Source organism: Paenibacillus sp. FSL F4-0100 (genome assembly GCF_037993005.1).
Taxonomy (GTDB): Bacteria; Bacillota; Bacilli; order Paenibacillales; family Paenibacillaceae; genus Paenibacillus_AQ.
Window position 1 is genome coordinate 4720725 of record NZ_CP150303.1, and the last position, 57671, is coordinate 4778395.

Genomic DNA, 57671 nt, shown 5'->3' on the forward strand with positions numbered 1-57671 from the left:
ATGGGAATCGAACTGTTCGGCGGTGAAGGCGCCGTGTATATGTTTATGGCCTGTGTGATCAGTTACTTGTTCTCCGGGCACTCCGGCATCTACACCTCCCAACAAATCGGCATATCCAAACACCCGCTCCTCTCGTTCCCGCTGGGCACCACGCTTGCGGGAGCGAAGACGTTAAAAAAACAGAAGCACAAAAAGACGTCCGAGTAATCGGACGTCTTTTGCCTTACACCGAGCTTTTACGAATCGAGCGGTAGCTGACGAGTGCGAGGATAACCGAGATGGGAATGAGCCACAGGGACAATTCAAAGGCAGTATGTTTGACAACCCAGTCAATCACTTGCCCCCACCAGCCGTATTGGGTAACCAGAACGCTGGCCCCCGACAATATAATGAAATAGGCCGCAAACATGACAAAGGTCTTAATGCCGCGATGACGAAGATAGAACACGCCGATTCCTATCCCGATAAAGGCAAATGTAAGAAGCAATATGAAATAAATGATGAATTGTTCAAATAACGTGCCGTCATTCAAATACGGCAGTTTGAAGAACGATATCCGGTCTCCCCAAGAACTCGTAAAGCGTTCAATTTCGGCTAATGCCAATAATATAATCGACGTTATGACGCTGTACGCTACCACCATCAGAACAGAGCCCAGATAGAAGTCCGTTCTTCGAATGCTGAATCCGAGGGAAAAGGGAAACAACTGCAGCACCGATACAAGAGCCGCGATAAACACATAGATAAAGATTGTTGCCAATCCCCCGGCATAGAACGCTTCACCATTAACCAACACGCTGATAATGTAGTTGATCAGAAAGCTGAATGCCGTGATGGCCCAGGGCAAATAAAACCAGGATAGTTTCTGTCTCGAATAAATATGGATTACGCCAGGAATTCCGTTCATGGTTGGATCCCCACCTTTTCGCGCTTAGTTAAATATACGATCAATTGTTGAAGGGAAACGGGGGTTGTTTCTAAGCCCAATTCCTCCGCCTCTTTATGCAACTTCGTTGTCGCGCTGCCCATCACCGTGACGGATAACATGGAAGCGAACGACTCCCGATGTATCACTTCCAGCCCTTGGATAAACGATTCAACCGTTCCGGAGGGACCGACGATCTTAAACGCACGTCCCCGCAAGTCATCCGTAGCATCGTCAAGTAAAATTCGGCCGGAATCAATGACGATAATATGCTCCAGCAATCTGCTAACCTCATCAATCAAATGCGTGGACAGAATAATCGTGCGCGGATGATTGGTGTAATCCTCGATCAGATGATCATAGAACAGCTCTCTGGCCACGGCGTCGAGTCCGAGGTAAGGCTCATCAAAGATCGTGATCGGTGCTCGGCTGGCGAGTCCGACGATGATGCCTACCGATGAGAGCATGCCGCGGGACAATCTCTTTACGAGTCGTTTCATAGGCAGCCGGAATACCTCGATCAGTTTGTTTGCATATGCCGCATCCCAATTCGGATAAACGTTAGCGGCAATTCCCATAACGTCCTTGACCGTAAAGATATCCGGATATTTCTGGCCTTCCTTAATGAAGCATACCTGCCGGATCACCTTCTGATTTTCGTATGGATGCTCTCCGAATACGCGAATCTCCCCTTGGCTTGGGAACAGCTGCGCCGTTATCATCTGCATGATGGTCGTTTTGCCCGCGCCGTTCCTGCCAAGCAATCCATAGATCTTATTCGCCTCAATGGTAAAGCTCACATTATCGACAGCCGTCGCATCCTTGTATGCCTTGCTCAAATTCTTGACTTCGATCACGGTTTGGCTCATCAGTCTTGCTCCCCTCTGCGGATCATTTCCGATAATTGATCTTTGGTAATCCCAAGTTTGGCCGCTTCCTTAACCATGGCGACCACGTACTGTTCATAAAACTCCGTCTTGCGCTTCTCCATCAGCAGTTCACGAGCTCCAGAAGCTACAAACATGCCAATCCCCCGTTTCTTGTACAAAATCCCTTGATCCACCAGCAGATTTACGCCTTTGGCAGCCGTTGCCGGATTGATCTGGTAAAAGGCTGCAAACTGATTCGTTGATGGAACCTGTGTCTCCTCAGGCAGCCGGGCTTCGATGATGTCGTCTTCAATTTTGTCGGCAATTTGCATGAATATCGGTCTGCTGTCATCAATCTGAAATGCCATTTACCTCACCAACTTTCATTTATAACCTTCATTGCATCATTGGTTAGTTACTCATGTGATTAACCATATAAGAGATGGGGTTCATTGTCAATGGGTTATCGGAATTTATTTACAAAAACAAGACAGGAATTGGACTTTTGTCCTAAATAAATAGTCCTTATCTTCCGATAAAGTATAGGCACAAATCCTGCGTTGCCCAATACAGATAAAGAGAAGAGGAGCTTGAGAGGAAACATGAAAAGAATTATTGTAATCGTTGTACTAGCCATGCTGACGGTAATAACGCCGCTGTATGCCGCATCCGCACCCAAGAATTTGGCTTATGTGGATAAGAACAGCCAATCCTATATTTCGATTGGGGTACTCAAGACCTATGACGGCGTAAAGGTGGCGTATACAGCCGCTGAAAAAAAACTCACTATTACTCGCGAAGATACAGCTCTCACGCTATACCTGGGCAGCCTCAATGCCTATGTAAATGGCAAGAAGGTTCAGGCTAAAGCAGCCCCGTTCTCCGAGAACGGCTCCACCTATGTACCGCTGCAATTTGTCAGCCAGCATCTGGGCTTGCAGCTATCCTGGAGCCATAATAGATCTACCCTGAACATCACGGATGGGAATGTAGCAAACACGCTCCCTGTTCTATCGGGAACATTAATATCCAGCCAAACCAAGCCCGTTACGACGGTTAGGAAAACCTTCAAGGTGGGCTCCCGTTCCTTCAGTGCACAGGTGGTTACCGTTTCACTTCTCCATCCGAAGGTGGAACTGGACGTCGTTCTGGCAGGCAATAAAGCAGGGAAGGTCGAGGATTTGCGCAGTATAGCCAAGCGTAGTAACGCCGTAGTGGCTATAAACGGTACGTTCTTTGATGCCTACACTTCCGGCGCATACAAAGCGCCTTACGGCTATTTGGTCAGCAAAGGCAATATTTTGCACAAGGCCTCGGGGGATAATCGGACGATCTTCACCTATGACAGCAACAATCTGGCCACCATGATTCCTGGACTTGATTTCAGATCCGTATATGATGCCGGACATTTGGAAGGGGCACTTCAAGGTGGCCCGCGTCTACTGACTGACGGCAAGGTAACCCTGGACGTCAAGAAGGAAGGCTTCAAAGATCCGAAGATTCTAACTGGCGGCGGCGCACGAAGCGCGCTCGGTATCACGAAGGATCATAAGCTGATTTTGTTAACGACAGGCGGAGCAACCATTCCCCAGCTTGCGGAAATTATGAAACAAGCTGGGGCGTACCAAGCGATGAATCTGGATGGTGGTGCCTCCAGCGGCTTGTATTATAATGGATCTTACTTAACGTCCCCTGGACGGCAGGTCAGTAATGCCATCGTCGTAAAATATAAATAGTTACCTCCTCTCCCCCTGGTTATCCGGATATTCTGCCGGCTGATCAGGGGGTTTCTTTTTAGGCAGCACTACCTTTGCTTCGAGCCGCATATGCTGATCAAGAAAATGTTTCACGATGAGGACCCATTGTGTAAATATATAGCAAACTGTCTTTTGTGAACGTTCTAAGCTAATGGTTCATTCAGCGGGGGGTGGATTCCATTACATCATCTATTGCGGTCATTCGGACGAGAATCAGAGACACGGTCGAGGGGATATATCGGGTTTGGAGGGAATGGATTGGGAGATACCCTTTCATTGCCAAGGTGTATCACTTATTTTCCTGGCTTTCCCTGCTGGTGCTCGTTTTAAGTCTGATTCTGATTGAAGAATCGCGGACCATGCTTGTTCAATATTTGTGGTCTTTCTACGTTCTGCTGCAATTTTGGCTGCTCAGCCGGAGCAAAACCGTTACCTGGAAGCAGGTCAGCTTGTTTGTTCTCTCAGGGATTCTTTTGGTCATTCCCTTGACCAATGGGACCATGCAGGGACTTCATTTGATCTTTGGAGGACGGACTAACGACACATGGTCATTCGCCTTCATGACCCCAGTCGTTGAGGAAATCTACAAGCTATTGCCTCTGGGACTGTATTTATTTTTTTCAAGAAGAGCTACTTCGTTAAGTCTGAGCGATTATGTTGTATTAGGGGCTGCTCCCGGCATTGGCTTCCAATTTATGGAGGAGCTGTCGAGGCGCTTAGTCCAAAGCAATTACGGGGTGTCTTTTCTCGGCGGCAAAACGCTCCATTGGGAGTTCTTCGATTGGTTTCCGGGCTACTTCGAGGAAAGCTTTATTCCGACCATGATGAATGTTACGCATCCTGTACATAGTGCCATGATCGCACTCGGAATCGGCATTGCTTTCCGGTACGCCAAACGCCTCTCACGCTGGGCCTATGCATTTCCGGCTGTCCTTCTGCTATGGGCTATCCTGAATCATGCAGCCTGGAATGGGCAGAATCGGCTGCCGGAGTGGGTGCTGACTATTCATGAATGGACCGGTGAGGGCTACCGAACCGAAGGCTTCTTCCTGGTCCTGCTGGTTGCAGGGTTGTTCATCGACTATTTCGATCTGCATCGAATCCGTGACCGTCTTCCCGTTCTGAAGGGTGAGGCCCTCATCAATCCATTAACGGAGTGTTGGCAGATGACGCGGGCTCTCTTTACAGATAGGAAACGCCTCGGTTACTTGATTGGATTCTACCGAGAACGACGCGAGCTCGGATATTCGATATTGTATGGCAATCTCGAAGCAGCAGGTCAAAGGGGTCAGATCCAGGAAAATGTAAGAAAGTATACTGCCGTTCTGGGAGCCATCGGCATTCTCATGCTTGCTGCCGGGATCCTGTCCAGTATCGGCGCTTCGATGACAGCTGGCGACTCCTCTTGTTTTGCGTGCTTGTTCGACTCACTCCAGAACTGGTGGGATCGGCTTAGCGGCTGGGAACAAGCGGGTATGATATTGGGAGCCTTTGCCCTATCCCTGCTGTTTGTCAGCTTCTGGCCCGCTCTTGGCATTGCCATGACCGGTGCAGGCATTGCCGGTGGCGGACACGAAATTGCCGGATACATCCGCGACCCGAAGAAGCTGCTAACCCCACAAAATGCGGCCGCTGCCGTGTTAGCCGTTATCTTCAGCCGGATTCCGATAGGTAAAGGGGTATCTTGGCTGTCCAATAAGCTGGGTCCCCGAGCAAGAAGGTGGCTGGATGCGCTTTTCGAGAAAGTCGGTTTGAAAACGCGCGATGAGCCGGATACTCCCTCTGGCGGATCTCGCGATGATCGAAAGCCTGACGGTACGAATGAGCAACCGGAAGAGAATCCGCGGAAGCCGGATGATGACCATGAGAATAAACCTGATGATGATAAGCCGAATCCAGATAAACCTGACACCGAAAAGCCGGATGAAGATGAACCTAAAGACAAACCCGATGAAGATAAACCTGACGAAGCTGAAGGTACACCGCAAGAGGTGCCGAGATATTCCGGAGAGCTGCAGAAGGTTAACAAGCCGGATGCTGCCGCGGATGCGCTTGCGGAGCGACTTGGCGGAGAATCGAGAATGAAGTTTGATTCCGACCCGATCGGGCGGGAATTCGACGCGGTTAGCGATGAATATATTGCCCAGACCAAGCCTGCCCTGCAGCAGGTTAACAAAAAGGTCCGTGATCAGATGAAAGCGACCTTTGAAGCAGCGGAGCAAACCGGCAGAAAGGTCTATTATCATTTTGAAGGGGAGCCTGCCCAATCGGTTATTGACAAATTACATGAATACAGCCAAAGATATGGAATAGAAGTCCACATTGATACCGATCCATTATAACGACAAGGAGTGAGCATTCATGTATGAATTTCACGGCTGGGCTACTATCCAGGAAAATCCTGCGGAAGCGGATGCCGGGCAGCTCGACATGATCATTCAGAAAATACAGCTTAAGATGACCGAATTTGCATGGGGCAGCGGCTTGCTATCCTTAAATGCGGCTAACGGCTTCTATTACCTTCATGTCGGAGGTTTTACGAACCGCAAGGGAGCCGAGGCTGCCGAGATCGTGGCGCTGTACCAATTGATTGGCGAAATCGCTCCCGGTTCATACGGTCTCCTGTATACCAGAGATGATGAGAATCTGGAGGGTTATGATAACGAGTTCCGGGTCCAGGTGCTGGCGCGCGGACAATTACGGGAACAACGCGATCCGTTTCTCTCCCCTTGCGTCCCGGTAATCGAAGATGAAGTCGATTAATGACATGAAAAATGGAGTTAGAAAATAAAAGAAATCCCGTTACTCGCTATGTCATGATGTTCTCATGGATGGCGGGTTACGGGATTTATTGTTTGTCTGGATATTAATCATGTATTCCATCATGTATCTACATACTCATTGCAGAAGGGCTGAGCAACCGTAACTTAAGCTCGTCCGTTCAATTCATCCATCGTGGCCTGTACGATGATCCGCAGGCCTTTCAACATCGTTTCATGGGATAAAGTTGGCAAGGACGGCTTCTCCACGGCCATCTCTATCGAAGCCGGAAAATGCACAAATCCGCCAATGGCAGATTTTTGCTTAAGGCGAATATCGTTCAAAATCGCATACATCGTATTATTGCAAATATACGTTCCGGCTGTATTGGATACCGCAGCTGGAATTCCCGCTTCCTTCAACCGGTTGACCATCAAACGGATGGGAAGGGTTGAAAACAGTCCGTCCGGTCCGTCAGCGTCTATGGGCTCGTCTTGAGGTCTTACACCCCGATTATCCGAAATCGTCGATTCCGGCGGTATATCCTTGATATTAATGGCGATCCGTTCCGGTGTAATGGCGGTCCGTCCACCCGCTACGCCGCAGGCAATGACCGCATCGGGCTCATATGCCTTCATCTGTTGCAGCAGTATTTCCGCACACTCATCGTAATGTACGGGAAGCAGCAGCGTTCTGATCTCTGCACCGGGGAAGGATTCGTGCTTGATCTCCTCAACCAGTCTCTCCGTTGGATTGATAGAGCTTCCGCCAAATGGTTCAAAGCCTGAAATTAATATTTTTAGCATATATCATATCTCCTGTACTCGTTTATGTAAGCTGCTGGGTCACGAAAATAGCATCCTAACTTTTATTATAGCAGCGCTTGAACGCTTATGCCTTCTGCTTCAAGCCGTGATCGCAAGGTGCTGGCGAATAACGATGCATGCGCGCCATCTCCATGAATGCAGACGGTATCTGCCATAATGGGAATCACCTTGCCGCTCAGGGTAACTACCACTCTTTCTTTCACCATCCGTACGACTTGCGTAACCGCAGCTTCGGGATCCGTTATCAAGGCATCCGGCAGATTTCTCGGCGTGAGGGTGCCGTCATCCTGGTAGGTACGATCCGCAAACACTTCGCTAGCTGTGCGAAGCCCTACCGTCTCACCCGCCGCGATTAACTCGCTGCCTGCCAACCCATACAGAATGAGTGTCGGATCAATATGCTTGATTGCCGATGCAATCGCATCCGCAAGGGGGCTGGAGATTGCTGCCATATTATACAGAGCACCGTGAGGTTTTACATGCTGCAGCCCAGACCCTTCCTGTATCGCAAAAGCCATCAGGGCTCCAATCTGATAGGTTACCATGTCATAAGCTTCGGCAGGCGTTATCTCCATTCTTCTTCTTCCGAAGCCAGCCAGATCGGGCAAGCCAGGGTGCGCGCCGATTGCGGCACCGCTCTCAATCGCTTGACGGACCGTTGCCCTCATGACCGCCGGATCACCTGCATGAAATCCGCAAGCAATGTTTGCCGAAGTTATACAGCGAAGAAGCTCCGTATCATGGCCTAACTTGTAAGCACCGTAGCTCTCTCCCATATCGCAGTTCAGGTCCACTCGAACCATGCTGACTCACCACTCCTTTAATTTAAGCTTGATCATGGCCTCCAACATTCGAAACTCTCGAACGTTAGCCGTATAAAGCTGTTCTGCTTCTGCCAACGAAATACCCGCAAAACGAATTGCTGCCCCAGGAGACAGCTGAGCGATCAGCGAAATATCAACGGTCGCCACTTGCGCAATTTTGGGATAACCTCCAAGCGTCTGCCGATCCGCCATTAGAATGATGGGCTGGCCATCTGCGGGTACCTGTACCGTTCCAAGGGCTACCGGCTCGGATATATATTCCTTTGCATGGCTTAGTTGAAGCGGCGGACCGGACAACCTGTAGCCCATACGGTCCGATTGCGGAGTTACGGTGAACTGTTCTTCGAACAGCGCCTGCTTGCTGATGGCGTCAAAGTCATCATATTGACGCCCTTTCAGCACGCGTATCACCGCCTCCTGCCCTGAACCAGGATACCCTTCAGCAGAGACGGCCCAATTCACGGTGAGGAAACCGCCGTAATCATCAAGGTAGCGTTCAGACATGACTAGAGGAAGCTGAGAAGGATGAGCAAATAGTGTATCTCCTTTCTTCAACGGCCTCCCTTCATATCCTCCGATTCCGGCCCTTAAATACGTACTCCTGCTGCTCATTACCTGGCAGACATCAAATCCGCCCGATACAGCCATATAAGCGCGGCAACCCGTTACCGGCTGTTGAAAGCTCAGAACACGGCCCGCTTTGATCAGCACGGGACGCCATATTGGAACTTTCACACCTTCAATCGAGGGTGATAGATCCCCGCCTGTAATGGCAACCCACCGATCGCTATGAAATTCAACCGCGAATCCTGACCATGTAATTTCCAGAACGGCCTGTTCATTCTCATTGCCAACTAGTCGATTGGCGATCCGATAAGCGGAATTATCCATTGCTCCTGCCGTGATAATCCCGTATCTGCCGTAACCCCGTCTTCCCGCATCCTGAAGAGTAACAAGAAGTCCCGACTTTAGTACGGTTATACTCATAGGCCCACTTCCCTTAACCGTTCAAATTCCTCAACTTGAATAGGCCGAAACCGGATATATTGCCCGCTCTTCAACAGCGTTGGCGGCTCGGCTTCGGGACGAAATAAAACGAGCGGCGTCCGGCCGATAATCTGCCACCCGCCCGGCGTTTCGATCGGATAAATGCCGGTTTGCGTGCCGGCGATTCCTACGGATCCAGCCGGGATTTGCAGCCGGGGAGTCTGTTTCCTCGGTGTCGCAATCTGCTCCGGGATACCTCCGACATAGGGGAAGCCGGGCGCGAATCCGATCGCGTAGATTAAGTAATCCTGCCCGGAATGAATACGAATGACATCCCTGGGAGATAGGTGGTTCTGCTGAGCCACTTCGTCCAGATCCGACCCATAGTCGCCCCCATAACAAACCGGAATGTCAACAACCTCATATTTCGTGATGGTCTTCTCGCAAGCGCACGCCTCCATCCGCTGCTCCAGCATCGAACAGACGTAAGCAAACACGGTATCGAACCTCTCTGGCTTGCCGATCTTATCATAATCATAGTAAACCGCTACGCTCGTATACGAAGGGATGCATTCGATCCAGCCTGGAAAAGGGTTCTGTTCCATTTGCCTCGTCATAGCTGTGACCTGGCGATGCACCTTCTCGCTCACGATGTCTTCGAATTGAACGAGAACAGCCGAATCCCCTAAAGGGAAGAACGAATAAGACTTGCTCATAGTACATTCTCCGTTCCATATGTACTGCGGATTATCGTCAAACATTGAACGATTATTCCTATGATAGCAGAGAAACAGGCATCCGTTGAATATGAAGTTAAATATTTGACGATAGAATCAGGAACAGCTGGCTCTCTTCGGATCATGCCAAGCGTTAATGCCGTTTTTCTGCATAATTTTAGGGAATGGTTGGCAAAATACAGAAGACGTACTTTGATAAGGAGGTGCCACCAACATGAGCCAACAAAACCATAACAGTAACGAACCGACAAAAGCAGAAGTTCAAACCACGAAATTGAACAAAATGCCGATTCCAGGTGAATTTGACACCGAAATCTCTGCAGAAGAAGCAGCCGAGGTGTTTAAACAGCAGCAATCAAACACTGGTCACAGCTCCGAGAATCAACAATAATACAAGTAGAAGACCTCACGGAAGATCCGTTGTTTACAGGATCGTCTGTGAGGTCTTTTTCGCGCTCCGTTTATACTTCCGATTCATATCCCCTTGGTGCCTAACCTCTTCGCTAATTCCGCCAGATCAAGCCCTTTGAGGGCGCCTTCCACCAGCTGCGGGAGAAGTGCAGGAGTGCACGCAAAGCAAGGTGTCCGGTCTCTGGACAGTAACTTGGCTACCTGCTCATCATAGAACGGTTTTCCCTCGTCGGATAATGCGAGGAGACACATCGTCTTGACTCCCGCTTCCCGCAGTTCACGCATTCGCCGGATCAGTCCGGCTTGATTGCCGCCTTCATACAGATCCGAAATGATGATAAACAGAGTCTTTTTCGGCTCTTCAATAAACTGCTCGCAATAAGCGACCGATTTATGAATATCTGTACCGCCGCCGAGCTGGATACCGAATAACATATCCACCGGATCATTGGCACACTGCTCCGTCAGGTCAACGACCTCCGTATCGAATACGACCACACGGGTGTCGAGCGAGGGTATGCTTGCAAATATGGATCCGATAACGGAAGCCCAGATGACGGATTCCGCCATGGAACCGCTCTGGTCGATATCCACAATAACGGTCCATTCTTTGCTCCGTCTTGCCCTGTCAAAATAATAAAAACGCTCCGGCACGATCTGCTTGCGGACCGCATCATAATTTTTCAGATTTCGCTGTATCGTCCGCTTCCAGTCAATACCGCTGAGCGAAGGAAGCGGTGTATGCTGTCTGCGGTTCAAGGCACCTGTCACAGCCCGGCGAATATCCTCCTGCAGACGCTGGACAAGCTCATCCACAACTGCCTTCACCAGCAGGCGCGCCGTATCCTTGGTTTTCTCGGGAATCTTGCCTTTCAGGGACAGCAGCGTGCCTACCAGCTGTATATCCGGCTTGACGGTAGCCAGAACCTCCGGTTCAAACAGCAGCTGCTTCCAGCCCTTTCGTTCCATGGCATCATTCTGGATAATGGACACCACATCTTCGGGAAAAAAGGAGCGGACATCCCCCAGCCACTGCGCAAGCCGGGGAGCCGACTTTCCTTGCCCGGCTGCCCGCTGCCCTGCGGCCGCACTTCCGGCTTCCGCTCCGCCGTCCGTATTATCATAAATCGCGGCCAGCGCACGGTCCATAATCATCTCTTCCTCCGACAGCTGTATGCTCCCTCCGGGGCTGTAGCCCGCCAGCTGAGGTTCAGCCGACTGGCCCAGAATGAGCCGCCAACGTGATATTTGGTTTGGTTCCGGTATGCAGCTCATCGCCTAAAAATCCTCAAAGTCAAAATCATTCAAATCGTCAATCATCTTCGCTTCTTCCTCCTTCAGGTCACCGGTCAAAATCTCGGCAGCCTGCTCTGCATTCACGCCCCATAGCTCGCCAAGCAGCTCGGCAATCATCGTCTTCTCCTTCGCCGAAAAGCTGCTGAACGCCCGGCGCAGAAAAACAAGCGCACGAGTGAATTCATCATCCTCCAGGGACTGGATATATTCATTCAGCTGCTCCCACAGACTTAACCGGGAGAGAAGGGCATACCGGTTCCGCATCGATAAGCCTTCAAACCATCCTGCTCCCAAATCGGCCGGAATGCCGGGGGATAATCTGCGCGAAACTTCTTCGGCACACTGCCCGGCGGAAACTGCATTCCGCTCCATCAAAACCGCACACGCATATCCTGACAACCGGGCGTTCAAGTCATCTCTTTCGGACAAGTGCCCGAGCTCTTGCAGCCAAAGTTCCTCATCCACCTGCTCGGCATGCTCCATGGCGACACTGTTCAGCTCATTCATGGCGGTTATCATCGGGCCTGATACCTCGTCGCTGCACTGGCTGCCATCGAGCAAAAACAAGCAAGCGCGCATAAAGAGCTGCTGCAGCAGCGGTACTAGCGGCTCCGTATCCATCCGCCTGATCCCGCCGAAACGGATCAGCACGGATAACTCCCGGGAAGCTGCCGCAATCTGAACGACATCGCGGCTGTCCACAGCAAGCTTTTGCAGGGTCTGCCGACCCGCTTCCATCTGATGAATCATCCCGCATTCATAGGCGATCCGGATAAGCGTAGAGGCTTCGGCAATCGAGCTGCAGCCCGCCAGCTTTTGCTGGAGCATATAAGCGGCAGCCACCTCTACCGTCTCCCCCAGCAGCGTCGATTCAACGACCTGAATTTCAACCTCCGGTGCCCATTGCACAACCCAGTGCTCAGCCCACGCACCTTGCTCCTGCCCGCTGGGCCTGGCTTTAACAAAATCAATTCCCAAGAGCTTCAAGCGATGAAACAAAAAGGACCGGTTCAAATCGAGATACGCGGACTCTTTCGAGGTTACTCTCCGGTTCTCGCGCAAATCCAAGATTAAATCGTTGGCAACAACCGATTTATACTTCTCCAGCTTCAGCCTCTTCAGCTGACGGTTCAGGTCGTCCTGGATCGGGGTCTGGCTGACGCCTTCCGCCAGTTCGCCGATCGCCGTGCCGATCTCCACACGTGCAAGCTCCTCTGCCACGACGACAAGTTCGCCGCGCCCAAGCAGCGTCTGGGCCGCATCCCGCAAATCCCGCAGTGTCGGGAGACCGCCCCCGTGGAGCGCTGCCAGCGACTCCGCCAGCCGGACGGCTTCGATCACCTCCGCCGTGGAGCGGTGGGTACCGTTCTTTCTCATCGAGCCCGCCACCATGGATAAATAATGATGCGGCAATTCCGCTAAAGAGCCCTCCTTCATTCGTTCCCACATCATCTCAAAATAATGGGGAGCGATATTTCCGGCACCATAGCCGGAAATGGACGACAGCTTATAATAGGAATATGGCATTAGCGTCAGCTTGGTTATCCGGGAAGGAAGCTGATTCAATTCCTCGTCGCTCATCGGACTGGACAAATCGCTAAGGGCCGAGGCATGGTAAGCCCCGCACACGACTACAATGCGCTCGGGGTTATGCCCCGCCGCAATCGCTTCAACAATCTGACGACGCATATACGACTCCCGGACGGCATTGTAGGCGTATTCCACAGTATCCTCACGCCGCTCTTTTTCCTCCGACAGTTCTCTCATCTGCATGGAAAAAGCCGATATGGATTTCCGGTAAGATCCTTCGCTCAAATTATGTTCGTAACTCCGCTCCCAGTACATATCGTAATCGTATTCGCCGGCAAGCTCGGCAATCCGCTCATATACGGATTTTTCGTCCGGCCGGTCCATCGGCTCAGCTGGTCCCGAGCCGGATCCATGATCCTCGCCTCCAAGCTCTTCCCCGTCCGCTTCACCCTCCGAGCTGCGGCGCAGCTCCTGCATGCAGACGGCTGTGGATGAGGGCAGATCGATGAATGCCGCATAAGCTCCGCGCTTCTGCGCCCATCTCATGGCCTGATATTCCGGGGAGTATACCGCAAAAGGCCACAAAATCGTTCGTACGGGCAGGTCTTCGGTAAACGCCAATATGGCTATCGGCGGCTTCGTTGTTGCCTGGGTCAGATGACGTATTTCCCCGCTTGCATCCGCCGGCCCTTCGATGAGCACCGCCGTAGGGTTGATCTCATCCAGAAAATCCAGTACATGCTTCGCACCGGCGGGCGACAAATGCCGAACTCCAAAAACATGTATGCCGGCAGCATTCACTGGTTGATCTCCTTGCATGCGTTATATAAGCCCCGCCACTCGGCCCCGCGTTTCTTCATGATATTATCAAGATATTCCTTCCATACGAGCCGGTCTTTATCATCATCCTTAACAATCGCCCCTTGAAGTCCCGCTGCCAAATCCTCGTCCGTCAACTCACCGCTGCCAAAACTCGCAGCCAGCGCCATGCTGTTTGTCAGGAGCGAAATCGCTTCGGCCGTCGAGATCACCCCGGCCGGGGACTTCACCTTTTCCTTTTTATCCAGCGTCATGCCGCTGCGCAGCTCACGAAAGATCGTCACAACCTTGAGCAGTGCTTCATCTGCGGGAGCAGCAGCCTGCAGATCATAAGAGGAGGCAATCTCCGACACCCGTTTCTTTACGATTTCGATTTCGGTATTCAGATCCGCTGGAGCGGGAAGAACGATAATATTGAAACGGCGCTTGAGCGCCGTTGACATCTCATTGACCCCGCGGTCTCTTGTATTTGCAGTGGCGATAATAGAGAAGCCTTTCCGGGCGTTCATTTCTTTACCGAGCTCAGGCACCGATATCGTCTTTTCGGACAAAATGGAGATCAGCGCATCCTGTACCTCCGAAGCGCAGCGGGAAATCTCTTCAAAACGGGCTATCCCTCCCGATTCCATCGCCCGCATGATCGGACTCTGCACCAACGCTTCGGGAGTCGGGCCTTGTGCGAGCAGCATGGCATAGTTCCACGAATATCGGACATGCTCTTCACTCGTTCCTGCCGTTCCCTGAACGACCAGCCCGGAATTCCCGTAGATCGCTGCCGCCAGATTTTCGGACAGCCAGGATTTGGCCGTACCTGGTTCCCCGATCAATAATAGAGCACGGTCGGTTACCAAGGTAGCGACCGCCATCTCGATCAGCCGCTTGTTCCCGATATATTTAGGCGTGATCTCCGTTTTGCCTGCCTTGCCGCCGACGATAAATTTGAGTACGGATTGCGGCGACATCTGCCATCCGGCAGGAATGTTCCCGGAATCCTCCTTACGCAGCGCTTCCAGCTCGTGACGGAACAGTATTTCCGCGGGCTGCCGCATGATATCTTGTAATTGCTCTTGGCCTGCTGCCATGGGCGTTTCACTCCTTTAAATGTCTTGTTCCTTCATCACCCGAAGGATGTAACGAAGCTGATCCTCGGCGTTGTCACGATAGTTGCCCAGCGCCGCATGAACGTGGTCATAATACCCTGCAGGCAATCGGCAAAGCTGCTTGAAAATAAATGGTTCAATCATGTAACAGTCGTGATTGCGCTTATCTTCCAGTGCGGCCACGATAGCTTCAAATAACGCTTCATCCTTCATGCCGGAACGAACAAGCCCCATGATGATCAAATTGGCAAAACGGTTGCGGAATTCCGGAGAATTCTTCAGCTTCGCCTGTAAATAAGACTCGGCTTTGTGATGTCCCCGGCGGGCGAACGCACTTACCAGCGCAAGCTCATCCTGCTCGATAAACAACTCCAGCCATCTGTCATCCCAGCTTGCTTGCAGCTGCTCCTGCGGGAGCATTTCCACGTAATACGTGTAGCTCTCCTTCCCCGTAAACGGCATGACTTCCTCATATGGTTTATACTGCCGATGGATAACCATATCCGACAGGGTGTCCAAAAGCCTTTTTCGTTCTTTGGCCGCGTTGCCAAGCGACGAGGAGGCGAAGCCTTGCATCAGAACGTCCTTGTATTGTTCATATACGCGGTCCGGCGGCAGCACGCGCGCGGCTTTTTGGAATACCTCGCGGACATATGAGCTGCTATGTCTGTATTGCTCCAAATCGTTCTCCGCGTTTTGGCGAAGCAGTTCCCTGGCTTCCTCGGAATCCACGCGATTCATGTAAATGACCGCTTCATTTATAAGGTATGTCCAGCCCAAAGACTTGATATATAAGGAATATTGCTGAAGCACGTTCCGGTATAGCTCTTCGAGCGCCGGACTTTGTTTGTCGTGCAGTGCCCACAAGCAGCGCTTCACCTTGCTCCAGCTCTCCTCCAGCTTTTGCTTGTCATCCGGAAATTCGGAAACCGCTTGAAGCTCGGCGGACATATCTCGTACAAGCCAATCCGTCAACAAGACGGAACGGCATTTGCCCAGGGCAGGGTTAACCAGCTCTTTGTCTTTACCTTGAGCGGCTTCATACAATCGCTCCACAGCCTGATCCGAACCGTTCTCGGCCAGTGCGCCATAAGCCGCTTCTCGGATGACTTTCTTCTTGCTCTTGCTCCATTCCATCAGATCAGCTTCATACTCTTCGTAGCGGGCAAGCAGTTTGATCGCCATGCACCGCACCTCATCGCTACCGATCTCGGCCGCTTGTCGGATCAGCTCCGCCATTTCCTTGCCGTCGGTTTTAGCCATCACCTTCAGCTTCCGCGACTCCGACCTTCCGCCTGCGGGATCAAAGCTTTCCATCAGAAATGGAATGATTTCCGGGCCATACGACGGCAATATCTCATTGGCCGCAAGCTCTCCAATCTCCACATAAGGGTCATTCAAGGCTTCAATCGCAAGGTATACCAGCCGGAAATCCCGGAACAAGCCCTCCTTCCATGCTTCTTCTATGATCTCGTAACGACCGCCGCCCGTTGTGGTCAGCGCTGTCTGTACAGCGGAAAGCTTGCGGAAGGATAAATGGGATGACAGTGAAACCGGATGATGCTCTACCGGGTAGAGCTCTCCTTCAGGGGCTGTCGTTCCTTGCGTATGCAGCACGGAGCTCAACAGCTGGTTCAAATCCTGAAGCAGCTGTGCCGACGGAGTCTCCTTCCCGGATTCCGGTTCGATTAAAGCGCTGATTCCTTCACCCAATCTCTTGAACACGGTAGCGCGCTCTCCAAGCTGCTGAAACTGCGGCACCAGCCGCTTGAGGCGAAAGTCGCCGGCTGCGAGTTCGCTGCCGGCAATATATAAACGCCTAACCTCCTGGTTAAGCTCCTGCAATAATGCCGTACTCATGGTCGTTCCTCCTTCGTTAACCCTGCTCAGTACAACAGCCGGATGATTTCGTTATTCGTAATAATGGTCAGCGGCTGCGCCAAGAGACGGCCCGTCGTCAGGCTGTGCTCAAACATAACCAGCATGGAGATGCCGCTCAGCTTCTCCTCCGGCAGATACCGCAGCATTGGTACCGTCGATTGTAAGAATACGTCGCCAAGTGCAATCGATTGTCCGGCTTCATCCGTGATGGCATATTGGCCTTCGTCGTTCCGGCTGATCCGGGAAACATGAAGCAGTATCACGGGCTGACTGTCAGCGAGCGGATTTTTCAGCTGGTTCTTTACTCTTTTAACGGCTTCAGCATAAGAACACGCTGCATATTCGTGAATCCAAACCAAATCCTCCCGGGTCACCGGAGTTGAAGCCATCTCTTCAAAGCGGACCCGTCGGTTCATGTCCCCCGGATAACGGTAAAGCACTGGGATTCGGGCTTTTTCGAAAAAGCTGTCTTCCTCACGCATCAGCTTGGCGGCCTTATAGGGACGGTACTGAATCGTTCGGTGAATTTCGCCGCTGTCCTTTTGAATCCAGTACCCGATATCCACATGCTCCAGCCGTGCATCGTTGGCATAACTCAGAAAGGAAAGCTGTATCAACTCCGCCTGTTCGCTTACGAGTCCGAAACTTTGCAGCTCCGTCAGCTGCCAGGCATGCCCCAGCCATTCCTCAATCGTCGACTCATGGTCCAGCGTCATATCCGGATCCTCGAGCTTTGAAGCCAGGTATTGCCTGCCTTTTTTAATGATTGCATTCATAACGGCAAGCTGCTCAACCGCATATGTATAAGCTTTCTCCTGGTCTTTGTCCGACAACACCAGCGCCAGGCGGCGAAGTTCCGACTGAGCACCCGATAAATAATAGTTGCCCATCTGCTTTACATGTTCCTGGATCAGCTTTTGTTCCTTTTTATCCAATGTTCCTAATCCGTTCCGGATCAACGAGTGGATCAGCTTCTCCAATACGTCCAGACCTTCCAGCTGCGCATTGATTTTCTTTTTTAATGCCGATTTGTTGACCTTCTTCGGTTTGGGCGCTGCCCCTTCGGCAGATTCTTTGAGCTTGCGCTCTTCCCGCTTCTCCGCTTTCTCCCGCTTGGCGGCCAAATCCTCCGGTACCTCGGCGGATGAAAACGACGCTCCGCCCGCATACGCATAAAGCAGTCCAAGCACATGCTTGCACGGAAACTGCCGGCTCGGGCAAGTACACCGCATAACCGGCTTCTCCGGTACCGCAAAATCGGCAGACGGCTGGTAGTCGGAACTTCCGCTGCCTGCACACGTGCCAAAAAGTACGGCATGATCCTCCGAATGATGGAGCTGCAGAAACCGCCCTTTTTTGACAAGCCCCTGTCCATTCTTTATGGCTGCACTATTCGGTGCCTGCGAATCGATCCATGACTCTGTAATCTCAACCAAACTCATACCCTCCTAAATCAAGTCGCTGCTGGTCATGCACAGCAAAATTATCCATTACTCTTAATCATATCGAATCTGCGGCTGACTCCCTACCCTTCTTAAGACCTATTTAAGAACATTCATTCCTATTTAATCGATCATCTTCATCCTTTAATAGATAATAATGTAAAATGAATTTATGCGATGGGTGACATAAGAAAAACGTCTATCGACGTACTTTCTCAGTAGACACAGACCGCATTTAGTGGAAGTTTTTCTTGCGAGATAAGGATGCTAAGCCTTGGAAGTTTATACTTTCTTATCTCTAAAAAAAAGAGCCAGCATCACCGGCTCTTCAGAAATCGATATCATCCATTAGTCTTTACTTGCTTGATACCGCCCCGTTCTAACCTCGAGAATATAGTCCTCAGGTGAAGGCATGCCGGATTCCAAGGCATCCTGTACGGCTTGTTCAATAGCGTATGGCACGCGAATAAATTGAATGTTGAAAGAAGCCGGTTCTTCGCTGTCATAAATTCCGTCCAAAATGACATAGGAGGCTTCTGGCATTTCAAGGGGATTGCCGACGCTACCGGTATTAAACAGCGTTCTCCCGTCCAGATGCTGGTGATATGCGTTATGAATATCCGCGTAACCGGCGACGTCCGCGATTCTCGGGTCTCCGCACAGCGTGGAACTGTGAAACAAGGTTTCCAGCTTCTCCTGGTCATCCCATGGTTGTATTCGTTCGTAAACGCTGCGGGGCGATGCATGAAACAACCGGATCCATTTACCGCTCATCATGAACTCAAGGATATACGGAAGTTCGGCAAGATATTGAAGCCTCTCGCTTCCAAGTCGATGCTGATGCCATTGGAGGACCGGATCATCGGTTTCCTTACCTATAAAGTCGTCCCAATTCCCCTTGATGACTTGCTGGCAATGGGTTCTGACCAGATCAACCGCGATATCTCCGTGCGGGCCTTTCCCAATCAAATCACCCAGGCAATAGATGGTTTCGATTCCGCGTTGTTTGATATCCTTCAGAACGGCCTCCAAGGCAGGAATGTTTCCATGTATGTCGGAGATTAATGCAATTTGCGTCAATGAACCCGCCTCCAAACTTCGTTTATTTCGGATTGCCGAGGTTATGGTTTAGTGAATCCCGTAATTCATCATATGCGTCTCGAAGCCAAGGATGGACTACCTTCAGCAATTCACGCCGATTCCATAAGTAATGAATATATTCAAATGCGGCATGATCCAGCGAGATTTGCAGCTGCTCCGTTATCTCCTTTAAATACGGGGGAATTCCCGCTTGATCCCATTCCATCTTGTCAGCGACGAACAGTACCTTATCTAACAATGTAGCCTTGGATCTTAACGTCGTATGGCAACCAACAGCGTTCAAGATTTCAGGTTCTGTAATTTTGAACAAATCCTCGGCCATATATGCCGATATTTTCTGATGGATGATCATGGGAAATTGCTCTTCTTCAGGCAATACTTCCACCCCGATCTCGCGGGCTACTTGAATGCGGACATGATTCGGAAAAACGGCGCTAATATCATGCAGATACCCGGCATATTCAGCAGCGGTCGGATCGGCGCCATAGAGAACAGCAATTCTGCGGGCTTCCGCCCCCACTTTCAGAACATGCTCTGCTGTCTTTGGACATTGGTGTTTCTGTAGAAAGGAGGCCACGTCATTCCTAAGATTCCCGGTGAGCTCGTGTTCCCCAAGCTCACGGTAGGAGCTGATGATCAAGCGACGGTTATGCGGGTCATTCACTCTTTTCACCTCACCTAACTTCCTTGAATTTACCAATCTAGCACTTCATTTTCCATACAATATTAACTTATACTGAGAATAGTTTGAAGCTATTATACAAGAAAGTCACAGAAAGGAGGTCATCCGATTCTAAAACTCATCGACCGAACCCATTCGTGTAGGTGATGCGGGATATTAATGACGAGCATGACCTAACGAACCTACAGAAGGAGGAGGCAATGATATATTAGAAAGACTTGATCGATCCGTGATATCGCCCCCAGGTTGTCCATTTATTATTCCTTTTTATGGAATGTTTCGATTTTTAGTCTAATGTTTATAAACGTAATCATATATTTATACTCACGCAAGCTTGGTAACTGAATAAGATTTAAGCATCACCGACTTCACCACGTTAGGAGGCTGACGATAGTGAATACACGCAGGATGGTTAGCTTGGGGTTACTGATTCTTGTTATGATCATCAGCGGGTGCGCTGGAAATGTTTCCACCGAAAAAACGAAAACGCTTACACTCTGGTACTGGAACCGAAGCCTGAACGATGAGTTGATTAAGTCCGTTGAAAAGGAGTTTCCGGGGATCCGGATCGATGCGCAAAAAATCGGTGGCGACTTCAAATCGAAGCTAAAAACAACGCTGGCGGCTGGTTCCGGAGGACCGGACATCGTCGCTTTTAACGACTGGGTGGCAGAGCTGTTTACGAGTTCGGATCGTTTCTACGATCTGTATGAGCTGGGCGCCAAGGAGATTGAGCCGGAGTTCCTGGATTGGAAATGGAAGCTTGGCGTTACCCCGGAAGGCGCCATGATTGCCCTTCCGATCGATACGGGGCCAACCGCCCTATACTACAGGGCAGATTTGTTCGGGGAAGCCGGGCTACCGACCGAACCAGAAGATGTCCACGCGCAGCTCGGCACCTGGGATCAATATTTCGAAGCTGGGCAGAAGCTGCAGGAGCATTTTAATCAAAAAGTAAAAATGCTCGACAACATCACTAACATTTACACACAAATGAATGCTCAGTCTGAACGCATATATTTTGCCGAGGACAATACGTTTATCGGCGAAACACCTGAATCCTCCATGAAGACGGCCTGGGATACGGCGGTGAAGGCTTCACAGATGAAGCTAAGCGCCAACACTAATACTTCCTCCTCAGAATGGAATGCCGCCATGAACAATGGACGGGTCGCTTCCTTTGTCGGTGCGGTGTGGATGAAGGAAATATTGATGCAGGCGGCGCCGGATACCAGCGGTAAATGGAGAGTAGCACGCGCCCCTGGCGGGGACGGCAACAATGGCGGCTCCTTCCTCGCCATCATGAAGACGAGTAAATATCCGCAGGAAGCATTTGAAGTAATGAAATATATTCAGAATCCGGAAAATCAGGTTCAATCCTTCAAGAAGATCAACCTTTTCCCTTCCGCCAAAGACGCGCTGGATGCCCCCGTGATGAAGGAGCCCGAGGAATTTTTCGGGAATCAGGCAACTGGCGAGGTGTTCTCGGACTCTGCGCGTAACGTCAAACCTGCTTATTTCGGTGGTAAATTCGCTAATGTAAACGGCATTGTCAATAGAGAGCTGTCATCCGTTGCACTCCAAGGCAAAAATCCTGATAAAGCCTGGGAAGACGCGCTGGCCAGAGTCAAAAAAGAACTGCTGCGCTAAACCCGGATCCGGTTCTTACCTGTATGTTTCTCGATTGCTAAAAGTACTTAAATACCAACCGCTCGAGGAGGTTACAGTACGATGGATAATCCAATGCTGAATCATACGCCCGTGGAACAGAAGCCTGTTCCTAAGCATCTGAAATCACAAGACCGACTGTCAGCACAGATATGGAAACACCGCAAAGAATATTTGGCGATTTCCCCTTTTTACATTCTATTTGCCATATTCGGGCTCTTTCCGATTGCCTTCTCGATGTTCCTGTCCTTTCAGAAATGGGACGGCATCGGCGAGATGACCTACAACGGGCTGGGCAACTACCAATTCATGCTCACCGATCCGGAATTCTGGAGAGCCGTCGGCAACACGCTGCTCATCTGGATCTACTCCACGATACCGATGCTGTTCATCGCGCTGGTCGTTGCCTTCCTGCTTAATGCATCGTTTGTCCGGTTCCGCACCTTCTTCCGGATCGGTTATTTCCTGCCGAACGTTACCTCACTCGTGGCGGTTGCCATCGTATTCGGCACCGTATTCTCGAACAATTACGGCCTTCTCAACTATATTCTGTCCTTGCTCGGCCTGAACTCTATCGAGTGGTTGAATAAGACATGGGGCATACAGCTCGCCATTTCGGTCATGGTCATATGGAGATGGGCAGGGTATAACGCCATTATCTATCTTGCCGGGCTGCAGAGCATTCCGACCGTCCTGTACGAAGCAGCCAAGATCGACGGAGCCTCCGGCATTCAATCCTTTTTCAAAATCACCATTCCCAATCTAAGACCCATCATTCTCTTCACGGTCATCACCTCGACCATCGGCGGCATGCAGATCTTCACCGAACCGCAGGTGCTTGTCGGCAATGATGGCGGCGTCAGCGGCGGCGGTATGACCATCGTCCTCTACCTGTACCGTGAAGCCTTCGTGAATAACTATTTCGGATATGGCGCTGCCGTCGGCTGGGGAATGTTCCTGCTCATTGCACTCTTCTCCATCGTGAACTGGAAAATGGTGCAGGGCAGTCCGTCCAATGACTGAAATGGGGGTGAATCGTATGTTCAAATGGAAATCCTTATTCCTTCACATCGGGTTAATCGCCGGACTGCTGCTGTCGATTTTCCCCTTCTACTGGCTGCTTGTCATGGCAACGCGAACCACTTCGGACATTTACAGCTTCCCCCCGAAACTATGGTTCGGCCCTCACTTGCTTGATAACGTGTCAAGAGTGCTGAGCAGCATTGATTTCTTCGGCGCCTTCTGGAATACCCTGTTTGTTGCTTCCGCTTGTACGCTGTTAGTCTTATTCTTTGATTCCCTGGCCGGATTCACGTTCGCTAAATTCCAATTCCCAGGCAAAAAATGGCTGTTTGTGCTGCTGCTTGCCACCATGATGGCGCCTGCCCAGTTGTCCCTGGTACCTTCGTTTGTCATTATGGCAGAGTTCGGATGGGTAGGAACTTATAAAGCGTTGATCATTCCCGGAATGGTAAACGCCTTTGGGATCTTCTGGATCAGGCAATATGCACAGGAGTCGGTACCCTCAGAGCTGCTAGATGCAGGCAAAATCGACGGCTGCGGATTCTTCCGCCTCTACTGGAATATATCGCTGCCGATTCTGCGTCCCGCCTTATCATTCCTGGCCGCCTTCACGTTCATCGGCGTATGGAATGACTACCTGTGGCCGCTTATTATTCTAAATGATGAGAACAAATTCACTTTGCAGGTTGCGCTCTCCTCATTGAACGGAATATACACGACCGACTATTCGATGGTCATTGCCGGTACGCTGCTAGCCGTCATTCCGCTGATCGTTATGTTCCTGTTCATCAGCAAGCAATTCATTTCCGATATTGCAGCAGGTGCCATTAAGAGTTAACGGTAAGAGGGGTGTCCCAAAAGGTCTTGGATCTGGCGGGATGCCCTCTTATTCAGTTAAGAGCAACCGGCCGAAAAGCAAGAAATGGCGGTGCAAAGGATAACATCCTGAGCACCGCCATTATTTCATAGGACATGGTTTTCAACCTGACGAACCATCAGTCCAATGAGCAAATCCGTTTATGAGACAAATCATTTTGATCCGGGTCATACCGCCATACCGTAAACGCTACGGCACCATCACCAGCTTTTCATTATCCGGAGTTTCTCCCTCCTCTTCTGAACCAACCACCTCCTCTCTCTTTAACTCCGCTGTTTCATCCAACTTTTTGCGCCCCATTAACGTTGCTGCCGCAAGCGCTAATGCTGCAGGAACGATAGCCCAGGCAAATGTAATGGCAATGGAGGAAGCGAGGTTGTCGGAGATCGGTTTGAGCAGCTCTGACGGAATCAGCGACCTCGTCTCCGGCGCCAATAAGATGTGGGGATCCAACAGATCGAATCCTTCAGGAAGTCCGCCGTTGTTCACTCCTCCCGATGACAGGGATCCGGTGAAGGATCGGCTCTGTATCAACCCGAACACGGTTATTCCAATGGTCATTCCAAGCGATCGCGTGAAGTTAAAGGTCGAACTCGCCATCCCGCGCTGTTTATAGGATAAGCCATGCATGACGGCTGTACTCAGCACGGAGAACGATCCGCCGATGCCAAGCCCGATCAGTACCATGTATAGGGTTACGATGAACCTGCTGGATTCCGCAGTTAGCGTCGAAGCGAGCACCATCCCTCCCGTGAACAGGACAAGCGTCGGGATCATGATGTTGCGATACGATATTTTACTCATCAGAAAACCGCTGACTGTAGCCGTGATGACCGAACCCACCATCATTGGCAGCAGGACGAGCCCCGAGTTCGTTGCGCTTCCACCGAGTACCCCTTGAATGAAAATCGGAATATAAACGGAAGCCACGATGAACGATCCTCCGCTGAATAAACCGCACAGCACACTGGACGTATAGAGTTTATTCTTGAATAAACGAAAGGAAATAATCGGTTCCTGCGCCCTTCTCTCAGCAAGCACGAAGAGAACCAGCATGACAAACGCCATAGCAAACAACGCCAGGATAATCCAGGAGTTCCACGCCAACTGCTTGCCGCCAAGCTCTAAAGCAAACATGAAACAGATGACGCCCGTCAGGAGTGTAGCGGCTCCCATCCAATCAATCGGCTGCTTGGAACGTTCATGCGATTCCTTATAAAACAGCGTGACCATCATGAAAGCCACGATGCCGATTGGCAAATTAACATAGAATATCCACTGCCATGTAATATGATCCGTAATATACGCACCAGCAAGCGGTCCGAATATGCTGGATAATCCGAACACGGCTCCGAATAACCCGGTGAGCTTCCCCCGCTTTTCGAGGGGAACCGTATCGAACATAATAGCGAATGCAATCGGGATCAGCGCACCGCCGCCGATGCCTTGCACGGCACGATATAGCGCCAGTTCTGTAATGGAGTTCGCCGTACCGCACAGTACGGAACCTAGCATAAATACAATCATCCCGAATACAAAGAACTTTTTGCGACCGTACATGTCGGACAGCTTGCCAAAGATCGGCATTCCCGCAAGCTCAGCGACCATATAAGCGGAAGTCACCCATACGAAATGATCAAGTCCTCCGAGCTCCCCGACGATATTCCCCATTGCGGTCGCTACGATTGTATTGTCCATGGAGGCCATTAAGATGCCGAGCAGCAGGCCTGTGAGCACGATGGGCAATTTGTTGGTCGATTGTGTCTTCACGTTCTCATACACTCCTTCTAAGTAGGTTTCTTTCTTTACTGTCGTCATTGTAATTCAGAAAATATGACAGCTGACTGTCACACTTTTGTCCTGATTCCACTTTTTTTCGAACACAGAGGAAACATGTTAAAATAGAGTGTACATCTGAAATGGAGGAAATCTACATATGGACAATTTCGAGAAAAATCTGGAGAAATACGCGGAGCTGGTCGTTAAGGTAGGCGTAAACGTTCAACCGGGCCAAGTACTGATTGTCAATGCTCCAATCGAAACCGTAGAGTTGACACGCCACATCGTGGCCAAAGCATACGATGCAGGCGCCAAATATGTGCAAGTCGACTGGGATGATGAGAGAATCACCCGCATTCGCTACGAGAAAGCACCCGCTGACTCTTTCGGTTATTATCCGCAGTGGCAGGCCGACGCCATGCAGCAGCTTGCAGAAGGTGGAGGAGCCATTCTGCGCATTAAGGTTCCGGATCCGGAGCTGTTCCGAGGCATTGATTCAGCCAAAGTATCTACAGCCGTGAAAGCCGCTGCCGTAGCTAACGAAAAATACCAAGTTTATGTGCGCAACAATAAAATCAGCTGGTCGCTCATTAAGGCACCTACCCGTGCCTGGGCCGATAAGGTATTCGCGGATCTTCCCGAAGAGGATCGTATTCAAGCGATGTGGGATGCGGTATTCCAGATGAATCGAGTGGATAGCGAAGATCCGGTTGCCGCTTGGCGTGATCATATTGCTCAGCTGAAACTGCGCCAGAATCACATGAATGCCAAACGCTATAAGAGTTTCCACTATCGTGCGCCGGGAACGGATCTGCGCGTGGACATGCCGGAAGGGTATCTCTGGCTTGGCGGTGGCGACGAGAATGAAGCCGGCGTATATTTCGTGGCAAACATGCCGACCGAAGAAATCTACACAATGCCGCACCGTACAGGCGTAAACGGGACCGTAACCAGTACGCTTCCGCTTAATCTGAACGGCCGCTTGGTAGAAGGCATAAAGCTCACGTTCAAGGACGGCAAAGTTGTCGAATATGAAGCCGAATCCGGGCGGGAGCACCTCACAACACTGCTGGAAACGGACGAAGGCGCGTCCTATCTAGGAGAAATGGCACTCGTACCGCATGATTCGCCAATCTCCCAGCTGAACCGCGTCTTCTATAACACCGGTATCGATGAGAATGCATCGTGCCACTTTGCGCTGGGAAGCGCCTATCCTGTCAATATCGAGGGCGGTACCAAGATGAGCAAGGAAGAACTCATCGCTCGCGGAGTCAATGTTAGTCTGACGCATGTTGATTTCATGATCGGTTCGGCTGAACTGGACATTGACGGTGTGCTGGCTGACGGCACGATTGAACCTGTATTTCGCGGTGGACGGTGGGTTTAATTCATTGCTCCATACCCTTAACATGAATCTCCATTAGCCTTCAACCTAAAAAGAGGCTGACACTAAAGCTCCAGCTCTAGTGTCAGCCTCTTATTTGTTCTTATTTCTTACTGCTTCTCCACGTTCTCCAGCATACGAAGAATCATCATTACGGCTTCCGCCCGGGTCGCGGAGTCCCGTGGAGCAAACCGGTTACCCGAGCGGCCATTTACGATGCCAGCCGCAGTGGCGGCAGCGATTTCCTTCTCTGCCCAAGCTGGAATGGCTTGCTGATCACGGAATTCCGTTTCTGCTTCTGGTAAGGCAAGGCCCAGGTAACGTGCGATCATGACCGCCATTTCAGAACGGTTGACGGATTGATTCGGTCTGAATGAGCCGTCTTCATATCCCTTCACAATATCTTCGGATACGGCCCATTGAATCGCTTCAAGCGCCCAGGATCCGATCTGGGAACTGTCTTTGAAATCCAGCTTCCCAGCATCCCTTTGTCCATCGAGTGCTTTGGCCATCATGACCATAAATTCGGCGCGTGTTACTTGTCGGTCCGGTTTAAAGGTATGATCCGGATACCCCCCAACGATACCGAGCTGAACCGCTTCCTCTATCGCCGACGAAGCCCAATGTCCTGCGATGTCTGTTAACATCACCGGCTTTGGCTCCGGCCTCGGTTCTTCGGTCCCCGGCTTCGCCTTACGGTGAATGGTTAACTGGTAGGTTCGGGTCGTCCCGTTCTCCGCCCGAATCACCAGCTTCAACAGGTTATCCCCTTCCTTCAGCTCGATAACCTGATCCTTTTTCAGGGGTTCTTCTCCCAGAAGGACTGTTGCCTTGCTATGCGCCGCATGAACACGGAGCTGCACAGATTCGGCTTCCGTCTCAAGTCGGTACTCAGTTCTGTTCTCATTGAATGCAGGGGTAAGTTCAGCTGCTTTGCCGCCGATGATCACTTCAAGTTCTTTTAAACGGTTGTCTCCAGATAATACGTATCCTCCAGAGGACCCCGATCCTGATTCTGATCCCGATGATGGAGGATTCTCCGTTGAAGGTACAACCGATGCGTTATAGGTACGGATCGCGGCTTGCAGAGCAGTGATCGCATTCTCTACTGCCTTGGCAGTTGCATGATCCTGTTGCGCTATGGCGCTGGCTCTTTCAATGGCAGCACGGAGTGCAGACCTTGCTGCGGCCGGATACTGCCCCGGCGATGTCCCTTCCCAGGTTTCGTCGAGCCTTTGCTGTGCCGATGCGATTAATCCGATTAACTCGCTCTTGTCTACTGCTGCTGCCGGTGTTGTGACTGTGTTATGAAGTCCGGCGCTCTCTCCCGCAGCGTTATAGGCTTTTACAGTAAAATGATATCGGGTGTCCGGCTCCAAACCGGAAGCGGTATATGAATACACATCATTGGTCACGGCAACAACCGGTTCACTCCGCCCTTTCAGATATACACGATATCCATCCACGCCATTATCTGCGGTCGCCTCCGGCCAGCTCATGGATACGCCGTTTGAAGTAATGTCCGAAAATTCAAGCTCCCCGGCTGTCCATACAGGTGCACCCGGAATTTCTACGGCTTGAGTGATGACCGTTAAGGCCTCACTAGGAGCGGATTCCGTGCCTTGCTTGTCCACGGCGGTTACTTTGAATTCATACAGCGTGTCCGGGGTTAGCCCTGTCGCTTCATATACGCTATCCGTGACCGTTGCCACGCGCTCCCCGTCCTGATACACATTAAAGTTCACGACTTGTTGGTCTGGAGTGTTTACGGGATCCCAACCGATTTGAACTGTTGACGATGTCACATTCAGTGCTTTCAGGTTGGTCGGAGCGTTGAGATTCCCGCCATCTGTCGTGAATGTCCACACATCCGAAAGGGTTTTCCCCCCGAATTTGTCTTGTGCGACGACATACCACGAATAGGTTCCATCGGATTGCAGTCCTGTCCACGGTTGAGTAACCTCAGTGCCGCTAGCCACGTTCTGCGGTGTACCGATAGACTCTCCTCTCAGATGATTTACTTGGATCGAATCGGTTGCTACGCGCTTTAATTTCGGTTCAAGATCCAGATTCATCTTGAACTCATCCGAGCCATTTGTATAATAATTGTACTTATCCAGATAAGGAGAGTACGTATTTACGTAAATCTGATTGCTATCCTTATCAAAATGCAGCAATCTCAAGTAACCACTGCCGCCATCGGCATGTCCTTGGTAGTCTGCCAGCATCTGATACACGGTTCTGTCCGCAATACCGTCACCATTATCATCCAATTCATTCTTAAGCAGACTGGCTCCCGTGTAATGGCCGCTCAGAACGGCAACCACATTCGGATTCGGAACGACAACTTCCTTGTACAATTTGTTGCCTATACCGGAACGAGTTCCGTTCGCGAGCATATAATCATGGAAATTCAGGAATGCGGTACGGTCCGGATACGCTGCGAGAACCTCGTTCATCCACTTGATGTCTTCGTCTTCAACGCCCCATCCCATATACATCATGATGAAGTCGTTGCCTTCAACGGAGACAAGGTCATAATGCCCGCGATTGTCCTTGTAGGAACCTCCGTAATATGGCTGATTCTTGTAACGCTCCTCCCCGAAATATTGACTGTAGGTCGTGTAATCCCAATCATAACTTCCCACATCATGATTTCCGGCGAGCACGCCATGCGGCAGATTTGCATCCTCCAGCATCTTCATGTAATCATCGGCACGTTTCCATTGATACTCAGCTGTCGGATCATTCACGATATCACCGGTATGGAACAGATATTTGATGTTCATATCATCGATGGAATCGACAATCCAGTCGAATTGCTTCTGCTGAATATGCGGGTACAGCTCCGTTAAGAACTGGGTATCCGATACCCATACAAAAGTGTAATCATAATCCCCACGGGATGGAATTTCGTCCTGTACGATGACATCCACTTTGCTGTTCTGGACGTAGTCTGCTGCCATCAGTTCGCCTCGCAGCGTAAAATCATCTTCAGACTGGGCAATATGTTGGGTAATTTCCGTCCACTTGTTCTGGTTGTGGTTCCACGCATACATCGTGACCTTACGGCCGGGCACCGTGTGTCCTTCCCAAGTCACTTCAACGTTGTCACCCGGCTCCACGGCATGCTCCAGCTCTACCTCAAACCGGATATAAGGGAACTGGGACGTGGAATCCACCGTGACATATTGATCGTTGGACTCTGCTACCAGCTTCAATTCCTCTGCAGTTAGCGCAGTTTCGCCCACCGGGAACCTGTCCTTAGGTGGCTCTTCATCCGAGGCGTTCTTGGATAATTTTACTCGATCGCCACTTAATGCATGATACGGATACGCCTGATGGAAGGAGACCTCAAGCTCGTCATCCGATGGATCGCTGACTTGAACCTTCAGTTCCGGCGACAACCCGGTTCCGCTCTCCATATCTGCTGGTGAGACCAATACAGGTGCATTCGGATGCTCCGGTGCCGTGTTAAACGTTACCGTACGTTCCGAGATGTTGCCGATCTTGTCCACTGCCCGAATTTCCAGCTTATGATCACCTGGATCAAGCTCGGATGATGAAGTATCGTATGGCACCTGGATGGTTCGACCATCCAGCAGGACCTTCACCTGTTCCACGCCGGATACGCTATCTTCTGCAGTCACATCGACCGGGATGCTTCCCTTATAGCTCTTCCCCTCTTCAACGGTCACGCTAATTACCGGTCCATTGTTATCTACCTGAACAATGGCAGATGCTTCAGACTTCCCCTTTACATTCAATTCAACCTTGTGCTGCCCGTCTGTAACCGTCGTAGTATCCCATGCGTAAGACAGGGCACTTACTTTATCGGCTGGAATATCGAATTGAAATGCAACAAAAGGCAGAAACCGTCCATCGTCACCAAGGTCATGGATAAGCGCAGGATCGCTAAATTGCGGATCCCGGATTTCTGTCCCATCTCCTAACAACAGCCGTACATTGCGGGCATTAAAGTCATCCATATTTCCGGTCGGCTTGTCATCCTCGAAATAGGTTTTCTCATTATCACCGGCCCGAAGGGTAATTTCGTTTGTGCCGCTTATCAACCATTGCGGTTCGATGGGGACAACGATGGTTTGATAGCCGTCAATGTTCGCCTCGGTCTTGAACAGAACATTCTTGCCGATGGTTACCGTGTTGATCCCATCGTCAATACCATCGCCTTCAAAAACAAAATAAGCGGAATGCTCCATAACGGGTGTACCTTGAACCGGATGCCCGTCGATATGAAGCTCAAGATCTGCAGGTTCTACCCCACCTGCTGCACCCCGAATATAGGTTATCCCGGTGACGGTCTGTTGATCGTCAACATTCAGGCTGGCGCTGGCACCATTCCCCGTGAGATCGACTTCGTATTTGGGACTCGCTACTTCCTTAAAGGTGTTGGACACCGTGAAAAAATACTCCAGCTTGGTGTGTCCCAGCAGCTCCAGGTAAGAAATCGTATGACCGAGGCCTTGCTTTCCTTCCTGAAGCTGTACGACTTTGTAATCGTTCTGTCCATCGACACGATAAGATAACGCGAGCGAAGTAACCATACGATCATCGTGCGCTTCTGCGAGAATCTCCAGATTTTCGCCCGGCGTCACATTCGTCGTTGTCGTCCGGTTGGTGACCGTTGGTTCCTTGGTCACATCAATATGTACCGGCTCCGCAGGCACCTCGGAATGCTGCAGCGAACCCGGCGTAGCCTTATGCTCCAGCTGGGAAATCCGCTGCATCTTCAGGCTGCCATCCTCCGGGTACTTATAGAAGATCCCCTGATCGGCGGCGTTATGAACATCTCCGTCATTGTAAAATGCGGATACGATCGGACGGCCGGTGTTCGTCACAACCACAAGCTCCCGCATGCGTGAATTGGACATGCCGCCTGAAAATATTTTGACGACATCGGTGTTTTCAATCAGGTTGGTGCCGTAATTTTTATTAAAATCAGCAATCGTTGATTTGCTGTTCTGTGCGTTAATAATCCAGAACACCAGCGTGCCTCTGGATGGAATCATCACCTCATCGGGTACATGAGCCCAGAGGGTATCACTCTCCAAGTAACGGTAACGAATTTTGTAATGGCTGAAATCGATGTCTTGGTCGGTATTGTTATATACTTCAATAAATTCATAACCATCGGCGGTTCCTACATTCGTAGAATCAGGGACAAGCTCGGTGATCAGCAGTTCAGGTACATTGTTCAGTGCGTTGGATGACTGGGCTGAAGCCTGTCCTGGGAAACCGGCAAACGAGGCCGACAACACGATACAAAGAATCAAGAAACAGGATATACATCGATTCAGGACGATCTTAGACAATGGAAAACCTCCTAGAAATGATTTTTTGAACAATCAATTCAGTTTCCCAATTCTCCAGGTCTCCATGGGATCTCCAAATTTTAATTAAAGCGCTTTCAATATTAAATCCCTCACGATTTAGATTTAGGCTATCCCCTATAAGAGATCCATTTAGCACCTCACCTCCTAAGATCAATAATTGCATATTCCCTTTGATTTTTAAACCGATTTATGTAAAATCTGATAAATGATTCACAAGTCCCGGGATCAGTTAATCATCTAGTAAAATAGGACAATTTGTTAACAGATATTCATTACTATATATTAAGTAGTTACCCCTATCTCAAGGTCCACAAGCGGGGCAGCATAGCGTATAAAACCCATTACTTCCAGACTATTCTCGTCTTATCCGGTTCATCTTTGGGCAAGCATCCGTCAGGATCCTCTTTCATGGAATGCAGCTTCAGCTTATTCAGATACTATCAATTACTCCGGTCTCCCGCACAAAAAAAGACCCCGCGAATAATTTCGCAGGATCCTTATCAGTGGGAAGCGATTTAAAATTCATTATGCAGCCATTTTCCAATTGCTAGGGTGCCTTACCTGAAAAGAATCGAAGAAACTTCGCTCTCCTTCTCCTTTTGCGAGTGTTCATGGTGAATCAACTGCCTTTCGGAATGACATCATGTTCTTCCGTCCGTCGATTGACAATACCACTTCCCACTTGTTCTATATTTACCCGCTCCTCAGGAAGTGAAACACTTTAGCCCGAACTTCCTCTCGAATTTTGAGATTAGCCTATGTACCCCTTCATTTGTATAAATGATGGCGACTACTCACTCTTCATTGTCTGGGACAGTTGTACCAGCTTGTTCATGGTTTTCCAATTCCGCATCGTCATCGGTACGCCGAGCTTCGTCAACTGAACCGCCAGCTTGGAATTCCGAACGCTTTCCTTAAACAGTAAGTAAACCTCTTCACCAATAACCTCGAAGGTTTCCTTTTCGTTTACATAAAGCCTTAATTTCTCTATATCTTCAGCAGCAGGCGCTTCCGGCAGCATGGCAACATAAAGACTCTCAAACTCCGACGCTTCCTCCGCTTGACGTATCGTTTCTTCCGAAAATGGACAGTTCCGAACGATCCCCTCGATTTCCTCAGAGGTTCTAAGGATCACCGATATCGAGAAGCCGAACGTTTCAAGTATGCCTTGCTCCATTTGGACGCGCAGCGTTTCCTTGGATTCCGCAGATTCGAAGAGCACGTTTCCGCTCTGGATGTAGGTCTGCACGCGAGCCAGCCCCATGTGTTCAAGCATTTTTCTTAAATCGGCCATTTTGATCTTGTTATGGCCGCCGACATTAATCCCTCTGAGCAACGCGATATAAATTGTCATCCAAGCATCCTTTCCACGATCAGACCTGCCGTCTTCTCCCCGTTCGCAATGCAATCCGGTATACCCACTCCATAATAGGAGCATCCCGCAAGCATAACGTTAGGGTACAGGTCACCCATTTTATGCTCTAATGACTCCACGATTTGCCGGTGCTTCAAATGATAATTCGGCATATTATCATGCCATTTAGTGACTTCACAAGAGATAGGCTCTGCCTTAATGCCGAGGCTTAGGCTGATATCCTCCATCCCGACCCGTTTCAATTCTTCATCGGATAATTGGATGAACTCCTCATAATGCGGATTGGAGCTTTTGTAGAACAATCGCATTAATAACCGCTTGTTCTCGGAAGTATGCTCCCATTTCCGGCTCGTCCAGGTACAAGCATCACACTTTAACTGGGTGCCCTTAGCCGTAATGAATCCCGTTCCATCGTAGGGAAGCTCTTCGTCTTGAATATCATAGGCAAGATACACGCTGATAAGCGATTTGGTATACAGCTGGTCAAAGTCCTCGTTAAGCAGCGGATCTTGCAGCAGCTCCTTCGCGGCGGATCCCATTGTGCTTAATACAACAAAATCAGCTTCAAGCTTTTCGCCATTTGCCAATGTTATCCCGTAACCGCTAGCCATTTTCTCCAGCTTCTCTGCGGAAACGCCCTTGTATATCTTCGCGCCTGTTTGTATCACGGTCCGTTCCAGTGCATCAATCAATACGGAGACTCCGTCTTGGAAGGAAACAAACTTCTTATTACCTGAGCCCAGGAACTTCTGTTTATGCTCGGCTAGACCACCCATGATACTACCGTGTGCATTTTTGTATTCTAGTAAATAAGGAAACGTGGACGCAATGGTGAGATCATGAAGCTCTCCGGAATATACGCCCGATATGACCGGAGCGATCTGATTCTGAACGATTTCCTTGCCAAGGAAGGCTTCAAGGAACTCGCCTAAAGAATCATCCTTGGTAAACGTTTCATTCGGCGTGTAGTAGTCCTTGAGCGCCTCCACCTTCCCCTCGGAAGACACGAGCTCGCTTTCCGCCAAGGATTTCAAGCTAAGCGGTATGCCGAATACGCTCTCATCCGGGATTCTTTTCAAACCTGCAGTCGTATATATGAACGAAGTCCCCGTGGCATTATACACAACCTGGTCTGTTAACTGAAGCTCCTCTAGAAGTGGTGCCACATTTGTTTTCCGGGATACGATCGAATCCGCTCCGGTTTCCATAATAAATTCACCATTCTGAACGGTTCGGATTTTGCCTCCCAGCGTTTCACTTGCCTCGATAAGCACCAATTCCATATCTTGTTGATGGCGATTTAACTCTTTTTGCAAATAGTATAAGGTCGAAAGTCCGGTAATGCCGCCGCCGATGACTACGGTAGTTGTCACTGTACATACACCTCTATTATGTAGGTTCATAACATCTTCATCATGTTTGTTACCATTGTATCCAATTTCTAAGTATATCATAGAGTCCGTTCTTTCGAGGGCCGCCAATCCCTCAATATTGTGAACAGAATCGTTCACACAGTCATCGGCTTTCCACTAGGAAAAGGAACACAATTTGTACATCATGCATCCTATTCCCTTTGTGCACGTCCAGATTCAGGGGCATGCAAGGATGGTTGTCGACAGCAAAAAAAACTCCGCGAGATCACTCGCAGAGTTTTTTCGTGGGAAGCGGTTATTTCTATTCAAACGCAATCGTTCCATTGCTTAAGGTGTACTTTGGAATAATTCAGGTAGTGTCGTCCTTATTCCTCGTTATGCTGTACATGGGTATCAAATCCTTTCGGTAATTCCGACTTAACGTCTTATTATCCGTCTGGTGTTGATGTGTTTCCACTTCCCACTTAGGATATATATACCCGGTGTACGGTTGATGAAACAGGTGAAGCTTTTCTTTTTTTTGCCCCTGCCAGAACTTTTAATTATCCTCGGTCAACACTTCAAGCAATCCGGCCGGAAGCTCATACTTGCGGTTGTTGATCTGAATGCTCTTCAGCTCCTCCAGCAGCGAATCATTGCTTTCCGAATCCTTAATGGCCTGTACTTCGTGGTGCAATTGCTCCATCTGACGGTCCAGCGCGTTAGCCGTATCCGCCGCCTTCTTAAGCTCTTCCAGCAGATGCTGGGGAACCGACTTATTATATTTGTAGAAAATTTTATGCTCCAGACTCGCCCAGAAATCCATGGCAATAGTCCGAATTTGGACTTCAACGCATACCTTCTCCACCCGGTCGGAGAAAAAAACAGGCACTTCGACTAACAGATGCAGGCTTTGGTATCCGTTTGACTTCGGATTCTTGATATAATCTTTGACGTTCAGGACCGTTAAGTCGCTCTGCTTCTGCAGCATGTCGCTGATTTTGTAAATGTCGGTAATGAAGGAGCAGGTGATTCTTAGACCAGCGATGTCTTTAATGTTATCTTCAATGGAACTGAGAGATATGTTTCCGCCTTTTCGGAGCAGCTTCTTCATGATGCTCTCCGGCGATTTCAGGCGGGACTTCGTATGTTCGATCGGACTATAATCATGAAGAGCCTGGAACTCCTCTTTTAATATTTCCATTTTGGTTTCGATCTCATCTAAGGCGAATTTGTATTTCATCATAAATCGGGTAATTTCGTTCCGAATGATTTTGAGCTGTTCGATTTGCATAGAATTCATGGGATACTTCCTTTCGATTGTGTGATTCAGAGCCGTGATGACTCGAGTAGTAAATAAAAACAAAACACGCTGCTAACATTCTAGAAGTTCTGTTCCCTCTTTAAATAGTAGTTGATTTTGAGGTGCGACTGCAACTTTAGTGCAATGACGTCAAAAAGACGCTGCAACCAGGAGGTTACAACGTCTTTTATCATATGCCAGCATCATGCTGCTTGATATCGTTGTATAAACCATATCTTGCAAGGCGTTTATGCTCGTATTTTATTATCTTATACTATTCATAACATGTTATTATTTCTCGGGCAATCGCAAAATACTCATGGTTTCGACATTAATTCTTAGTATGACTTAAGTGGTTACTCGTTCCATTTTTATTTTGGATATGACTTGTTCCAATCTATGGATATCCTTATGAAAAGGACTTAGAACGGTATATATATTTTGAACTTCATGTGAGCCAAACATTTGATGATTATGCTTAATGAAGGTGGCAAGTGTTCCTCCAGGGCCTAAATCTACAAAAATCTTATCTTTCAGGGGCATCAAAGATTTCAATGCATTGCGGAATTGGATCGGTTCCCTCACCACGTTCCATAAGTATTCGGGTTCGAAAGCAGCCACCCTCTGCCCGCTAAAAGATGAGATTACGGTCGTATGGGGAGACTTTAAAGCTAAAGAGCTTACATGGCGCTCATAATACGGGCCTGCCGGGTCGATCCACTTGGAATGGAAACCATGACGAATGGGTAATCGCTGAGCCATGATATTACAATCTTTTAAATAAGACTCCACTTCGGAAAGAGCCGCGGCTCCTCCCGAGATGACAAAATGCGTATCAAAATTAACCGATGCAATCTCACAGTTCTGATAAAGTATCGGTTCGCTGCGGTATAGAGATACCTGATCAAGAATAGCGATCATGCCCCCGGATTCGCAATGATTCTGAACGATTTCAGCTTGAGCGATCACATGCTCCAATGCTGAAGTGTAATCCATGGAACCTGCGACCGTGCAGGAAGCAAATTCCCCCAAGCTTGTGCCTAACACATAATCAGGGAAGATCCGATATTCCATAAATACCTGAGCTAAGGCATACTCGATCATGAATATTGCGGGATGTGTGAATGGTAATGAATCAAATGGCTGGCTGATCGGATAATCATTCTCGTAAAGCTCGCGGGTTACCGATTTCCCGGAGATTTGATAATAATATTGATCCAGCTTCTGAATCCAATGACGGAATACCGGCTGATCCCGATATAACTCCTTGCCCATTTGGTAATATTGCGATCCTTGCCCCGAAAACAAAAATACGATCGATTTCCCCACTTTTTTTCACTCCCATTTTATCGAAAATTAAATATCCCTTCTTGATTTGGCCTCATTCTGAAATTGACAAAATGCTTGAGCGAATCCAATTGAAAATAGATGTTCTGATCGTACAACATACTTATCGTTTGACCAGGAGGGGTACCATAGGAATGACCAGGAAATACCCGCAGTTCCGGAGCTGCAAAAGATTTGATTTTTTGAATGCTATCAAACATTGCCTCAGCGGATCCCCCCTTGAAATTGCATCCCCCGCAGCCTTCAATAAAGAGTGTATCCCCCGTAAAAATACAGTCTTCAAGCAAAAAACACATACTTCCCGAAGTATGCCCGGGCGTCCACAAGCACGTCACGTTTGTCTCCCCGAACATGACGACCTCATTATCGGATAAACTTGTCAAATTTCGGCAATTAAAACCATAGTCTTCAATTTCCACGCTCGACATGAATACATCACATTCATAAATTTCGGTTAACACCGACGCCAAATTTACGTGATCGTAGTGGGAGTGGGTCAGCATAATCCCTTTCACATCTGCGTTTAAATAGTTTAGCCTGCCTATTATGGTATCGAGTTCCCATGAAGGATCAATGATGATGGCAGAGCGGCTGCTTTTATCAAAAACAATATAGCTATAATTAATAAAGGGATGCGAAACCGTTCGCAGTACAAACACTTCGTAATGAACCATGATTCCTCCCCTTTCGCATCGGGCATAAAAAACTCCCGGCTAAGCGCCGTTTACTGCAGCTTAACCGGGATTCGTTCATGCCTTGACTCCGTGTAATTCTTTCGTCTTCTCTTTAAACATGTGGAGAAACTCTTTGGTCATGCCATGTTCAGAATATAACTCTTCGCAAAACGCAAAAATCGTTTCATAAGATTTGGCTTCTGATAACAGCACCATATGATTGGAAGGATCTATATCCATCACATGCAGTTTAGGAAATTGACGTTCCCATTCCTCCCAGTAGGTTGCATGGTCTAGAGCTGAAGAATCTTCCGTTGTAGAGAAATAGGGTTCCAGCTCTCCAAAGATCAGTCCACCCTTATTGCGGAAATAGTAGCAGGTTACGGCTTCGGGGTCGGATAGTGGCCTCACCGAAAACCGATCAAATTGGTATGCATGTTGTATCTTGATATTCGCTTCAATCATCGACATGATTTGATCCTCCGTCTTGGTGAGTCCGCGGGTGTTTCCAAGCTTAATTAACTGTTCAAACAATTCCTCTTCCTGAACATTCAGATCCAATTCATTCCGATGGATGAGCGTCTGCATAAATTTATCCGGTTCCTGAAAATTCTTTGAAGCAAGGGCCAAATTAACGGCTTGCAATACGGCCGTCTTTCTGGAAACGGCTCCTTGCTGAAACTCTTTTCCATATGGTGAATCCAGCATCACCACTGAATTCACCGAATGTCCAAGCTCCTGCAATTGACGTGTCACTTCATACGCCAGTACTCCGCCTAAGGAGTAACCTCCCAGATCATAAGGCCCGTTAGGCTGAACGGATTGAATAATATGGGCATAGTACGCAGCCATCGCCCCAACCCCTTTTAACGGGGATCGATCAGTTAACCAACCTCTTGCCTGGATGCCGTAAAATGGCCGCTCGCTCTTTTGCGCGAGCTTTTGATACATTTCCACGCCACCCAAGCCGCCATGGAACCAAAATACGGGTGATCCCTGCGAGCCATTGTTAAGAAGGATTAGCTCGGGAAACTGCGGCCAACTCCCAGGCACTTCGGACTTGCCTTGTCGGCTGAAGATGCTTGATCCATCCTCTTTCATTAGCGATTCGATCATTGTAATGATGTGCAGAAGCGTCCTGCATTCCTGAAGTTTAACGAGATCCACCGCCGGAGCCAGCTGATTCTGCAATTGCTGCAAGAGCTGCATCAATAGAATGGAGTCAAGCCCATATTGATCCAAAGGCAGGTCTGGACTCAACTCATGGGGGGCCAATCCCAGTATTTTCGATACGATATCGATAACACGGCTGCTTACATTAGGGTCCGTCTCAGCCATTATCGATGTGGTTGCAGTGAAACGATGGGTTGAAGCTGCACGTTTAAGCTGTCCCGGATGGATCTCTTGTGCTCCATCGCCATCAAGATCGGGCCAACACCTTCTCCTCTCAAACGGATAGACAGGCAGTGACATTCTACGAACCTCTTTTGCATCGTGAAGTGTTTCCCATGGAAATATGCCGCCTCTTGTCCATTGGAGAGCGATATCCGTCAGGTTGTTATCCACAAATAATGTTAGGACAGCATCCGAATCCATTTTGGACTTGGAATTGACTGTCTCTCCTGTAAAAATGACAGGATGCGAATCTTTCGCCATCGGGACGACTTGCGATGTTTTCAGGAATTGCCTGAAACCACTAATCAGCTCCTCGCGGCTGCTTGCAACAAAAGCCAGCCGGGATTCCATCTGTTCTCTGCCTATCTGCAAGGTGTATGCGAAATCCGATAAAAAGAATTCCGGCGCACGTTCTGCATATTCAAGCATGCGCCGAGCATATTCTACCAGTCGCTCTGTACTTTTTGCCGAGAGAGCTACGATCTGAGGTTTCCTCGAAGGTTCCTGATGCTTACCGGCAGCCACCGGAATATACTCTTCCAGGATGACATGAGCGTTCACACCGCCGATGCCATAGCTGTTTATCGTCGCACGTCGCGGTAGCACCTTTCCATGCGTATCGGTTAACGGCTCCCATTCATGATGCTCTGCAGAAATTCGAAGCGGACTTCCTTCCAGCGAAATATGCTGACTTGGACTCGTAAATCGTTTCACTCCAGGGATAAGTTTGTGTCTTATCGCCTGAATGGACTTGATCAACGAAGCCATGCCTGAAGCAACTTCCCCATGACCCAGCGAAGGCTTCAGCGTGCTGATATAACAAGCACTCTCTCCCCATGAATCAGATGAAGATGGATCGTTTGACGCTATCTCCTGATAACCCGTCTTCAATGCATTGACTTCGATGCCGTCGGCGATAGGCGATGCGATACCATGAGCTTCAATATAGGATATCGTCCGGGGGCTAACTCCCGTGCCTTTAAATGCTTGGGCCATGGCTGCCTTCATCCCAGCAGCATTGGGTGAGGTCAATGACATTCCTTTGCCCCCATGGGACACGCCGGTCCCTTTGATTACAGCATAAATTAAATTATTGTCCTCAATCGCTTTCGACAACGGCTTGATGATGATTGCACCAACACCCTCGCTCCGAACAAATCCGTCCGCGTTGGACTGAAAGGATTTAGCTCTTCCATCCGGGCTTAGATATCCCATAGCATCAAAGCCTATGAAGCCTATAGGAGAAATCAGCAGGTTTACAGCGCCTACAATCGCTTGCTCGCATTCTTGGTTATATATGGATCGGATCGCTCGATGTAACGCCACCAATGTAGAAGAGCAAGCCGTTTCATAGTATTCACTGGGTCCTTGCAAGTTTAATGCATATGAAATGCGGTTCGGAATCAGGGATGGGACCACGCCCGTCATCGCTTGGGGATTCCCTTGTGAAATCGAAGTGACGTTCATATAATCGCCTGGGCCTGCAGCTACGAAAACGCCTGTAGGATGTTGCGAGAGCTTGCTCGGCGAAATGCCGGCATCTTCAACCGCCTTCCAAACCTGAGTCAGCAGGAGACGCTGTTGGGGATCCATCATTTCGGCTTCTCTCGGAGAAATACCGAAAAATAACGGATCAAACTCTTCCACGCCTTGAATAAAGCCTCCCCATTTCAGACTGGTTTGCTCTTCGTCTTCAGAAGGATCGTCCAAGCATTCTCTCCAATCCCAGCGTTCTTTCGGTATTTCCGTTATACAGTCCTTGCCCTCCACGATATTCTTCCAAAATTCATCCACATCCTTTGCCATCGGAAACAGGCCACTGATGCCCACAATCGCAATTGGCTCAGATTCAGAATCGCTGGCCTCCGGGTCCGGAGACGGCGACTCAGACCGAACTGCTATCCTTCCCGGTCGAGAACGTGATTTTCTCAAGAGAATCTCTTCTTCTTCGGGCCCCCTTGTCTTCGGTACGGTTAGATCCTCCTGGACGGTTAATGAAGCCTTTTCATCAAAGGCAGTCCGATGTTCCGATAACAAGTATTCGGCAAAGCTATCCAGCGTCGTATATTCAAAGAACACGGTAGGCGTCAATTCAAGATGGTATTCCTCATTCAGAAGATTGGCAAATTGCGTAAGCGAGATCGAATCAAACCCATACTCACTTAACTCCGATTGCATATCGATATCTTCCAGCTTGACCTTTAGCAGCTTGGATACAGTCTGGACCAAGGCTGTCTCTACTCTTGCCGGCAAGTTGGTATCATCTGACTTAACGGGTGCTGACATGTTCTCATGCTGAACGGATGCGGCTGCCGGCAGCATTCTAGGCTTCACTCGGGACATGATGCCTGTCATTACTACCACCTGGTTCCTTCCCGAGGCCAACCCCTGATACAGCGCTTGGATACCTGTCGAAGTCTGCATTGGGACAGTACCGAGGCTCTTCATCATGATTTTTTCGACTTCCTCGTCAACACGCATCCCGCCTTCTTTCCAGAGCGGCCAACTGATGGATAACATGCGTCCATGCCTTTGCCTGGAAGCCGTAAGCGCATTTCTATACTCAGCGTAAGTATCCATGAAAGCGTTAGCGGCCGAATAATCCGCCTGTCCCGGATTCCCCGTTGCCCCGGCCACAGAAGAAAACGCAATGAACAAATCCAGTTGAATGTCTTTGCTGGCTTCGTCCAGATATACGAGTCCCCTTACTTTGGGTGCCATCACGTTTTCCAGCTCTTCGACATCTTTTCTAAGAATTAGATTGTCCCGGATAATGCCCGCCCCATGAATGATGCCGTTCATGCTTCCGTATTCCTCATGAATGCTCTGAATCAAGGAGGTAACCTGCTGCTTATCTGTCACGTCGACTTGTCGATAATCAACCTTGGCTCCAAGAACCCGCAGTTCATCCAGTTCGGCATGCGTACCCTCATGCAGTGATGAGCGTCCGGTAAGAATCAATACGGCCTCTTTCGCTTTTTGGAGAATCTCTTTGGCAAAAATGATGCCAAGACCTCCTGCACCACCTGTGATCAGGTAAATGCCTCGGTCTCTCCAGGGAGCAGCCGCCTTCATAACGTCAGCTTGGAGTTCATCCCATCCGGCAACCCAACGTTTGCCGTCCCGATACCGAATACGTTGATCCATTGGATGGTGACTGTTCTCCATGAATACGTCCGTTATATTAGTATCAACGGATTCTATTTCGATATATTGACATACAAGCTTGGAGTTTTCCGACTGTGCAGCCTTCATCAAGCCGGAGATCCCCGATAACAACAGCTGATCGTGTTGTGAGAGTGACAACACCTGGATAAGGATTTTATCTTTGGGCTTGTCTCTCAGAATCGCTTGAATTTCCTCAAAGATTCGGGCCGAATACGTTATAAACCGCTCTTCTATTCTTTCCTGATATGATTCCAGCGTAATGCAACGGGCCTGGCTCAACTGATGGTTTAAACTCTGCATGCCCGAACCGATCTCACACAGGAACACCAAGTGTTTGGCATACTCCGGGGCACTGCCAATCCGAGCAACTGGCTGGTCCCTCCAGATCGGTTCCAGCATGAGGGTACCAGGCGTTTCCGAAACCGTTGATGATTTCACCTCTCCGTCAAGCACCCTGGTTGAAAACCCCCTCATTTTTACATAAACCTTACCCTGAGCATCACATAGGTCGATATCCAGTTTCTGCACTTTACTCTCTGGTTTATTTCCGTCACTGTACCGGATTCGTGCCCACATCTCGGAAGGACAGCTGCGGAAAACCTCCAGCTCATGCAGGGCAAACGGAAGCCCCGGCTTCAACGAAGCACTCGACGCTGAATCAGAGCTCATCATCATGGATATGGTGGCCTGCAGAGCAGAATCCATTAGGCTGGGATGCATCGTAAAAGGAGAAGCTGCATCTGTCACTCCGGATGGAAGAGACAGCTTCGCTAACGCCTGGCCGCTGCCCAGATAGACTTTTTTTATGCCTTGATGTGCTGGACCGTATTGTATACCCATTGCGCTATAGGTTTCATAGATCTTGCTTGATGAAATGATGTCCAGGTTGCATTCAGCCAGAAGCGATTCAATATCCAACGAAGCATGCTCATTCATGCTGCATACTTCCGCACTTCCCTGACTGTGCAGCACCGGTTCTCCTCCCGCTTCCTGCACACTGTATACTTCATAGGCAATTTCACCATTGTCCTCATGATATAGATCCAAATGGACTTGAACCGGTTGATCTTCCGCCACAATGGGCCGAGCCCATACGACATTTTTAAGGCGAATTCCTGTGCGACCTTTCTCCAGCGTCTCTCCGGCAATTTGTTCTACGGCCGATCGCGCCATTTCAAGATAAGCCACTCCAGGCAGAACTCGCTGTCCCTTCACAACATGATCCTTTAGGAAAAACTCACTCCCCGTAAAGACCGAACTGAAACGCAGCCCCGAAAGATCTGAGGTATTCCGGTGAAGTAAAGGATGAACAACAGATACGGCCGGAACTCCAACAGGTTTTGTTGTATCAGTATCCTTCTCGGTCTCAGGGATCCAGTAAGGTTCACCAGCAAACGGATAAGTTGGCAAGCCAATGCGACACGGCTTAACGTCTCCATAGATCTGGTTCCAGTCGACGCCCAGTCCTCTTACCCAAAGATTGAGAAGTTTGGCGTATTTTCCGCGTTGGATCCATTTGATAACGGCTTCCTGAAACTCTTCATCCGCTTCGAAGACTGACATCGTCTCCTTATTGCGTTTGACCTTTCCCCGGAACATATCCTTGATATGACCACGGCCCTCAATGAATCCTTCCAACTTCATCTTAAGATCGTCCATGGACCCTACGATCCATGCCAATCGTTCTTCCATTGCTTCACGCCCCACTTGAAGCGTATAGGCAATATCAGGAAGCGCAGCGTCCGAGAACTGTTCTTCCGTGAGAGCATACAATAACTGCCTGGCCTGTTCCCGGAGCCTGTCTTCGTTTTTAGCCGATAAGAGAATCAACGCAGGACTTTGCGAACTGACGGCAATGCGGGCCCGTTGATCGTTCACCTGGACATACTCTTCAACTATGATGTGTGCGTTAGCTCCCCCTGCACCGAAGGACGAAATACCGGAACGGCGAGGAACTTCCTGTCCATGAATCGTTGGACGTTTCCAATGAGCGGTATCACGTTGCACAACAAATGGCGTACGATCAAAGTCAATATTAGGGTTTAATCCATGCCCGTGCATGACATTTTTCACTAAGGTTTGATGCTTCAATTGAAGCAGCACTTTGGTAAGCTGCGCAATACCAGCCGCTGCCTCTGCATGTCCAATGTTGGATTTGACAGAAGAAATGGAGCAATATCCTGTATCTTCGGTATATTTGCCGAATACATCCGTCAAACCTTTAATCTCAATCGGATCCCCGAGCGACGTTCCGGTGCCGTGAGCTTCAATGGAACTGATGCTTCTTGGATCAATCCCGCTTTGGATAAGCGCCTTTTCAATCGCCTGAGACTGGGACACTGGACTTGGTACCGTATAACCGTTCGTCCTGCCCGCATGGCTGACCGCGGTCCCTTTTATGACCCCGTAAATGGAGTCCTGATCCTTGATTGCCTCCTGCAAAGGCTTCAAAAAGAGGGCGCCTACCGCCTCAGACGGCACATAACCTGTTCCCCCTTCGCCAAAAGCGCGGCATCTGCCGTCGGAAGCGCTGAATTGTCCCTGGCACAACGTAATATACTTGCTAGGATGAAGCGAAAGATTTACACCGCCGGCGATTGCCATCCGGGACTGCCCATTTCGGATGCTTTCACAAGCCAAGTGAACTGCATATAGGGATGAAGAACAGGCTGTGTCCACCGTTAAACTTGGACCTGTAAAATCCATGATATAAGACACCCGGTTTGCGATCGAGAACATCTGGCTTGTCGCCAGGTACATCTCTTTATTGGCTTGCCCGGCATCATCGGCCATAAACAACTGATAGTTGTTAAAAGTAGCACCGACAAAGACTCCGATTTGATTTCCATACCCATCCCGCTTCAGCGATTCCCGGGTATATCCCGCATTCTCCATACATCCCCAGGCAACCTCAAGAAACAGGCGTTCCTGCGGATCCATGTATATAGCGTCTCTCGGTGAGATATTAAAAAACAATGGATCGAAATATTCAATACGATCCAAAAAGCCTCCCCACTTGCTATAGCTTAAACCCTTCGCTACCGCTTTGGTCCGGTCCGGTTCATAGAAGCCGTCTAAAGACCAGCGGCTCGCCGGAATTTCTTCTATGGAGTCCTTTCCCGCGTACAGGTTATTCCAAAACTGCTGAAGCGTATCTGCTTTCGGATAGCGGCCAGCTAACCCGATAATGGCAATATCGGTCGAGGCGTTTGGCTGCCGATCCGTTAATAAGATAGAGCGGCTTGAAGGTATCGCTGCTGGATTAGAGGCTTGAGGAGGCTGTTTTGGGGCCGGTCCCGCCTGCTCAGCCTGCCTCAAGCTCTTCCGAGACGCCCCATTCACGGCCGTATCCACATGCTTGGAAACCGCTTCATGAAATTCCTGTGCCAAATAAGCGGCTAATGCTTGGATGCTGTTGTACGTATAAAAAAGAGTCGCGTCTAACTGTCCGATCCATAGCTCAATTTTTTTATTTAACGCATGAATCATCAGGGAATCCAGTCCCAATTCTTCAAAGGAAGCTGCATCCTCTAATTTTTCATAGGGAATCCCGGTTACCTCCATCAAGAGGGTTCTTAGTTGTACGGAAACTGACGATACCAGCGCATCTGAATCCATTTCGGCTGAATGATGTGGAATCTCAACATCAGCTTCGATCTCCAGTTCATATGTGCGGCCGACTAACGGACTCACCTCGACTTCTACTGAAGGATGAGGTTCAGGTTCTGTGTCATTGCCCCTCCTGATTGTTTGTTCATCAATTTCCGCTTCAGCAGTATCCACCCAATAGCTGTCTCGTTCAAATGGATACGTCGGCAGCTTGACCTTGTAAAGTCGAACATGACCAAAAAGTTGACCCCACTCGATTTCATATCCCTGGCAGTAAAAGTCCGCCAGGGCATATAGCGTCTCTTGAAATTGGCTTTTGCCAAGATGCTGGGTACGGCTCTTCGCAAGAAGTTCCTGTATATACAGTTGCATCACTTTTTGTCCGGTAAAATCGCGGGGAACCCTGCCTTCGAAAAGATTCGGCACTTTCTCGCGGTTCCCAGCCTGTTTCATTACATACACAGCATCGCTTAAATCCTGTATGACAACGGCACAGCGATAACTGAAATGAACGCGGCCATTCAGCAGCGTATAGCTGATATGCTGAAGGTCCTCTTCACCCCACTTCTCATTAACGAGTGCATGAAGCATATCCCGGATTTTTTCCTCGAGCGCTTCTTTCGTTTTGGCTGAAAGTGCAAGCACATAGTACGGCGGTCGCTCCGTGGACACAGCAACTTTTTTCCTCGAGTAACTCTCGACAACCATGTGTGCGTTAGTTCCGCTCATTCCGAAAGCGCTAACGGCTCCTTTTAGGGATGCTCCGTTAGCTTGACTCCAAGCTTTCGCTTTCTTGTTCACATAGAACGGGCTGTCCGCCCATTGGATATAATCGTTCCCTTGCTCAAAATTAAGACTTGGCGGAATCATTTCATGACGCAGGGACATCACGAGATTAATCAGGCTAACCAGTCCGGAAGCCGCAAAAGTATGGCCGAAATTCGTCTTGGAAGAGGTAAGCGCGCAGTACCCCTGTTTCTCGGTATGCGCTTTAAACGCTTCATTCAAGGCATTAATTTCTACTGGGTCGCCCAATTTTGTCCCGGTGCCATGGGTTACAATGTACTCTATTTCTGCTGGATTGATCTGATATTGATGGTAAACTTCTTTCAACAGATTGGTTTGGGCAATTCCGCTGGGAGCTGTGATCCCATTGGTTCTCCCATCATAATTAACTCCGCTTCCGCGAATCACCGCATGTATAGAGTCCCCATCCGCTTCGGCTTGTGACAAGCGTTTGAATACCAAAGCGGTAACAGCTTCACCGGGAACCGTTCCGTTAGCCCGTTGGTCAAATGCATAACACTTGCCGTCTGCAGATAATATCCCAGCCTGACTAATGCCAGCGTATGCATTGGGTGTAAGCAGCAGATTGACTCCTGCCACGATGGCCGCGTCGCACTCTCCATTACGTAGGCTCATACACGCTTGATGAGCTGCAACCAGTCCCGATGAACATGCTGTATTAATGGCCATATTCGGCCCGGTCAAGTTCAAAAAATACGATAATCTCGCTGCCAGAATAGCATTATGGTTAGAGGTTATACTCCCTTTGTCTTTTACAAGCAGATGATAGTCGCCGTCTTCGACTCCAACAAACATCCCGATCTTGCATCCACCGAGCTTGTCCTCCCCATACCCGGCATCTTCCAACGCCCTCCAGGATTCCTGAAGCAAAAGCCGCTGTCTCGGATCCATCGTTTTCGCCTCATTAGGCGAAATCTCAAAAAACATCGGATCAAAATCACGGACGCCCGGAATGGTTCCGCACCATTTGCAATGGATTTGCGCAGATTCCTGCTCGCCATCCCCGTAGTATCGCCGCCAATCGAATCGCTCGGCAGGAACTTCCGACACGGCACTTTTGCCTTCCGCCAGGATCGTCCACATCTCATCGATGTTTCGGGCTTCCGGGAACCGTCCGCTCATGCCAATGATCGCAATAGGCTCTTGGAGGTTTGATGATGATGAAGCTATTCGTTCCTGCACCCTCGCTCTCTTGAATGCTTTTGGCTCAGATGAAGTTGTGTCCGGGAAGTTTGGCGATTCCGTATCTACGGTCTGACTTTCTCGATAAAATTCTGTCGTCATTTCGTTATGCTCTTTCAAAAAATAATCGATTAACTTTCCGATCGTGGATTGTCCGAAGAACAACGAAGGTGTGATATCCAAGCCATAATGCTCGGTCAGCACATTTGCAAATTGTGCAAGATTGATGGAATCAAAGCCGAATTCCGCCAAATTTTCGTCTAAATCCAGCTTATCGCGAGGAATTTTAAGCAACTGGCTTACGATTTCCTTCATATCCCATTCCAGACACTGCGCAAGACTCAAACCCTTCATTTCATTCCGCCATCCCTTGCCTGGAGCAGCATTCGCATTTGCGGTATTTGGTGTTTGTCTATTTGCTTCAAATGAATTCTCGTTGTTGGCTAGCCCCAGGAATCGATGCATCCTACTCCGCTGACCAACCAGCACTAGATGCTGCGAAAGACTGTGGGAAAGAATACGCTCAAATACTTGTAAGCCCTCTTCGGTCTCCAGTAAGCGCTGACCGCTGGATTTCAAATACATCTCGGTGTTATTCTGATCCTGAAAGCCCATGCCGCCTTCCTTCCAAAGCGGCCAATTGATCACGATGGAGCGACCGACTCGGTTCTGTTCGTTCCAGTATCGCGCATATGCCATCTGATACCGGTTTCCAATGGCGTAGTCGCATGAACCAAAATCGCCGATCACAGCCGAGGTGGATGAGAAATAACAGATAAATTCCAACTGCTGCTCATCCTGAAGTATTTCATCCAGTGCGAGTGTTCCTTCCACTTTAGGAGCGAGCACTGCATGGAAATCTTCCAACTCTTTTTCAAGTATATTTTGACTGCTTGACATACCGGCCGCCTGAATAACCCCATGAATAGGTCCGAAACGAGCCTTTGCAGCGACCAAACCTTCACGCATATGTTCTACATCACAAATATCGGATTGGACATATAGAACTTGACTGCCCAGTTCCTCCAGCTTCTTGATGCCGGCCCGTATTTCATCATTCATTGAGGATCTGCCTGTAAGGATTAAATTCGCAGCATATCGGCTTGCGATATGTCTGGCAAAGAGAAGCCCCAAGCCGCCGCATCCGCCGGTAATCAGATAGGTTCTCCCTCGCTTCAACATGATGGAATCATGCTCCAGCATGGTGGGCTCGACTCGGCAAATATACCGTTTTCCGTCCTGATACAGAACACTTGCTGATTGGTTGGCACGAAGTTCCGTCCACAGCTTCCCAATCGGGACTATCAGAGACTCCGTTCGCTCCCGGGCCTGCAAGTCAATGGAAACGACACTTACGCTAACATTTGGCAGTACGAGACCTAAAGATCGCTCAAAGCCAATCCATGATTCCAAATAACATCGCTCAATCGGATTCTCGAATTGGCCGGCAAGCAACAACTGCTTCGGTTTTAATTTTGCGGCAGCGATAGCCTGAACCATATGCACGATGCTGGAATAATCTTTGATGTATGCAGCATCTTCAATAGGCCATAAATACAGCACGGCATCGATTTCTTTGAAATCCTCGCGGATACTCGACAGCGCCTGTACATATGAATCCCTATTCGTCGCGGGAATACTGTAATCGTGCCTGGATTTCTTGTCAAAGACGGTACTTCGCCAAACAAAAATAACCTGCGTGTCTCCACCCAAGGCTGTGGCTTTGTCCGTAACAATCTGTTTGCTCTCCTCTTCTGTTAGGAAACAAACCAGCGTCTTTAAATCGGCGTTATGGATATCCTCTAAAGCCTCTTCTTCCCAGACCTCTTCAAATGTCATCAATTCGTAAGCTTCTTGCGGCGCCGCACCTTCTGTTATTCGAAGCTGATCTTGTCCCACAGAAGGCCCGTGATGTGCATCTCTTCGGGGCCTGTTTATGATTCGGAAGCGCCCGGGTTTCGTATTTGGAACGCCAGCGGTCGCGTCTTGGACAGATGCCCAATAATGCTCTCTGGCGAATGGATAAGTCGGAAGCTCTGTCAGCTGGGCCAGTGCACCGTCATATAAACCATCGCCACTGATCTCATACCCTTGGCAGTACAGATCAGCTAATGCATAGAGTGCTTCCCGGTATTTATCCGGATTTTCCTTTAGAGATTGGGCAGATCTCAGTAGATCGTTGACGTACTGCTGAATCAAAGCTTGGCCTTCAAAATCACGTGGCACTTTTCCAGCAAAGCGATTGGGCAGCCGTAAGGTATCCCCGTTTGCCGATAATATATATTCAGCGTCCTGTTTATCCCCAGCAACAACTGCCATACGATGGTTAAAATGCTGACGTCCTTCCAACAAGGTATAACTTATTTTGCTCAACGATTCCTGTGATGCATCCGCTTTTCCTAGCATGACAACCATATCTTGAATCTTCTCTTCCATTGCTTCCTTCGTTTTGGCAGAGAACGTAAGCAAATGATAAGGGGGAATGCCTGTTGGCTCTTCTACGGAAGCTGTAACGTAGCTCTCCAAAACCATATGAACGTTCGTTCCGCTCATTCCGAACGCACTTACGGCACCCAGACGTTTTTTATTTCCGCTGGCTGGCCAGGGTTTATTCGTTGTATTGACATAAAAAGGACTTTCCGTCCATCGAATATAATCATTCTCCTGCTCAAAATTCAGGCTTGCAGGAATCGTTTCATGACGGAAAGCTTGTATCAGATTGATCATATTGACTAACCCAGAAGCGGCAAAGGTATGCCCAAAATTCGTTTTATTGGAAGTAATTGCACAGTATCCTTGTTTATCCGTATAGGCTTTGAATGCATCTTGAAGGGCGTTTACCTCTACCGGATCCCCCAGCCTCGTTCCGGTCCCGTGTGTTACGACATATTCAACATCACCCGGGTTAACACGAGACTGTTCATAAACGGCTTTCACAAGCTCGGTTTGCGCAACTCCGCTCGGAGCCGTGATTCCGTTTGTTTTGCCGTCATAGTTAATACTGCTGCCGCGGATCACCGCCAAGATCGAATCCCCATCGGCTTCTGCCCTGGATAAACGCTTGAGCACAACCACGGTGACCGCTTCTCCAGGAACAAGCCCGTTCGCCCGTTTATCAAATGCAAAGCATGTACCATCCCTGGAGAGCATCCCGGCCTGACTCATTCCAACATACGGGTCTGGAGTAAGCATCAGATTGACACCGGCAGCAATGGCCGTATCACACTCATCATTGCGAAGGCTAAGACAAGCTTGGTGTGCTGCGGCCAGCCCAGAAGAACATGCCGTATCCACCGTGAGTACCGGACCATTCAAATTCAGAAAATAGGACAGCCTTGCCGCTAGAATAGCATTATGGTTGGAGGTAATCCCTGCCTCTCCTCTAACTAGCTGCTGGTAATCCCCTTGCTCAGCACCCACAAACATGCCAATTTTCCCAGCTCTGATTTTCTTGTCTCCGTAGCCAGCATGCTCCAACGCCTTCCAAGCTTCCTGCAGCAATAAACGCTGCCGCGGGTCCATCGATTCCGCCTCCTTGGGTGAAATCTCGAAGAATAACGGATCGAATTCGCTAACGCCCGGGATACAACCGCACCATTTACCGTCTGTCTTGTGAGGACCGTTGCCAGAGGTACTGTAATAATGGCGCCAATCAAATCGGTCAGTGGGAATTTCTCTCACTGCGTTCCTTCCCTCGGTCAGAATCGTCCACATTTCTTCAACATTTCTCGCTTCCGGAAATCGTCCGCTCATGCCGATAACGGCGATGGGCTCATGGGCATCATCAGATACGTTGCTGCTTAGCTTCACCTTTGACTGCGCGATTGGGCGTGCTTTGGGAGCGATCTTTGCTGGCCTGTGCTCGTCAGCCTCATAGTAGAACTCGGCAAGTGCTTCTTGATGCTCCTTCATCAAATACTCCATTATTTTACTTATCGTGGAATGACCGAAGAATACCGAAGGTGTTAGTTCCACCCCATAATGCTTAGACAGCCTGGTCGCCAAATGGGTTAAACTTATGGAGTCAAAGCCAAAATCAGCAAGATTGATTTCGCTGTCCAGCCTACCCTTCTGAATTTGGAGCAATATACCGATCTGCTCCTTTAAATCCCATTCAATGCACTGCTTCGTGCTCATGCCTCTCATTTCTCTTCGCCGGCCTTTACCTGACACAGCACTTCGATGACTTGCCGCGTGGTTTGTTTCCTTGGAGCTTCCATCCATCTCCATCCTTGCAGACTCATTCACATCCGCAGAATCCACGAGCGACTTCCGGGTTGATGAAACAACGCCTTCTTTAATCAGCTGTTTCTCTGCAATATAATATCGTTCCCTCGCAAAGGGATAGACGGGCAGACTTCGACGGCGTGGTTTAACGCCATTCCTATACAGGATATTCCAATCCACGCGCAGGCCCTGAACCCATATCATGGCGATGCTATGAAAATTCCGCTCCAGTACCAGCTTCTCCATCGCTGAATCCGCTTCTTCTATACTCTGTTGCTCTTTACCCGGCTTCATCTGTCCCCTGTAGAGTCCATCAATATCGTTGTGTCCCGTCACATAACGTGTTAGCTTAGCTCGAAGATCTTGAATCGATTCCGCAACGACTGCAATCCGTTCTTCCATGCCTTCTCGCCCAACCTGAAGAGTGTAAGCCATATCAAAGAGCTGACTATCCGATAAAATCTCCACATCCATCATCTCCAAAAGCTGTTTCACTCTCTCGTTAAGGCATGGTTGGTTTTTGGCTGACAACGGAATAACCACAGGAAGACCATCTTGAGAAGACGGAGCCGGGCGATACGTCTCCTCAGGCGTATATTCTTCCAAGATGACATGGGCATTGGAACCGCCTGCTCCAAAGGACGAGACACCCGCCATCCTAGGAAACTCTATAAGCTCTCCATCCATATGAATCACCGGTTTTTGCCATTCCTGAAGCGATTGTTGGACGACAAAAGGCGTGTTGGAAAAGTTAATGTTCGGATTCAGTTCTTTGGCATGCAGACTGGGTACCAGCATCTTATGCTTCATTTGCAAGACGATTTTGGTTAGACCGGCCATGCCGGCTGCCGCTTCCAAATGGCCGATATTGGATTTGGCTGAACCGATGGAGCAAAACCCCGTATCCCTTGTATCTTTGGAGAATGCTTGGGTAAGCCCCGTTATTTCGATGGGGTCGCCGAGATCGGTTCCTGTTCCGTGCGCTTCGATATAACTGACCGCTCTTGCATTTATTCCTGCTTTATCCAGTGCAGCACGGACGAGATCTCCCTGTGCTACAGGATTGGGTACAGTATAGCCGTTGGTTTTACCGCCATGATTCGTACTGGTGCTTCTAATCACGGCATGAATATGATCTTCATCTGCAATTGCACGTGACAGAGGTTTCAGAAGAACGATCCCCACGCCTTCGCCAGGAACGAATCCGTTTGCGCCTTGGCCAAAACTTTTGCATCTGCCATCCTTCGAGAGCATTTGTTGAACGCTAAGCCAATGATAATTGGAAGGGTGCAAGTATAGATTCACGCCGCCCGCGATCGCCATTTCACATTCTCCCAGATGAAGATGCTCACAGGCTTCATGAATCGCGGTCAGAGAGGAAGAGCACATCGTATCAATCGGCATGCTCGGTCCTTGTAAATTCAGATAGTACGAAACTCTGTTGGCGACTGAGCTAAAGGAGGTGTATGGGTTAACATGTTCCCCCTGCTCCCATAAACCGGGGCCGTACAGATCGTAACCCGTCTTCGTGATCCCGGCAAAAACGCCTACCCGGCGATGATGCCTGATCGCCAGATGCTCTCGCGTATATCCCGCGTCTTCTAACGCTTCCCAACAGGACTCGATGAACAAGCGCTCTTGAGGGTCCATCATCATGGCTTCACGGGGAGAAATATTGAAAAACAAAGGGTCAAAATCCGCAAATCCCTCTAAAAAGCCTCCCCATTTACTATAGCTCTTGCCTTGCGCCACCGCTTCCTGTGGATCCGGATCGAAGAAGTCTTCCATCGGCCATCGGTCACCAGGTATTTCAGTAATACAATCTCTGCCTGCCTTAAGATTCTCCCAATATTCGTTGAGATTGCGGGCAGAAGGATAGCGTCCGCTTATACCGATAATAGCAATGGGTTCTCGCGATTTAAGCTCAGGTTTATGGATTGGAGAGCGGGTAGAACGGTTCTTCTCTTTACGGAATGAAACGAGAACAGGAAAAGGTTCACCGGAACGCGAATCCACCGATGGTCTTGCAGATCCCTCCTCACTCTGCTCTCCCAGCCCTGTCCACCACACACATCGTTCCGCGTGTTCGGCAATCAGAAAATCAAGGACTTCACCTAATGTCTGGTACTCGTAGAACAATGTTTTGGAAAGCTCCCCGAAGATCCCTGCCATTTTTGCATTCAATTGGTTGATCATGATCGAGTCGATTCCATAACTCTCAAGGGGTTCATTCGCATGTAATTGGGTAACCTCGAGCCGTGTCACTTCTCCAAAGAGGACTTTGAGTTGACGGCCCGTTCTGTCTCTTAACAAGCCCTCATCGACTTGGTGACGCTTCATTGGTTCAGAAGCTGCTGATTTAGGAGTGGGACCGGGTAGCAGCCTCTCTCTGATCTGATCTACTTGACCTGACACGATGAGGACTCGATCATGACCGGAAGCCAGTGCTTGATGCATAGCCTGTATACCGGTTTTCGTGTCCAGAGTCGTCATTCCCCAGCTTTGCATCATCGATTTCTCCGTTATTTCATCAACTTCCATTCCGCCATCCTTCCAGTATGGCCAGTTGATGGACAACGATTGGCCTTGACGCAGTCCGGATGCTACGAGACCGTTTCTATACGCCGCATAGGCATCCATAAATGCGTTCGCAGCAGCATAATCCGCTTGTCCCGGATTGCCGAAACAGCCCGCGATCGACGAGAAGAAAATAAAGAAATCCAGCGGCAAATCCTTGGTGGCCGAATCTAGATATGTCGTCCCTGACACTTTGGGATTCAGCACTTGCTCCAATTCATCCCCGGTCTTTTTAAGTATGAAATTGTCACAAACGACACCTGCACCATGGATGATCCCATGCAGGCTTCCGAATTCCTCCAGGATGTCATGAATCAGGGGTTCTACCTGATCCTTAAGAGACACATCCGTTTGTTTATATTCGATTCTGGCTCCTGTTGCTCTCATCTCATGCAGTCTGGCTTCTTTATCCATAGAAAGTACAGAACGACCGGTAAGAATCAATACTGGAGCGTTAACTCGCCGGATAATATCTTCCGCAAACAGGAGTCCGAGTCCACCTGCGCCTCCGGTAATCAGATAAACCCCGTTGTCTTTCCATGGAATGCTCGCCTCCACCGGCGGAACAATAACTTCATTCCACCCTGCCTCCCACCTTTTTCCTTGATCAAAGCGTATGATATCTACTGCCAACCCCTTGCTGCGGTTAAGCATTTGCACGAGTATTGATGCCTCTACATCCGGTTCTATTTCTATCAGTTGACCGCTTAATCGCGGGTTTTCCATATGGGCTGTTCGTAGGAGGCCGTAAAGTCCGGTGAACAGCTTCTGCTCACCCTGAACCGGCACCACAAGTTGAATAAGCACCTCGCCGGTCACTTTCTGTTCCATTATCGTTTTTACGAGGTCAAGAAACTGCTGTGCATAAGATTGGAAGCGTTGATTGATCTCCAGGTAAGAAGGTGACTGAAGCATCAGGCACTCGATGCCTGTCAGCCCGCTCTGTAGACTTTCGAAGGTTGAATGATCCATCTCACAAAATATGGCTAGATGCCGGACATAACTCGACGGATTCCGACCATTCATGGTCTCTGATTCTTTATAGATCGGTGTAAACAACTGGACCCCTGAAGCAGAAACTGATCCTTTTGAACTTGAAAGAGCATCCTGATTTCTCATATTTGTAATCCTCCTCCAACCTTTGCGTGTTTTACGGTATGCTGTCCGTTGCTCTCCAATCGCGCTGTAAGTCCTCTCATGGTTGCGTATAACGCTCCGTGATGATCGCAGAAGTCAATATCCACTTTGATATTTGTCCCTTGAACGCCATACGCACTGTTTCGTACGTGAACCCATGACAATGGGGTTGGCTTACCGATCATGTGAACCTCCTGCAAGGATAGCGGTTGTGCAGAACTCACGATTCCGCTACCCATTTGCTCATACCAATCTGGCAAGAGGCCTAACGTCGCTTGCATAGCTGCCTCGGTTACACTTGGATGCAGTATGAAATGATGGGATGAGGCCCGGAAAGCAGAATGCATTGAAAGCTTCGCGAGCAGCTGGTGGTGTCCGATAAACATTTCCTCTACCACTTGCTGTTGAGGACTATGAATTATTCCTGCTTCCACATATACCTTGTACCACTCAAACTTCGAGAAATATTTCACATTGCATTGTGCCTGTACAAGACTCATATCAGCCCGCAATGCCTTGCTTTGAAGGGCAGTTGTCGACACCCGTCCCTGATTGTGTATAACCGGATCTATGCTATTCTTGTCCGCTGTACTGTAGATTTCATATGAAAGGTCTCCCGCATCCGGGAAGATATCAATATGGAGCTGCAAGTCTTGCACAAATTCAACCGGTTGGGACCAAACCACATCCTTGATCTGAATCTCTTCATGGGGGTCAAGGAAAACTCCCCCCGATAACTCCGCTGCTTTCCTGGCCATCTCCACATATATCATCCCCGAGAGTGTGTTCCTTCCTGAGACATCAGTTGAAGCCAGTAAAGGTTCGCCTCTGTTAAAAGTCGAGCTGTAGCGGACTCCCGAAAGATCCGATGTGTTCTGATGAAGCAGAGGGTGCAGCATGGCCTGCCCTTGTGGGGCCGATTCAATAGAAGAGCTGCCTTTGCCTTTTTCTTCCGGTACCCAATAGCGTTCAGTCGCAAAGGGATAGGTTGGCAGAGATATGATGGTATAGCGTTCATTCGAGAACAACGCTTCATAATCAAGCCCATATCCTTGAATATATAACTCAGCAATCGTTGTTAGCCGCTCCACATATTCGGTGGGTTCGACCGAATGGCATTCCTGGATGCATTGGTTTCCGTATCGCTTTAAGGAAGGCTGTTCCCGGCGATCATTTTCATTCAGTTCCGACACATAAACCTGTGGTACCTTGCTTCTGGCCAGCCATTTACCAAGGAATGTCATTAACTCATCCAAGCTCCGAACTACGCAGGCTAAGCGGTTGTTAAAATGCTTTCTTCCTGCCAACAAGGTATAGCTAAGGTTTCCGCAGTCTGCATGTCTGTCATCTTGGCAGAAATCCAGCAGTTGATTCGCCTGCTTGCGCAGCTGCTCAGGCGTTCGTGCAGATAACACAATCAGATATCCCGGTTTGTCGGTATGACTCCCTGTTGGTTCCGGTGCCTCTTCTATAACAATATGGGCG

The 57671-nt window shown here is 49.3% G+C and carries 32 protein-coding genes (2 of these 32 cut by a window edge); 9 read left to right on the forward strand and 23 right to left on the reverse strand.

Annotated features, from left to right (window positions below):
- Window positions 1-207, forward strand: the final stretch of a protein-coding gene (locus tag MHH48_RS21305) for a voltage-gated chloride channel family protein (RefSeq protein ID WP_076321906.1). Its footprint begins 1116 nt before the window's first position; the window shows 207 of its 1323 coding nt (coding positions 1117-1323); the start codon falls outside the window, past its left edge; the stop codon is at window positions 205-207.
- A gap of 16 nt (window positions 208-223) precedes the next feature.
- On the opposite strand, the gene MHH48_RS21310 is transcribed toward MHH48_RS21305, so the two are convergent.
- From MHH48_RS21310 to MHH48_RS21320, 3 genes are read right to left on the reverse strand one after another with little or no spacing between them, the layout of a single operon-like run.
- Window positions 224-907: a hypothetical protein gene (locus MHH48_RS21310; RefSeq protein ID WP_076321907.1), complete on the reverse strand. Its 684-nt coding sequence runs from the start codon at window positions 905-907 to the stop codon at window positions 224-226.
- Window positions 904-1794, reverse strand: a complete 891-nt coding sequence (locus MHH48_RS21315) for an ABC transporter ATP-binding protein (protein WP_076321908.1) — start codon at window positions 1792-1794, stop codon at window positions 904-906. The genes MHH48_RS21310 and MHH48_RS21315 overlap by 4 nt, the downstream gene beginning before the upstream one ends.
- Window positions 1794-2162: a GntR family transcriptional regulator gene (locus MHH48_RS21320; protein WP_009591066.1), complete on the reverse strand. Its 369-nt coding sequence runs from the start codon at window positions 2160-2162 to the stop codon at window positions 1794-1796. The genes MHH48_RS21315 and MHH48_RS21320 overlap by 1 nt, the downstream gene beginning before the upstream one ends.
- A 234-nt stretch (window positions 2163-2396) precedes the next feature.
- Between MHH48_RS21320 and MHH48_RS21325 the strand changes: the two genes are divergently transcribed.
- The 3 genes from MHH48_RS21325 (at window position 2397) to MHH48_RS21335 (ending at window position 6314) form a co-directional block, all read left to right on the forward strand.
- On the forward strand, window positions 2397-3530 hold the full coding sequence (locus MHH48_RS21325; protein WP_076321909.1) for a phosphodiester glycosidase family protein: 1134 nt from the start codon (window positions 2397-2399) through the stop codon (window positions 3528-3530).
- 191 nt (window positions 3531-3721) lie between these two features.
- Window positions 3722-5893: a restriction endonuclease fold toxin gene (locus MHH48_RS21330; protein WP_256720478.1), complete on the forward strand. Its 2172-nt coding sequence runs from the start codon at window positions 3722-3724 to the stop codon at window positions 5891-5893.
- Between the two features lie 19 nt (window positions 5894-5912).
- On the forward strand, window positions 5913-6314 hold the full coding sequence (locus MHH48_RS21335) for an immunity 7 family protein (RefSeq protein WP_076321910.1): 402 nt from the start codon (window positions 5913-5915) through the stop codon (window positions 6312-6314).
- Window positions 6315-6478: 164 nt separating this feature from the next.
- Here MHH48_RS21335 and MHH48_RS21340 read toward each other — a convergent pair whose 3' ends face one another.
- From MHH48_RS21340 to pxpB, 4 genes are all read right to left on the reverse strand, one after another.
- The gene (locus MHH48_RS21340; protein WP_076321911.1) at window positions 6479-7117 is read right to left on the reverse strand and encodes a pyroglutamyl-peptidase I; all 639 of its coding nucleotides are present in this window, start codon (window positions 7115-7117) and stop codon (window positions 6479-6481) included.
- A gap of 65 nt (window positions 7118-7182) precedes the next feature.
- Window positions 7183-7941, reverse strand: coding sequence for a 5-oxoprolinase subunit PxpA (locus MHH48_RS21345; protein ID WP_076321912.1), 759 nt, complete (start codon window positions 7939-7941; stop codon window positions 7183-7185).
- A 6-nt stretch (window positions 7942-7947) separates the two neighbouring features.
- Window positions 7948-8949 carry a biotin-dependent carboxyltransferase family protein gene (locus MHH48_RS21350; RefSeq protein ID WP_076321913.1) on the reverse strand — a complete coding sequence of 334 codons (1002 nt, stop codon included), beginning with the start codon at window positions 8947-8949 and terminating at the stop codon, window positions 7948-7950.
- Window positions 8946-9665, reverse strand: coding sequence for a 5-oxoprolinase subunit PxpB (pxpB, locus tag MHH48_RS21355; protein ID WP_076321914.1), 720 nt, complete (start codon window positions 9663-9665; stop codon window positions 8946-8948). The genes MHH48_RS21350 and pxpB overlap by 4 nt, the downstream gene beginning before the upstream one ends.
- Before the next feature lie 235 nt (window positions 9666-9900).
- Between pxpB and MHH48_RS21360 the strand changes: the two genes are divergently transcribed.
- Window positions 9901-10077 (forward strand): hypothetical protein, encoded by a 177-nt coding sequence (locus MHH48_RS21360; RefSeq protein ID WP_179090610.1) that lies wholly within the window; start codon window positions 9901-9903, stop codon window positions 10075-10077.
- An 83-nt stretch (window positions 10078-10160) separates the two neighbouring features.
- Here MHH48_RS21360 and MHH48_RS21365 read toward each other — a convergent pair whose 3' ends face one another.
- The 7 genes from MHH48_RS21365 to yqeK form a co-directional block, all read right to left on the reverse strand.
- Window positions 10161-11372 carry a VWA domain-containing protein gene (locus MHH48_RS21365; RefSeq protein ID WP_076321915.1) on the reverse strand — a complete coding sequence of 404 codons (1212 nt, stop codon included), beginning with the start codon at window positions 11370-11372 and terminating at the stop codon, window positions 10161-10163.
- A 3-nt stretch (window positions 11373-11375) separates the two neighbouring features.
- A complete protein-coding gene (locus MHH48_RS21370) occupies window positions 11376-13724 on the reverse strand; it encodes a DUF5682 family protein (RefSeq protein ID WP_076321916.1) in 2349 nt (782 codons plus the stop codon).
- The gene (locus MHH48_RS21375; protein ID WP_076321917.1) at window positions 13721-14824 is read right to left on the reverse strand and encodes an AAA family ATPase; all 1104 of its coding nucleotides are present in this window, start codon (window positions 14822-14824) and stop codon (window positions 13721-13723) included. The genes MHH48_RS21370 and MHH48_RS21375 overlap by 4 nt, the downstream gene beginning before the upstream one ends.
- 15 nt (window positions 14825-14839) lie before the next feature.
- Window positions 14840-16702: a HEAT repeat domain-containing protein gene (locus tag MHH48_RS21380; protein WP_076321918.1), complete on the reverse strand. Its 1863-nt coding sequence runs from the start codon at window positions 16700-16702 to the stop codon at window positions 14840-14842.
- 26 nt (window positions 16703-16728) lie between these two features.
- Window positions 16729-18159: an SWIM zinc finger family protein gene (locus MHH48_RS21385; protein WP_076321919.1), complete on the reverse strand. Its 1431-nt coding sequence runs from the start codon at window positions 18157-18159 to the stop codon at window positions 16729-16731.
- Window positions 18160-18513: 354 nt separating this feature from the next.
- On the reverse strand, window positions 18514-19245 hold the full coding sequence (locus MHH48_RS21390) for a metallophosphoesterase family protein (RefSeq protein ID WP_076321920.1): 732 nt from the start codon (window positions 19243-19245) through the stop codon (window positions 18514-18516).
- 22 nt (window positions 19246-19267) lie between these two features.
- A complete protein-coding gene (gene yqeK, locus MHH48_RS21395) occupies window positions 19268-19903 on the reverse strand; it encodes a bis(5'-nucleosyl)-tetraphosphatase (symmetrical) YqeK (protein ID WP_179090617.1) in 636 nt (211 codons plus the stop codon).
- A 438-nt stretch (window positions 19904-20341) separates the two neighbouring features.
- Here yqeK and MHH48_RS21400 point away from each other — a divergent pair, with 438 nt between their 5' ends.
- From MHH48_RS21400 to MHH48_RS21410, 3 genes are all read left to right on the forward strand, one after another.
- Window positions 20342-21598, forward strand: a complete 1257-nt coding sequence (locus MHH48_RS21400) for an extracellular solute-binding protein (protein WP_076321921.1) — start codon at window positions 20342-20344, stop codon at window positions 21596-21598.
- An 81-nt stretch (window positions 21599-21679) separates the two neighbouring features.
- Window positions 21680-22639 (forward strand): sugar ABC transporter permease, encoded by a 960-nt coding sequence (locus tag MHH48_RS21405; RefSeq protein ID WP_076321922.1) that lies wholly within the window; start codon window positions 21680-21682, stop codon window positions 22637-22639.
- 16 nt (window positions 22640-22655) lie between these two features.
- Window positions 22656-23477, forward strand: coding sequence for a carbohydrate ABC transporter permease (locus MHH48_RS21410; RefSeq protein ID WP_076321923.1), 822 nt, complete (start codon window positions 22656-22658; stop codon window positions 23475-23477).
- A gap of 228 nt (window positions 23478-23705) precedes the next feature.
- Here the strand turns inward: MHH48_RS21410 and MHH48_RS21415 are convergent, their stop codons facing one another.
- Window positions 23706-25286, reverse strand: a complete 1581-nt coding sequence (locus MHH48_RS21415) for an MDR family MFS transporter (RefSeq protein ID WP_076321924.1) — start codon at window positions 25284-25286, stop codon at window positions 23706-23708.
- Between the two features lie 166 nt (window positions 25287-25452).
- Between MHH48_RS21415 and MHH48_RS21420 the strand changes: the two genes are divergently transcribed.
- Window positions 25453-26682 carry an aminopeptidase gene (locus MHH48_RS21420; protein WP_076321925.1) on the forward strand — a complete coding sequence of 410 codons (1230 nt, stop codon included), beginning with the start codon at window positions 25453-25455 and terminating at the stop codon, window positions 26680-26682.
- 107 nt (window positions 26683-26789) lie between these two features.
- On the opposite strand, the gene MHH48_RS21425 is transcribed toward MHH48_RS21420, so the two are convergent.
- From MHH48_RS21425 to MHH48_RS21460, 8 genes are all read right to left on the reverse strand, one after another.
- Window positions 26790-32012, reverse strand: coding sequence for an S-layer homology domain-containing protein (locus MHH48_RS21425; RefSeq protein WP_076321926.1), 5223 nt, complete (start codon window positions 32010-32012; stop codon window positions 26790-26792).
- An 811-nt stretch (window positions 32013-32823) separates the two neighbouring features.
- Window positions 32824-33387: a DUF1697 domain-containing protein gene (locus tag MHH48_RS21430; RefSeq protein WP_076321927.1), complete on the reverse strand. Its 564-nt coding sequence runs from the start codon at window positions 33385-33387 to the stop codon at window positions 32824-32826.
- A complete protein-coding gene (locus MHH48_RS21435) occupies window positions 33384-34781 on the reverse strand; it encodes a protoporphyrinogen oxidase (protein WP_076321928.1) in 1398 nt (465 codons plus the stop codon). Before MHH48_RS21435 ends, MHH48_RS21430 begins: the two co-directional genes overlap by 4 nt.
- 538 nt (window positions 34782-35319) lie before the next feature.
- Window positions 35320-36054 (reverse strand): GTP pyrophosphokinase family protein, encoded by a 735-nt coding sequence (locus MHH48_RS21440; RefSeq protein WP_076322186.1) that lies wholly within the window; start codon window positions 36052-36054, stop codon window positions 35320-35322.
- Window positions 36055-36411: 357 nt separating this feature from the next.
- Window positions 36412-37392 carry an acyltransferase domain-containing protein gene (locus MHH48_RS21445; RefSeq protein WP_076321929.1) on the reverse strand — a complete coding sequence of 327 codons (981 nt, stop codon included), beginning with the start codon at window positions 37390-37392 and terminating at the stop codon, window positions 36412-36414.
- Window positions 37393-37409: 17 nt separating this feature from the next.
- On the reverse strand, window positions 37410-38084 hold the full coding sequence (locus MHH48_RS21450; RefSeq protein ID WP_076321930.1) for an MBL fold metallo-hydrolase: 675 nt from the start codon (window positions 38082-38084) through the stop codon (window positions 37410-37412).
- Between the two features lie 75 nt (window positions 38085-38159).
- Window positions 38160-56168 carry an SDR family NAD(P)-dependent oxidoreductase gene (locus MHH48_RS21455; RefSeq protein WP_076321931.1) on the reverse strand — a complete coding sequence of 6003 codons (18009 nt, stop codon included), beginning with the start codon at window positions 56166-56168 and terminating at the stop codon, window positions 38160-38162.
- Window positions 56165-57671 carry the 3' end of an SDR family NAD(P)-dependent oxidoreductase gene (locus tag MHH48_RS21460; RefSeq protein WP_076321932.1) on the reverse strand. 8825 nt of this gene lie beyond the right edge of the window, so the window shows 1507 of its 10332 coding nt (coding positions 8826-10332); the start codon falls outside the window, past its right edge — the gene reads right to left on this strand; its stop codon occupies window positions 56165-56167. Before MHH48_RS21460 ends, MHH48_RS21455 begins: the two co-directional genes overlap by 4 nt.

Excerpts from the sequence above, each read along its gene's own strand:
- MHH48_RS21310 (WP_076321907.1), bottom strand. The coding sequence starts at position 907 with ATGAACGGAATTCCTGGCGTAATCCATATTTATTCGAGACAGAAACTA.
- MHH48_RS21335 (WP_076321910.1), top strand. The coding sequence starts at position 5,913 with ATGTATGAATTTCACGGCTGGGCTACTATCCAGGAAAATCCTGCGGAA.
- MHH48_RS21315 (WP_076321908.1), bottom strand. The coding sequence starts at position 1,794 with ATGAGCCAAACCGTGATCGAAGTCAAGAATTTGAGCAAGGCATACAAG.
- MHH48_RS21405 (WP_076321922.1), top strand. The coding sequence starts at position 21,680 with ATGGATAATCCAATGCTGAATCATACGCCCGTGGAACAGAAGCCTGTT.
- MHH48_RS21440 (WP_076322186.1), bottom strand. The coding sequence starts at position 36,054 with ATGCAAATCGAACAGCTCAAAATCATTCGGAACGAAATTACCCGATTT.
- MHH48_RS21380 (WP_076321918.1), bottom strand. The coding sequence starts at position 16,702 with ATGAGTACGGCATTATTGCAGGAGCTTAACCAGGAGGTTAGGCGTTTA.
- MHH48_RS21365 (WP_076321915.1), bottom strand. The coding sequence starts at position 11,372 with ATGAGCTGCATACCGGAACCAAACCAAATATCACGTTGGCGGCTCATT.
- pxpB (WP_076321914.1), bottom strand. The coding sequence starts at position 9,665 with ATGAGCAAGTCTTATTCGTTCTTCCCTTTAGGGGATTCGGCTGTTCTC.
- MHH48_RS21345 (WP_076321912.1), bottom strand. The coding sequence starts at position 7,941 with ATGGTTCGAGTGGACCTGAACTGCGATATGGGAGAGAGCTACGGTGCT.
- MHH48_RS21350 (WP_076321913.1), bottom strand. The coding sequence starts at position 8,949 with ATGAGTATAACCGTACTAAAGTCGGGACTTCTTGTTACTCTTCAGGAT.
- MHH48_RS21420 (WP_076321925.1), top strand. The coding sequence starts at position 25,453 with ATGGACAATTTCGAGAAAAATCTGGAGAAATACGCGGAGCTGGTCGTT.
- MHH48_RS21410 (WP_076321923.1), top strand. The coding sequence starts at position 22,656 with ATGTTCAAATGGAAATCCTTATTCCTTCACATCGGGTTAATCGCCGGA.
- MHH48_RS21320 (WP_009591066.1), bottom strand. The coding sequence starts at position 2,162 with ATGGCATTTCAGATTGATGACAGCAGACCGATATTCATGCAAATTGCC.
- MHH48_RS21325 (WP_076321909.1), top strand. The coding sequence starts at position 2,397 with ATGAAAAGAATTATTGTAATCGTTGTACTAGCCATGCTGACGGTAATA.
- MHH48_RS21430 (WP_076321927.1), bottom strand. The coding sequence starts at position 33,387 with ATGACAATTTATATCGCGTTGCTCAGAGGGATTAATGTCGGCGGCCAT.
- MHH48_RS21360 (WP_179090610.1), top strand. The coding sequence starts at position 9,901 with ATGAGCCAACAAAACCATAACAGTAACGAACCGACAAAAGCAGAAGTT.
- MHH48_RS21450 (WP_076321930.1), bottom strand. The coding sequence starts at position 38,084 with ATGGTTCATTACGAAGTGTTTGTACTGCGAACGGTTTCGCATCCCTTT.
- MHH48_RS21455 (WP_076321931.1), bottom strand. The coding sequence starts at position 56,168 with ATGAGAAATCAGGATGCTCTTTCAAGTTCAAAAGGATCAGTTTCTGCT.
- MHH48_RS21375 (WP_076321917.1), bottom strand. The coding sequence starts at position 14,824 with ATGGCAGCAGGCCAAGAGCAATTACAAGATATCATGCGGCAGCCCGCG.
- MHH48_RS21340 (WP_076321911.1), bottom strand. The coding sequence starts at position 7,117 with ATGCTAAAAATATTAATTTCAGGCTTTGAACCATTTGGCGGAAGCTCT.